Source organism: Rhizobium sp. CF122 (genome assembly GCF_000282035.1).
GTDB lineage: Bacteria > Pseudomonadota > Alphaproteobacteria > Rhizobiales > Rhizobiaceae > Rhizobium.
In genome coordinates this window covers 115,344-161,280 of sequence record NZ_AKKA01000095.1, presented here as the reverse complement: position 1 = coordinate 161,280, position 45,937 = coordinate 115,344, and the positions used below count along the sequence as shown (strand labels likewise).

The following is a 45,937-nucleotide window of genomic DNA, read 5'->3' as shown; positions in this document are numbered from 1 at the left end:
GATAAGCAATGATCCGCTCTAGAGGCAAAGGCATAGACGGCAGCGCTCAGCCGCCGATGCCGGCCCGGTCCGTCAACGGCATCACACGCCAGCGAGCTTGCGCAGGTCGTCGATCGCACCTGGCGCGGCGGCAAGCACCGGCGCGCCTTTTGTCAGCTGTTCCCCGACCGTTGGGAAAGGATGGTACCAGCCGCCCGCTTCCCTCACGAGGCAGTATCCGGCCATGCAATCCCATGCGTGCATGTATGGCTCGTAGTAGCCGACGAGACGGCCGGCTGCGACATAGGCGAGCATCAGGGCGCCCGATCCATTGCGGATGAAATTGCCGCCGGCCTCCAGGAGGCTTTCGACTATCCCAGCGACGAGCGCCGGCGTGACGTGGTTATTGGCACCGATGCCTGTAACGGCGTTTCTGATGGTCCGCGACGCGTCCAGGGAAAGCTTCTTGCCATTCAGCGTTGCTCCCTTGCCGAATGCCGCAGCATAAAGCTCGTCATGGCACGGCGCGGAGATGACACCGACGACAGGCACGCCGTCATGCAGCAGGCCGATGGAGACGCACCAGTTCGGCATGCCGTTGACGAACGGACTGGTGCCGTCGATCGGATCGACGACCCAGGTGAACCCCGATGTGCCTTCTTCAAGGCCATACTCCTCGCCAAGCACGCCATCGGCGGGAAATGCTTCGTTGAACCGAGCGCGGATCAGGTTTTCGACATCCCGGTCGGCGATCGAGACCACATCCTGCGGGTCCCGTTTGGTTTCGATAACCAGTGTCTCGCGGCGCTTGAAGTAATCGAGCGCCACCGCTCCTGCCTCGCGGGCCACCGCCTCGGCAAGTGCAAAGCGCGCCTCGAGCCCTGGTACGACATGCGACGTCATAAAAATCTTCCCTTGATGAAATGCGGCGCTCAGCCGCCGATGATGGCAATCCCGCGATCCTTGAAGCCGATTTCCACCTCTGTCAAAGGCTGGAAAGCCCTCTCCATCGCAGGATCGACGACAAACAGAGTGCCGTTATTGGTTCTGACTTCATATTCCACGTGATCGCCGAGGTAGGCGGCGTGGGTGATCTGTCCGCTGAAAGCGCCGCCATTCTTCGGCGCCAGCGTGATGGCGTTCGGACGAACTGCAAGCTGCGCCGGACCCGGACGCATGTTGCGGCTGGCGACCCGATGCAGCAGGCCCTCGACGTTGATCGTCGCATGGTCGCCGTCGATACCGACAATATCGCAAGGCACGACATTCGCCTCGCCCATGAAGTCGGCGATGAAGGCCGATGCTGGCTGGTCGTAAAGGTCGCGCGGCGCGCCCTTCTGGGCGATCTCGCCGTCCTTCATGACGATGATCTGGTCGGAGACGGCGAGTGCCTCGTCCTGATCGTGGGTGACGTAGACGGCGGTGAAGCCAAGTCGTTGCTGCAACTCTCGGATCTCGGTCCTGACGCGGCGGCGAAGGCGTGCGTCGAGGTTCGACAGAGGTTCGTCGAGCAACAGCACCTGCGGCTCGAGCACCAGTGCGCGGGCAACCGCGACACGCTGCTGCTGGCCGCCCGAGAGTTCGGCGGGCAGGCGCTGCCCCATTCCGGCAAGGCCGACGAGCTGCAAGCCTTCTTCAGCCCTTTCGCGGGCTTCCTTGCGCTTCAGGCCGGAGGATTCAAGGCCGTAGGCGACGTTGTCGAGTGCCGTCATATGCGGGAAGAGAGCATAGGACTGGAAGACCATCGAGACGTCGCGCTCGTTCGCGGGCAGCATGGTCACGTCCTTGCCGCCGATCAGGATTTTCCCCGCGGATGGATGCTCGAGACCTGCCAGCATGCGCAGTGTTGTCGTCTTGCCGCAACCCGAGGGGCCAAGCAGGGTAACCAATGTACCGGGCTCGATCGTCAAGGAAAGATCCGGGATCGCTGTGAAGGCACCAAAGCTCTTGCGCACATTCTTAAAGACGACGGAACCAGGTTTGTTGGTGCTCATGCGGTTTTCTCCTGACCGAGAGGTGCTGAAGCGGTCGCCGTCGGTGCTGCGAGCGCGACGCGATTTTCACGCCGCAGCCGCCGTTCCCCGACAAGACGCTGGAAGCTCGCAATAACGGCGACCATGACGATGATCAGTGTCGAGGAATAGGCGATGGCGACGCCGTATTCGCCGTTCTCGACGAGGCCGACGATGTAGGATGTTGCCATGTTGTACTCGGCGCTGACGAGGAAGACGACGGCGCTGATCGAGGTGATGGCACGCACGAAGGAATAGACGAGGGCCGCCGTGATTGCCGGACGCAAGAGCGGCAGGATGACTTTGCGGATCGTCCGGAAGCTGTCGGCGCGCAGCGTCAGCGAGGCCTCGTCGAGGCTCTTGTCGAGCTGGCTCATCGCCGCCACACCGCCACGCACGCCGACCGGCATGTTGCGGAAGACGAAGCAGGCGACGAGGATCAGCGCGGTGCCGGTCATTTCGAGCGGCGGCAGGTTGAAGGCCATGATGTAACTGATGCCGATGACCGTGCCGGGAATCGCGAAGCTCATCATCAGCGCGAACTCGAATAGATTACGCCCGGCGAACTTCTGCCGGACGATGAGGTAGGCGGTGAGTAAGCCGACAGCGGCCGTGAGTGGGGCGGAGATCAGGGCGATCTCCATCGTCGTCCAGAACGAGTTCCAGGCGACCCCCGTCCAGGCCAGGCCGCCGTCATCGCGGAACCCGACCGAGAAAGCACGGATGTAGTGTTCGAATGTCAGCGAGTTATCGAGACCCCAAGTGCGTACGAAACCGCCGCACAGGATCATCGCATAGACGACGATGGTGAAGATCATCCAGGGAATGACGATCGCATGGACAGCAATCGAAAGCCCGCGCGGCAGCGCGATATGCTGGCCAGAGTCGCCCTTACCAGTAACCGTCGCGAAATTTTTACCGGAAAGCCAGAAACGCTGTGCCAGGAACGCCGAGAGCGTGAAGCAGAGCAGGATCATGGCGAGCACTGCCGCGCGCGACGGATCATTCTGCGAGCCGACGACAGCAAAGAAGATTTCCGTCGACAACACACCGTGGCTACCACCGAGTACCAGCGGATTGCCAAAATCCGCCATACTCTCGATGAAACCGATCAGGAAGGCGTTGGCGAGCCCGGGTTTCATCAGCGGCAGGGAGACGCGCCAGAAGGTGCGCCAGCGATCGGCGCGCAGCGTCTGCGAGGCCTCTTCCATCGACGGGCTGACGCCCTCAACGACACCAATCAGCACGAGGAAGGAGATCGGCGTGAACGAGAGCACCTGGGCAATCCAGATGCCGGTCAGGCCGTAGAGCCAGCGGCCGGGCTCGACACCGAGCAGGAAAGAGACGAACTGCGTGGCGACGCCGGAGCGGCCAAAGAGCAGCGTAAGAGCAAGCCCGACGACGAAGGGCGGAGTAATGATCGGCAGGATGGTAAGCAGCCGCAGCCCCTTCTTGAAAGGGAAGCGGGTGCGTGTCGCAACAAGGGCAAAGCAGAGGCCGAGCGTCGTTGAGCTGGCGGCCGTCATGATCGCCAGCCAAAGCGTCCGCCAAGCGACGCCGCAACGCTCGCCGCCCACCACACATCGCAGGCTCCAGACCGAAGAATCCTGAATATTCCCCAGGAAGCCGTTGGGATTGAAGGACCCGTCGAAATCCTGGAAGGCGCCGACGAACATGCTGCCGATCGGGTAGAAGACGAAGACGGTGACGAGGAAAATCAGCATGGCGATGGCGCTGACGACAAAGGCATCGCCTTTCATCACGCCGCGCTCGGCAAGCCCGAAGGAAAAGAAGAGCACGAAGACGAGGCCGACGACAACAGCACCCGCGCCCATCGAAGGTTGGCCGTCCGGCAGAGCGCCGAATAGCGTTTCACTGATCGTCCAGCTCCAGCCGGTAAAGCCGATCGCCAATCCCTGAAGTGCCAGAAACAGAAGGCCGAGGCCGCCCGCCCAGGCAAGCAGCGATCCGCGCCGGTGATGATCGGGAAGGAAGCGCGCGATGCCGCCAAGCAGAACAAAGAGGACAGCGATCGCGAGCCACCATCGGCCATGTGAGACGATCTGCACGATGCCGGGCGCCGTGGAGGGGTCACCCGGGAAATCAGACAGCCAGCCAAGGCCGAAGAAGCCGCCTTCGATCCGATACCACGGGAGCAGCATCAGGGCGACAACGGCAAAGACGAGAGCGATCTCCAGTCTGCGGTTGTGGTTCTTCATCGGTCGCTCCCGCTTGGGTACAGTATCATGCATTTTGGCCGGCAACCGGGAGCCGCCGGCCATTGTCATTGTGGATCAGATCAGTTGGCCTTCGCGCCAATTTCCTTGTCCCAGCGTGAGAGTAGCGCCTTGCGCTTATCCGGATCGCCGTAGGCCTTGAAATCGTAGTCGATCAGCTTGATGTCCTCGAACTTCGGCGACTCCTTCGGAACTTCTGCAGACTTGTTGGATGGTAGCTGGAAGGACTTGGCATCTTTCATGTGCGATTGCACATCGGCAGACAGCGCCCAGTCGTACCACTTCTTGGCGTTTTCGAGGTTCTTGGCGCCCTTGATGATCGACATCGAGCCGATCTCGTAGCCGGTACCTTCGCAAGGCGCGACGGACTTGACCGGGAAGCCTTCGACCGTCTGGGCGACTGCGTCATGCATGAAGACGATGCCGATCGTCGCCTCGCCGCGCGCGGCTGCCTTGACCGGCGCGGAGCCAGATTTGGTGTATTGCGAGATGTTGGCGTTCAGCTTACCGAGGTAATCGAAAGCCTTGTCCTCACCCATGATCTGGACGAGCGTCGCCAGGGTGGTATAGGCCGTACCAGACGAATTCGGGTTGGCGATCTGGATCTCGCCCTTGTAGGACGCATCGAGCAGATCGGCCCAGCACTTCGGCTCCTTCAGCCCCTTCTTCGTCAGAAGGTCGGTGTTGTAGCCCCAGCCGAGCGCACCGGCATAGACGCCGACCGTACGGTAATTGGCGCTTTCGGCCTGCTTCTTCGCCCAGTCCTGGAGCTGGTCGAGCATCGGCGACTTGTATTCCTGCGTCAGGCCTTCGCTTGCCGCCTGCAGATGCGGATCGCCCGTGCCGGCCCACCAAATGTCAGTCTTCGGGTTGCGCGCCTCGGCGCGAACCTTGGCGTAAGTTTCGCCGGAAGACAGGCGAACCATGTTCACCTTGATGTCGGTCTCTTTCTCGAATCGGTCCTTCATCATTTCGCAGATGACGACATCGGCCGAGCAGATCAGATTGAGATCACCGGCAGCATGCGCCGAATAGGCAACAAAAGACACACTCGCGACAAGTACTGCCGCGGCAATTTTTACCGTACGCATTGTTTCCTCCTGAGAAATATCGGCGCCTCCACGCCGCTCGCTCTTGCAAGCGCGTGCAAATGCTGCATGAGGCAAACGTGGCTGTCAATAGCTTTGGCGCCGAGATACCCAAATCATTCATTCGCTGACACTTGCACGCGATTGCAAGTTTGTGCACAGTCGCTGATATGGGAGGGGCCGTTGGGTAGCAAAGCTTACGTCCGTGCGCAGGAAGTGGCCGAAAGGGCGGGCGTTTCGCGCTCGGCAGTCTCGCGCACTTTCACGCCCGGCGCCAGCGTGTCGGCTGAAACACGCAGACGTGTGATGGAGGCCGCCGAAGTGCTCGGATATCACGTCAACGAGCTTGCACGCGGGTTGATGCGCAGGGAAAGTGGGATCGTCTGCCTTATCGTTTCCGATGTCGCGACCCCACACCGGTCCGTTCTGCTGCGGGAACTGACGCTGCAGTTGCAGAACGCCGGCAAGGTAGCAATGCTCATCAACACCGACCTTACGAACGGTAGCGTCGATCGGGCGCTGCGCCAAGCTATTCGATACCGCGCCGATGCCTCGATTATCCTCTCCGGGCTTCCCGACAAATCGATCGCGCAGCTTTGCCTGCGCTGCGGTCAACGCCTGGTCCTCATCAACCGCGACGACGACCAGCCCGGTCCCCTCAAGATCAATCTGGATGATTACGAGGCCGCAGGGCGTGCCGTGACCGCTTTTGTCCGTGCGGGGTGTCGCAAGCTCGCCTTTGCGAACTCCGAGGCCGGAACACCGAGCCTCATGGCGCGAGAACACGGCTTTGTCGCTGCGGCCAGGGCACTCGGGCTTGATGTCATGGTCGAGCGTCACGGCTGGACCGGCTACGCTGCCGGACAGGTGCTCGCGCAAAGGATGTTGACGCGCGCTGAGCGTCCAGACGCCGTCTTCTGTGCTACCGACCTTCTGGCGTGTGGCTTTATGGATGCGGCCCGCCACCAGTTCTTCATTTCCATCCCGCAACAGCTATGTGTCGCCGGTTTCGACGATATCGAGCAGGCTTCATGGCTTTCGTACGACCTCACGACGTTTGCCCAACCCGTGAAGGAAGTTGCCAAGACTGCCGTGGAATGGCTTTCCGAGACGCCAACCGACAGCGCTGGCAGTGAAAATCTTTCGCTCAGGTTCAAAGCGGAGCTCGCGTGGCGTGGATCAATTAGAGGTGGGTAAAGGCGGTTTTCAACGGGCCTTGGCGTCGGCGGATCAGGAGGACGAGGTGCCGCGGTCCTGGTAGGTACGGCCTTGTGTTGCTCGAATGGCGCGTCGGGATTTGGAGTAAACACGCACCATGTGCAGCCCGAGCGAGATGACTGCGATCAAGGTGGTGTCGCTTTTGGGTTCGCCATCTGGTTCGTGAAAGCCCAGCGCTTCATCGACGATCTTATGCAGACGGACATTGCATCCGCCAGGAAGTTCTGTCCGCCACTTGTTTCAAGTGTGCAGCGTCCAAGCGAACTGGTGTTAACGTGCACTCTTGGAAACTGCGGCTTTGAACTCTAGACTTGCCTGACGGTCGCAGTGGCCGCGGCGAGGGAAGGGAGGAGCCCAGGTTCGTGACGCAGCGATTTCGTGTCCTTGTGGGACTCTGCCTGTTATTGGCCGTTTGCTATGCTGCCATCTTTCCCGGCAGAGAATTCGCGACGCGAAGCTATATGGATGAGGCCTCATCGCAGGCCAGCTCCGCCTTGCGCCTTGCCGTCTCGGCACTTGCAGGGCATCTGAGCCGATACGAACCGCTCCCGGAGCTGATCGCCGATCACCACGATATCAAGCAACTCGTGAGTGATCCCGATAATCAGGCTCTGCGCGACAAAGCGAACGCCTATCTGAAAGAGATCAACAGCCTGCTTGAATCATCCGACATCTATGTGATGAGGATGAACGGCGATACCATCGCTGCAAGCAATCATGATGGCCCGACGAGCTTCGTGGGGGAGAATTTCAGCTACCGGCCCTACTTCCAGGATGCTGCAAAAGGCAGTCAGGCGCGGTTCTACGCGCTCGGCACCACGTCGCTGAAGCGAGGCTATTACTTCGCCTCGCCAATCCGGGTGAATGACACCATACGCGGCGTTATCGTCTTCAAGGTCGACATCGATTCGATCGAGGCTTCGTGGAAGGGCGGCGAGTACAAGATATTCGTGTCCGATCCGGAGGGCATTATTTTCATGACCGGCAGCCCGGAGTGGCTGTATTCCGGCATGCTGCCACTGACAGAGGAGCGCCTTGAACGCACCCAGGCATCGCGTCGCTATGCCGAAGCCGTCTTAAAGCCGCTTCCGATTGGCGAGCAGCGCGTGGGTGGTCATCGCCTGATCACGATTGCCGACGACGGCGCCGCCAGGGAATATCTGACGCTGTCTCACTACATGAATGACGCAGACTGGACCGTCAGTGTCCTGATGGACACAAGTTCCGTGCATGCACAGGCACGGACAATGCTCATTGCGGTCCTGCTTTCCATCGGCCTGTTTGGGCTGGTCGTCGCGATCGTGCTGCAGCGTCGCGCACGCGGGCAAGAGAGAATGCGCATGCAGATTGATGCTCGCAGTGAGCTGGAGCAGCGTGTCGAGGAGCGAACCGCTGATCTGGCGCGTGTCAATCAACGCATCGAAGAGGAAATCGGCGAGCGACGTCTGACAGAACGCAAGCTCCGCCAGACGCAGGCCGATCTCATTCAGGCAGGAAAGCTTGCCGGCCTCGGGCAAATGTCAGCGGCATTGTCGCATGAACTCAACCAGCCGCTTGCTGCCGCCAAGACCTATGTGGACAGTGCCGCGATGCTGATTGCGCGCAATCGCGTCGATGAGGCCCGTGACAACCTGTCTCGCATCTCCGCTCTGATCGATCGGATGGCGTCGATCAGCCGGCACCTGCGCAATTTCGCGCGCAAGCCGAACGAAAAGATAGGTCCAGTTTCGCTTGCGGCCGTAATGGCCGATACACTTGAAATCGTTTCTGCACGCCTGAAAGTGGCGGACGCGACGCTCGACATCGATCTTAGCGAACCGTCTGCCGCCGTGCAGGCAGGCTCGGTGCGCCTGCAGCAGGTTCTTGTCAACATCATCACCAATGCTGCTGATGCGATCGAAGGTTTTGAGGACAGGCGGATCCATATCGTGGCCGTTCGCGACGGGGCCAAGGTGGTTCTGACTGTCCGCGACCACGGGCCAGGTGTTCCCCCATCGATTGCCGATCGGATCTTCGATCCGTTCTTCAGCACGAAGGGCGTTGGCCGCGGCCTCGGGCTGGGCTTGTCGATCTCCTACAACATCATCAAGGATTTCGGCGGTAGCCTTTCAGTTGTCAATGCACAGGACGGCGGCGCCGAATTCCGGATCGTGCTTGATGCTGCGCCGGCAATCAGCGAGGCGGCTGAGTAATGAGTGGCAGCCGGATACTTCTGATAGACGATGAGGAGGAGATGCGTCGCTCTTCTGCCCAGGCACTCAGCCTGTTTGGGCTGGACGTGGTCACCTTCGCCAATGCAGAACCGGTGTTGGAACGTGTCGGATATGGCTTCGACGGCGTGGTGATCAGCGATATCCGGATGCCCGGCATGGATGGCATGACGCTCTTGCAGCGCATACGCGAGATGGATTCCGAGATACCGGTCATCCTGGTGACGGGACATGCGGACGTGCAGCTCGCAGTCAGCGCAATGCATGCCGGGGTCTATGACTTTGTCGAAAAGCCATTCGCGGCCCAGCACCTTGTTGGCATCATCCGACGGGCGCTGGATCGGCGCAGCCTGGTTCTCGAGAACAGGCGGTTGCGTGCCGTGGCCGGCAAACGCGACGACATCGAGGCTCGTCTGCCGGGACGCACGCAGGCAATGGTGGACCTGCGCTATCGGCTGCGAGCCATTGCGGCAACGGATGCCGACACACTGATCATCGGTGAGACCGGTGTCGGCAAGGAAGTCGTCGCCCGTGCGCTGCATGACACCAGTGCCCGGGCCGACAGGCCGTTCATCGCGATCAATTGCGCCGCACTGCCCGAGACCCTGATCGAAAGTGAATTGTTCGGACATGAAGCCGGCGCTTTTCCCGGCGCCCTTCGACCGCGATATGGCAAGTTCGAGCATGGCCGTGGCGGCACGATCCTGCTCGACGAGATCGGTTCGATGCCGTTCGATCTTCAGGCGAAATTCCTGCGTGTCCTGCAGGAGCGCATTATTACCCGTTTGGGCTCCAACGAACCGGTATCGCTCGACGTGCGCTTCATTGCCACGAGCAAAGTCGATCTGGAGACAGAAGTGGCGCGCGGGCGTTTTCGCCCTGACCTCCTTTACCGTCTCAATGTCGCGACGATTCACGTGCCCTCGCTTGCGCAGCGACAGGCCGATATTCCGCTGTTGTTTCTCCAACTGGTTCGAGAGGCGGCGGCCCGCTACGGGCGCAGCGACATGGAGGTACGGCCGGAGACGATCGGCAAGATTGGCTCGCGAAGCTGGCCGGGCAACGTGCGCGAATTGCGCAACGCCGCCGACCGACTGGTTCTCGGTCTCGACCTACAGCCTGAGGACGCGGCTTTGCAAAACCAAAAGCTCGCCGACAGGGTTGCCGCCTATGAGCGCGGCCTCATTGCCAGCGCGCTTGCCGCCCACGGTGGAAGCTTGCGTCCGGTGTACGAGATGCTCGGCGTGTCGCGAAAGACGCTCTATGAGAAGATGCAGAAATACGGGCTTGAGAAAGGAGGGGCGGGGGATGACGAGCTCGAAGCGTGATGGGTGGAAATCCACCCATGATTCCGCGCGTTTGTCCCCTTTCCCACCCATCTTGTGCTATATGATGCAGGAAAATGCGACAAGCAGCACCTCGCGCGGTTGTCGGGCGCATTGAGCGCACCACAGTAACAGTTGATGACTGGGGCGGGGGGAGCCGCTCCGGCGGGTTACTGGGAGGATGAAATGAAAATATTGAATGCCTTGCTGGGCATGACGGCCGTTGCCGCCGTTTCGCTCATGTCCGCGTCCGCAATCGCTCAAACCTATCCGGAACGGACCATCACGATGGTCGTTCCGTTCGCCGCCGGCGGCCCGACGGATACGGTCGCCCGTCTCGTGGCCGAGTCGATGTCGAAGGATCTCGGCCAACAGATCATTGTCGAAAATGTCGGCGGGGCCGGTGGCACGCTTGGCGCAGGCCGCGTCGCGCAGGCAGACCCGGACGGCTACACGGTGCTGTTGCATCATATCGGCATGGCGACAAGCGCCACGCTTTACCGCAAGCTTGCCTATGACACCTTGAACTCCTTCGAATATGTCGGTCTCGTGACTGATGTGCCGATGACCATCGTTGCACGCAAGGATTTCGAGCCGACCGACCTCAAGGGCCTCGTCGAATACATCAAGGCCAACAAGGATAGCGTGACCGTTGCCAATGCCGGCATTGGCGCAGCTTCCCACCTGTGTGGCATGATGCTGATGAGCGCGATCCAAACGCCGTTGACCACGGTTCCTTACAAGGGCACTGGCCCCGCCATGACCGACCTGCTCGGCGGCCAGGTCGACATCATGTGCGATCAGACCACCAACACGACCAAGCAGATCAAGGGCGGCACGATCAAGGCATACGCCGTCACCTCGCCCGCGCGCCTGAAGGTGCTGCCGGATGTGCCGACTGCCGTCGAAGGCGGTCTTGCCGATTTCCAGGTCGGTATCTGGCACGGGATCTATGCGCCAAAAGGCACGCCGGCGGATGTGACCGCGCGGTTGTCGAAATCGCTGCAGGTTGCGCTCAAGGATCAAAACGTCGTTGCCCGCTTTGCCGAACTCGGGACCGAGCCGTCGTCGGAAGCTGACGCGACACCGGCGGCCCTTAAGGCCAAGCTCGAAACCGAGATTGCCCGCTGGAAGCCGGTGATCGAGGCGGCGGGCCAGTACGCCGACTAGGCACTGTCGGTTGCCGCCCGGAATGCGTTTCGGGCGGCGCTGTCGCGGCGGCACCTGGCTGCCCTTGCCGTTCGTGCGGCAACGTCTGGATTTTGCATGCGGTGACAGTGGGAACACAACGGCATCGCCACAGGGGGAGATATGAAATCATTGACATTCGACAGCACCAACGCCCTTTGTGGCGCGCTCTTCATCGGGCTCGGCTGTTTCTTCATTTATCAATGTCTGAACCTTGAACTCGGCACCGCGCTTCGCATGGGCCCGGGCTATTTTCCGCTGCTGCTTGCTGTCGTCCTGACATGTCTCGGCCTGATCGTGCTGATCCAGGCGACACGAGTCCAGGGCGAGCCCCTTGGCCCGATCGCGCTGCGCGGAATGGCCTTTATCCTGCCAGCACCCATTGTCTTTGGATTGACGGTGCGCGGTCTCGGTTTCGTGCCTTCGCTGTTTGTCGTGGCACTTATCGCGGCTTTCGCTTCCTCGCGGATGAAGGTGCCGCTGGCGATCATACTTGCAGCCGCAATAACCCTCTTCTCGGTCGCCGTCTTCAGCTACGCGCTTGGCTTGCCATTCGAGCGCTTCGGCCCTTGGGTCCGGTTCTAGGAGGCGTCGATGGATCTCGTCAGTAATCTCGCCCTCGGCTTCAGCACCGCTGCCTCGCCCGAGAACCTTCTGTTCTGCCTGATCGGCGTGCTGCTTGGCACCTTGATCGGCGTCCTGCCGGGGATCGGGGCGACCGCGACCATCGCGATGCTGTTGCCAATCACGTTCCAGCTCGAGCCGGTTTCCTCGCTGATCATGCTTGCCGGCATCTACTACGGCGCCCAGTACGGCGGCTCGACCACGGCCATCCTCATCAACATGCCGGGCGAATCCTCCTCGGCGGTGACTGCCATCGACGGCTATCAGATGGCCCGTCGCGGCAGAGCAGGGGCGGCACTGTCGATTGCAGCACTCGGCTCGTTCTTTGCCGGCACCGTCTCGACCTTTCTTGTGGCGATCTTCGCAATCCCCCTGACCGCGCTTGCGCTTAAATTCGGTGCTGCCGAATACTTCTCGCTAATGATCGTCGGGCTGGTGTCCTCGGTTGCCCTTGCGCATGGCTCGATCGTCAAGGCGCTCGCCATGGTGGCGCTTGGCCTGCTGCTCGGATTGGTCGGTACGGATATCTACACGGGAACGCCGCGCTTTACCCTCGGCATTCGTGAATATGCCGACGGGCTGAATTTCGTTGCGGTTGCCGTTGGCGTGTTCGGTGTCGCCGAGATCCTGCGCAATCTGGAGGGCGAGAAGACCCGCACGGTATTGATGGCCAAGGTCAGCGATCTGTGGCCGACGCGCGAGGACTTCAAGCGGATGATCGCACCGGTGCTGCGCGGCACGGCAATCGGGTCGGCACTTGGCATCCTGCCGGGTGGCGGTGCCATCCTTGCCGCCTTTGCTTCCTATACGGTGGAAAAGCGCATCTCCGACCGCCCGGAGGAGTTCGGTCACGGGGCGATTGCCGGTGTTGCGGGGCCAGAATCGGCTAACAATGCCGGCGCCCAGACCTCGTTCATTCCGCTGTTGACGCTGGGAATCCCGGCAAATCCGGTGATGGCGCTGATGGTGGGCGCCATGATCATTCAGGGGATTGTGCCAGGTCCGAACGTGGCGATCGAGCAGCCGGCGCTATTCTGGGGGATCATCGCCTCGATGTGGATCGGCAACCTGATGCTGGTTGTCCTCAATCTGCCGCTGATCGGCCTTTGGGTGAAATTGCTGACTATTCCCTACTACGTGCTTTTTCCGATCATCATGGCCTTCTGTTCTATCGGGGTCTACAGCGTCAATTCCAACGTTTACGACCTCTACGCCGTCGCCTTTTTCGGGCTGGCGGGCTACCTGCTGGTCAAGCTGCGCTGCGAGCCGGCACCGTTGCTTCTTGGCTTCGTGCTGGGGCCGCTTCTCGAAGAAAACCTGAGGCGCGCCATGATCCTTTCCCGCGGCGATCCGATGACATTCGTGACGCGTCCAATCAGTGCCATCCTGCTGCTGATTGCGCTCGCTGTCCTGCTGGTCGTGTTCTTGCCGTCAGTAAAAGCCAAGCGCGAGGAGGTCTTCCAGGAAGAAGACTGAGCAAACCGGACCATTGCATCGAAGACTGCAAACGAGGAGGAAATAGGATGACGAAACTGGCCCTGACGCGTCGAGGCACGCTTGCTGCAGGCCTTTCTTTGGCAGCGACGCTGGTGGCGGGATCACCATCGCTTGCGGCGGATTTTCCTGATCGGCAGGTTACGATGGTCGTGCCATTTGCGGCCGGCGGATCGACCGACGTCGTTGCCCGCATTCTCGCGCAGAAGATGTCCGAAGATCTCGGCCAGCAGGTGATCGTGCAGAATGTGGCTGGTGCCGGCGGCAATCTTGGCGCCGGCAATGTCGCACGGGCCGATCCGGACGGTTATACGATCCTGATGGGGACGGTTGCGACGCATGCGCTCAATCCGTTGATCCTGAAGTCGACCCCCTACGACCCCGAAAAGGATTTCGCGCCAATCTCGCTATTGGTTCTGGTTCCCAACGTTCTCGTCGTCAATCCCGCACTGCCGGTCAAAACACTTCCCGAACTGGTGGCACTCCTCAAGGCCAATCCGGGCACTTACAGCTATGCCTCGTCCGGCAACGGCACGCCGCTGCATCTTTCCGGAGAGCTCTTCAAGGCAATGGCCGGGGTGGACATGGAACATATCCCCTATAAGGGCTCGGGCCCGGCCTTGAACGATGTTCTTGGCAATCAGGTCCCGATCATGTTCGACAACCTGCCGTCGTCGTCCGGTCACATCAAGAGCGGCACGCTGCGGGCACTTGCAGTCACCACCAAGCAGCGCGCACCGTCCTTCCCCGATGTGCCGACGGTTGCCGAGACCGTTCCGGGCTACGAAACCTATACCTGGAACGCGCTGTTTGCTCCCGCCGGCACCCCGGCAGACGTCGTTGCTCGTCTGAACCTGGCGGCCAACAAGGCGCTCGCCGATCCAGGCGTTAGCAAGAAAATGGCCGAATTCAGTGCCGTTGTCGTGGGTTCGACGCCGGAGCAGCTCGGCGCACATGTAAAGGCGGAGATCGCCAAGTGGACCCCTGTCGTGCGCGACGCCAAGATTGAACTCGAATAGGCACTGCCAAATCTGTGACGAGGTATCGTGCGGATGGGGCGAGCGAGGCCGATCATCGCTCTATTGGCAAGCGCGAGAGCGGAGGCTTTGACCGGCTAAACCTGGACGCAGCTTTCCAATCGCAGCGGTGATCTACATTTGCCGAGACGCCAACACCGCATCACCACCGATAAGCGGTACTTATCGATGGTTATAAGCTCAACCCACAATCGTCATGAGCAGCGGAAGCAATTCCCACATCACTTCTGGTTAATGGCGTATTTGCCATAATTTCAATGCGTTACGATCTGATCAACTTGCCTATGCAGAGCCTGTTGCGGCCGGTGATCGACGCCACCGCGGCGCTCACCCGCCTCGACGAGCGCATCGCCCGACTGCCGGGTGGCGGTGGATGGATCGACTGAACCCGTTACACCGATGTCGAGCAATCTCGGTGTAGGACAGATCCGCATCGCGTAAGGCGCGGAGCTTCTCAAAGATCTCCTGGCGAGATTGCCTATGCGCGAGCCCGGTGTAACGGCGGTGTGTCGCAGCGTCGACGATTGCGCTGCCGGTGGCACGTCCAGAAAGGCTCATCTGTTCTTCGATGGCCGAGCGAAGGTTCAGGTCAGGCCAACTGGAAATCAGAGAGCATGCTGTAGGACGGCAATGCTCTGTTGGCGAAGACGCCGCGGCGGAGGATGACTCGGTCCGAGTGCGGGCGAGCGATGACCTGGTCGAGGCTCCAGGCTTCCAGGATCATCAGGTCAGCCGAACGACCGATGCCGATGGTGCCGGCGTCGATGCCCATGATGCCGGCCGGTGTCGGGCCGGCAAGCGCGGTCGCATCCGCGTAGGGGTGGTCGAGATGCAGGATGCGCACCGATTGCCGCCAGGTGTCGAGCATGTCGTGATCGCCATAGGCGTAGAACGGGTCGCGGCAATTGTCACCTGCGGCCGCGACCGGAATGCCGGCCGCGCGCAGTTCCTGCATGGGCGTGACCCCGCGCCAGCGCGGGGTGCGGCCAGCTTCGCGATCCTGGAGATACATGTTGACGGTTGGCAGCGTGATGATCGAAAGGCCGGCATCGGCGATCAGCGAGATCCTCTCGCGCAATTCGTCCTCGCTCAGAAGCGAAAGCGAACAGCAGTGGCCGCAGGTCACGCGCCCCTCGTAACCGTGGCGGATGGCGGCGCGCGCCACATGCGGTAGTGCATCCGCCTGTGCCGCCTCGTCGACATGCAGATCGACATCCAGTTTCCGTTCCTTCGCCAGCGCAAACAGCCGGTCGAGCAGCAGGTCGATATCGTCGAGGCCCGACCCATGGGTGCCCCCGGAGGCGCGGGTGACGCCGCCGAGCAAGCCGCCGTGGACGGCAACGATATCGGCAAGGCGGGCGCCATAGTCGTCGCGATAGGCATCGAGCGGCACGAGGCCGGCAGCCTGCAAGGTGATGCAGCCCTTCCAACGTTCGCGCATTTCGGCAAACGCGCTCCAGGTGATTTCCGCCTGCCCCTCGTGGCTGTCGAGATGTGTGCGGATAGCGGCCACGCCATGGGCGTCGGCCGTTGCAAGACCGAATTCCATCCGTCGCAGGAGGTCGTCGGCATTCCAGTGGGCAAGCCGGTCCGCCGTCGTCGCGGCGCGCGCGCCGGGATGCGTGCCGCCGGAATCGGGCGCTCGTCCCATGGTGTGGCCCTTGTCGAGATGGGCGTGCGCGTCGATCAGAAGCGGCCAGACATGACGGCCGTCGAGCGCGACTGCATCTTCGCCACCATCGGCAAGGGCCGGCGTTATCGCGGCGATCCTGCCGTTCTCGACCAGAATATCGACGAGGGCGGAACCGTCCCGGTCCACCTCCGCACCACCAGGCACGTCATCTGCAAGCAGCGAGACCGGAACGCGCGCCTTTGTAAGACGAATACGCTCCGGTCTCGCCAGACGGGCGGCAAAGCTGGGAAACAGCGAAAGATCGTTCATGGTGGGTCTCGATTGGATGGGTTGCCGAGCGGTCAGTTCTCGTCAAACGAGGCGTGCAGACGCTCCTGCGCGAATTGCATGAAATGGCTGCCGGCGGGCGAAAGCGAGCCGCGGGCGCGATGGAGGATATTGAGCCTTTGTAGCGACCCTGTTCCCGTCAGCGGGATGAAGACCAGTTCGCCTGTGGCCATTTCGCGGTCAACATCGAGCCGGTTGAGGAAGGTGATGTGAGGCGTTGTCCGGGCAAGGCGCTTCATCAGTTCCATCGAATTGGTCTCGACGACGGGAACAAGGGTGGCACGCGCCGGGGCAGTCGCCTCGACGACCTCGCGCAGCGACAGCGATCGATCCGCCAGAACCAGCGGATAGAGCAGGCAATCGGACATGCGCACGGTCCTGCGGTTTGCGAGGGGATGGGCGGGCGCCACGACGGCTCCCAGCGCATGGCGGAATTCGGCGGCGCGTTGCAGCCGGGTATCGTCCGGCAGGTTGTAGGCAATGGCGATATCGGCCTGGCCGAGTGCAACCATCTCCGCAACAGTCGTCCGGTCGCCGACCATGATGCGCAGGCTGACCTGCGGATGTTCTTCTCGGTAAGCGGCAACGATTTCGGCAATCCGACCCGCAGCGAGCGTTGCCATGGTCGCCAGCACCACCTCGCCGCGATTGAGCCCCTTGAGGGACTGGATCTGCGCCCGCATCCGCTGATGCGCCTGAAGTGTCTCGCGAATGTGCTGGATGAGGATCTCGCCGGAACTCGTGAGTTTCAGGCCGCGCGGTAGGCGCTCGAAAATGGGTGCCTGCAGCTCTTCCTCAAGCTCCAGGATATAGCGGTTCACCGCAGAGGCGGCGACATGCAATGTCTTTGCCGCCTTGCGGATGGAGCCCTGTCGGGCCACCTCGTCTATATAACGCAGCGCGCGTCCATGAAGCATGATGGGTCCGTTGCCTGACGGGAGTCGGATTGACTGTTCCACGATGTCACCGCAACGGACCATCTTCAACGTCACTTCTTGGCGAAATTGGCGTTGATGCGCCGGGTCAGGTATTCGCCGGCGGTGATCGCCTCGTATTTGCCGAGCGGACCCTCAATGACGGCATCGCGGTTTGCCTGGCAGAAGAAGGGCAGGGACAGTCGGCGGCCCATGTACTCATTCTCGCGCGGCATACGCACCCGGTGCAGCGTCGACTGCAACTGGTCGTCCGACCAGCGCATCAGCATGTCGCCGATGTTGCAGGTGATGTAGCCCTTGCGCGGCGGAACATCCGTCCATTCCTTCAGGGCTGCATCCTTGCCCGGGCACACCTGGAGCCCGCCTTCGCCCTCCTTCTGGTGAAGGATGGTCAAGCAATCGAAGTCCGAATGCGCGCCCGCACGCCACGACGTGAAGTCTTCCGGCTTGGCGCCTTCCATCGACATGTAGTGGATGAGGCGCAGCGTCGATTGATATTGGTCCGAAGACGGGTCATGCGCCCTGGTGAAGAAATCCTCGGCAAAGCCCATCTTCAGCGCGAAGCAGGAGAGGATGCGCATGCCGAGTTCCCAGTTCTGTCGCTCGAAGCGGAGCATCTTTTCCCGGAAGCCCGGAAGATCGTCTTCGCTCGGCCACAAGTTGAGGCGGATCATGTCCGGCCGGGTGAGCTGGAAGCTCTCCTTGTTATCCGGCGTACCGGTGGAGGGGCGGACCTGCGCCCTGAATTCCCAGCCGGCATTGATGCCCTTCGGCATCGGGGTTTTCGCCTTAACCTCCACCGGCAGTTCGAAGAATGTCCAGGCCGTGTCGAAAGCCGCGTCAATATCGTCCTGGGCGATGCCGTGATTGTAGACCTGGAAGAAACCGATATCGACCGAGGCCTGCCAGAGTGCAGCGGCGATCTCGTGCTTGCGGTTGTCGAAGTCAGAAAGGTCGATGACGGGGATTTCCCGGTCAACGGTCGTGCCCATGCCGCCGATGGTCGCTTCCTTGGCGAGTTCCGCGAGGGTGTCTGTCTGGATATTCATACTATTCTCCTTACGTGAATGCCGGCGAACCGGCGGTTGAGGAGCAATGTCCGGGCAGGGCCCGACTGCTTCTACTCCGGATGGGTTCAGCCGTTTTTCGGCAGGCTCCAGGGAAAGAGGAGCTTCTGCGTCAGGGCCACGGCCTGAAATAGCAAGAGGGACATGGCGGCGAGCAGCAGCAAGCCGGCCCAGGCCTGTGGCAGCTTGAACAGGGAGGTCGACAGCTGGATGAAATAGCCGACGCCGGCTTCGGATGCGCAGAACTCCGCAACCACGGCGCCGATGACGGCTAGCGTGATCGAGATTTTCAGCGCCGAGAAGATGTAGGGCACCGCAAACGGCAAGCGTATCTGGGTGATCTCGCGGAAGCCCGAGGCGCGCAGGCTTCGCGACAGCTCGATCAGCTCCGGCGGGGTTGCCGCAAGGCCCGTTGCGGTCGAGACGACGAGCGGAAAGAAGGTGATGAGACAGGTGATAACGATACGTGGCGCATCGCCAGCCCCGAGCACGACGATCATGATCGGCGCAATCGCCACCACCGGCGTCGACTGCACTACGACGAGCAGCGGATAGAGCGTTCGCGACAGGAATGGCGAGCGCATCATGACCACCGCGAGCGGAATGGCGATAACGATGGACATCGCATAACCGATCAGCGCCACCCGCAACGTCGCGGCGATGTGACCCATCCAGCGCTCGAAGCCGATGGAGGAGAACGAGCCGAGGATCGCGCTTGGCGGCGGCAGCAGATAGGTCGGGATCGACAGGAGCCGCGCCGCCGCTTCCCATAGCAGCACCATGCCGATCAGGGCCGCGGCGGTCGCAATGCCCGGCAACGCCAGCACCTGCTTGAGGAGCGCGACCGGCGTACGGCTCTGCATGGCCTCACGCCGCATGACGGGTGAGGAGCAGATCGCGGAGGTAATCGGAGAGGTCATGGATCGCCTTGTCCTTTGCAGTTTCAGGGCCGCGTGGCCGGCCGACGGGAACGGTGACTTCGGTCAGGATCGAGCCCGGACGTCCGGTCATCACCAAAACGCGGTCGGACAGAAGGGCCGCCTCGCTGACGGAGTGGGTGATGAAGACCACGGTCTTCGGGCGTTCGGAAAAGATGCGGAGCAGATCGAAGCCCATCACCTCGCGCGTCAGGGCATCCAGCGCCGAAAAGGGTTCGTCCATCAGCAGGATATCCGGATCCATGAGCAGCGCGCGGGCGATGCCGACACGCTGTTGCATGCCGCCGGACAGTTCGTCCGGCAGGCGTTTCTCGAAGCCGGCAAGCCCGACCATGCTCAGCAATTCACCCGCTCGCCCGCGCTCCTCTGCCGTTACCCGGCCGGTCTTGTGGCGGGCGGGAAATACGACATTGTCTTCGACAGTCGCCCAGGGAAGCAGCGTCGGCTTCTGGAAGACGATCCCGATCTCGTCACGCGGGGCCGTCACCGGCAGACCGAAGACGTCTACCGAGCCGGATGTCGGCTTCAACAGGCCGGCGATCGTGCGCAGCAGGGTCGATTTCCCGCAGCCCGAAGGGCCGAGGATCGAGACAAACTCATGCCGGGCCACATCGAAGCTGACGTCGCGCAGGGCTTCCGTGCGCCCGGACCGGGTTTCGAAAACTTGTCCCAGCCTGTCGAAGCGGATAGCGGGCATCGCCATGGCGGTTACTCCGTTACCGCGAAGGTGCGGTTGACCATGGTTTCCGGATCGAGCTTGGCCGGATCGATGTCCTGCGCTTCAGAGACACGGCGCCAGGTTTCGGCGAGACGGGCGGCTTCGAAGGCGCCGAGGCCGTCCTTCTCCGTCACGTCGTTGAAGATCAACGGCAGCGTGTCCTTGAGCGAACCCTGGACGTCTTCCGAGCCGAGTTCCGGTACGATGGTGGTGACAGCGGCGGCAGCCTTCTCCGGATTCTCCTTGGCGAATTCGACGGATTTCTTATAGGCGGCGATAAAGCGGGCGGCGACCTGCGGACGCTTGGCGAGGAAATCGTCGCTGGCGATGAGGGATGCGGAATAGAGGTCGAGCCCGGCTGCCGACCATGGCAGGGCAACGATCTCCTTGCCAGCTTCCTTGCCTTGGTTGCTGTAGCGCGTCAGGTCGGTCATCCAGGCGATGATGCCATCGGCATTGCCGGTCATCAGCATCGGGCCGAGTGCGCCGGGATCGGCCTTGATGAGCTTGATATCCGCCATATCGATGCCGGCATCCTTGAGCACCAGCGGCAGGTAGACATTCGACGATGTGAAGGGCGACGTCGCGATCGTCTTGCCCTTGACGTCAGCGACGCTTGCGATCGAACCGCCCTTGGCGACGTAGAAGGCATGCGGCCCCTTGTTGAACAGCGACATGACGGCGGTCACCTTCACGCCCTCATTGGCGCGGGCGGCCATCAGGGCGCCGATATCGGAAATACCGATGTCGGAGGACGCGGAGGCAAGGCGCGATATGGCGTCGGTCGAGCCGCGACCGGAGGCGATCTCCACCTCAAGGCCGGCGTCCGAACAGAAACCTTCCTGGATACAGACGTAGATCGGCGCCTTGTCGCCACCCGGCAGCCAATCGAGCTGAAAGATCACCTTGTCGGCGGCGGAGGCGGCGCCGGCAGAAAGGATTGCGGCAAGTGCATAGAAGGGAAGCTTGGTGCGGGACATGAGTCGACCTTTCGCAATTAGTGTTCGATTTTTAAGGACTGATAGTGATTGGCGACGCGCTCCGGATCGAAGCCATCCGCGACGAGCCCGGCAATTGCGCAATCGCGTTTTTCGGGGCGCTTGCTTCTCAGGCATGCAAAGCAGCGATGCGTGCGAAGCTGGTCGGATCCGGTGTCGATCTCGGCGAACTTCGGGGCGAGATCACTGATTTTCCCTTGCATTTGGACATCCCCTCGACAGATTTACCCGTCGAGCAATGTCCAGAACCAAGGTTCAGACCGCTTCTACTCGCGAGATCTTTGTCTCACGCAGAAGCCGCGTTTTGCAAGAGTTTTGCTGAAATTTTGTACGTGATTGAAAATTGGGCAGAATGAGCTTCGCATTGAGGTGCCAACGAGCGCCGCAGCCATAGTGCTTTGAATTCAAATGCAAATTTTTGTCGAGAGAAAGTTATAAATCGCTCAGGAATTTATCGTTCTAATAATTAGGACGCCGAGAGCGGAAATCTCTTTGTGTCGATCGCGGAAATTGACTGTTTCGAGCGACGGAAGTGGCCCGGAACTGTGATGTGCCGGACAAGGCCTGCTCGCGCTCAAATCCATAGGCGGCATTTATGATGATGTCGAAACGCTCGCGACCAACTGGGTTCCGAGCGTCGACATCACCAACAAGATCAACACAGCCCTCGCAAATCTCCGGGGATCCGAGAACCGGCACATCGTCAATCGCACCGTAGCCGGTATGCAGCGCGCCCAGGATGCCATCAATGCCGACCTAACCAAGCTTCAGCAGCGGATGAAGCGCTACGAAGGCCTGATCTCTGTGCCGGAAGAGCGGGAAGCCTACGGAAAATTCAAGGAAAAACTCTCGAGCTATATGTTGCTTCATGACAAACTGGTCGCCTTGTCGCTGGCTGGCAATAAGGACGAAGCTGCCGATCTGCTGACAAGCGATATGCGCATGGTCTACGACGAGATGGATACCCAGGCAGACAAATTCCGCGACGTGAATGTGTCCGGGCGATGTCACGTTGTTCGCTTAATCCCCGACAAGGCGTTTGCCGATGAACTTACGCAGTTGCGCCGATAGCGCTTCGGCCGAAGGGCATTCATCATAAACGTCGAACCTGTTCCTTCGGCTCTCAAAGCCAGCCGAGAGCGGTTGCCGCCCGGATTGCTTCTGCGCGGCGATGACAGCCAAGCTTGCGAAACAGATTTCCGAGGTGAAATTTTACGGTCACCTCGGAGACATTGAGAGTATGAGCAATGTGCTTGTTCGACATGCCGCTTGCGATCAGCTGAATCATCTGAACCTCGCGCTGCGAGAGACCACCTTGGAGAGCTTTCGCTTGAGGCGAGTTCACGGAGCTTGCAAAGAGCGAAAGCGCGGTGCGGACATCGGACGAGGTTTCGATGAAGCTGCGAATGCGCTGGTTCTTGAGAAGCGGCGAAAGGAAAATCCGCTCCTCGGAGAGCACGCCGTTGCAGCCGAGGCGCGTTGCGCCTTCAAGCGCCGATAGAAGATGTGCGCGCGTCGCCGCATTGTCTCGGCGCTGATAGGCGCCATAGCTTTGCCACAGCTGCAGGGCGACTTTCTCGCGGTTGGTGACTTTCGGGTTAGCGATCAGCGCATCGATCTGGCGCGACAGATAGGGCCGCGGCGTCGAGAGGCGCACGGAATCGCGCAGCCATGCCATGGCATAGGAAATTTCGTCCCGGCGGCTCAGGCGTGTCAGTTCCTCGTTGGCGCTTTCGACCCAGTTGCGGCCGATCCGCATGCGGATGGCGGAAAGCGTTGTCGCGGCATCGCTCCAGCGATTGGCATTCTGGTAGGCGACGGCGGTGCGGATCTCCATCATGGCGTGAAACTGCAGGCCCTCTGACAGATGGATCCAGAGCCCGTCGAGAAAGCCGGGCCTGATCACCATCGGAAAGTGATCGGCCAGCACCTGTGATGCATAGTGAAGAGCGAACTGCATCAGGCTCGGCCAGATTTCCGCGGCGGCAAAATCATCGAATTCGTTCTGAACGAATTGGAGGAGATCGCGGGGCCGGCCGGCCTCGTAGGAGATACAGGCTTCGGCGAGCCGCAGCATCCGGAATTCCGCCTCTGCTGCATGCGGCACCTGTTCCAGTTTCTGCCGTGCTTCCTGAGCGGCACGACGCGCGAAAAGAACATCGCCGCTCATCAGTCGAAGCACCGTTTGATGAAGGTGGATGAAGAATTCCAGCAGCGGCTGGCCGCCCATATGGCCGAGATAGATCAAGGCGCGGGCCGCGGCGGCTTCCGCTTCACGGAAGTTCCTGCGGCGAATCTCGAATTCCAGCAGCGCATTATAGTATGCTGCCCACTTTCCGTAATCGCCCATCGGATAATCCGCCATGAATTCGCCGAGGCGGGTGATCATGGCGTCGGTCGGCATCAGGTCCTCGGAAATCATGAGGTTGAGCCGGAATGTTCGTGCTGCGAAGGAAAAGCGCGATCCGCGCAGCAGGACTTTCAGCGGATCGAGATAGTCCGAACCCAGATGTTTGCCGACGAGGTGGCGCACGCGCTGCAATTCTCCGAGCTTCAGGAGTGTGCGTGCCATGGCAAAAAGCACGACTTCATTGGTCGCAATCATCTCGTGGGAAAAGCGCATGATGATATCGCGAAAGGTCCCGAGGCTGTTTCGATAGATCAGCTCCAGACCTCGGGCGCGCTCCAGAATCTGCGCCGCATGGGCCTCGTGCCCATGATCGAGGAGCAGCGACATGGCGGCAAGCGCTCGTCCCGCCTGCTCGAAAGCGGAGGCTACCTCGATCACGGCAACGGTGGTTTCGAAGGTTGCCAGGCGTTCGCTGACGGCGTCTGTCAGGAGTGTCAGCAGTTCCTGGTGTTCGTCCGGCGCCTCGACCAGGCGTGGTAAAAGACCCGTCCACTCCTCGACCGTGACAGGAGATCGCGTTTCGAGCCAGATGGAAAGCAGCGCGGTCTGTCCCGGCGAAAGGTGGCCAAGGAAATTCTCGCGCAGATAGTCGATGGATAGGCGAGGGTCCTTTTGGCGTGTCAGCGGCAGGAAAACCGGCCAGCCGGCATAATCCCTGATCAAGCGGTTGGCTTCTTCAACTGGCAGTTCCCCCAATTCCTCTACGGAAAATGTCAGGTCGCCGGCGTCGAGCGTCACCGAACCTCGATGCAGGATGAGCCGCGCCAGCCCGCTGATGCGCTGATCGGGGCGGCAGGCGATGACCAGAACTTCGACGGTCTCCATGAGCTGAGCGGAAAGACGAACCGATCGAGCGGAAACCGGTACGTCCCATAAGAGCCATCCATCCCTCACGTCGCTCATGCGCGGTTGTTGCAGGTTGCAAACCTCCTTGCCCATCGCCTTTGCAGCCATGGACAGGACTGTGCTCTTTCCGGCTCCCGCGGGGGCACGCAGGAAGATGACGCCGGCGTGTTTCGTCGCGATGCGATGGCAAAGATGGGGTCGGGCAATCAATCTGTGCATGCGGGGTTTGTAAGCGCGTATTGAAGAATAACCTATACCATAAGGCTTAAAAACTATACCTCCAGGCAGTTGTCCATCGTCCACAGATGAGGATTGTTGTTTGTCAGTTAGCTGACGAACAAGGAAATTCTCGTCGATGCAGCAACATCCGTTGGTCGCGATCCTGACGCGGCTTGGCACCTTCGTTCTGGTCATGATCGCGCTTTCCATCATGATTTTCGCGCTGGCGCGCGTCGTACCGGGAGACCCCGCACGCATGGCTCTCGGCCCTGCGGCAACGCAGGAGCAGGTCGATGCGCTACGCGTGCAGATGGGGTTGGATAAGCCGCTTCTGGTTCAATACGTCGACTATGTCGGCAAGGCGCTGCAAGGCGATCTGGGCATGTCGCTGGTCTCGCAACGTCCCGTCACGACCGATCTGGAGCAGACGGTGCCCGCCACCGTGGAATTGGTGCTCGTCTCAGTCATCTTCATGTTTGTGGTGGCCATTCCGCTCGGTGTCATCACCGCACATTTTAGGGATCGTGCGCTGGATCATATCGGCCGCATCCTGTCCTTGACCGGTGTGACCATTCCGAGTTTCCTATTTGCGATAAGCCTGCAATTGCTTGCCGCACGCTGTCTGCCGAATTGGCCAATCATCGGCCGGCTCGATCATTCTCTGAGCTTTCAGCCCGGACCGACCGGATTTCTATTGATCGACGGCCTGGTGGCTGGACGTCTGGATGTGTTCGTCGACGCGCTTCAGCATCTCGTGCTCCCGGCCTTCGCGCTGGCCATGGCCGGCATCGGCCAGATTACCCGCATCACTCGTTCCTCCATGCTGGAGAACCAGCGCAAGGATCACGTTCTGACGCTGCAGAGTTTCGGGGTGCCGGAGCGGGTCATCATTTTCCGCTACCTTCTCAAACTGTCGTCGATCGCGCCGTTGACGATCATGGGCCTCGAATTCGCATCGCTTATCGGCAATGCCTTCGTCATCGAGATGGTGTTCGCTTGGGGCGGCTTCGCCTCCTACGGGCTGAACGCCATCCTGCAAAAGGACCTCAATGCCGTGACCGCGGTGGTGCTGGTTGCCGGCCTGTTTTTCATCGTTGCGAACCTGGTGGTGGATGTCCTGATCTCGATGATCGACCCGCGCCAACGCCGCAAGGAGGCACGCTGATGGCTGATATGAAGATGCTCGATGCGTCCGATCGCGCGCTGAGCACCGGTTACATGATGTGGTATCGCTTCAGCCGCAATCCGGCCGCGGTGATCGGCACGCTGATTCTGATTTCGGTCTTCGTGCTGGCTGTGTTCGCACCGTGGCTTACTCCCTATCCGAAACATGTCGGCGCCGTGGTCGATTTCCGTGCTCGGCATGTGTCGCCGGATGCCACCCATTGGTTCGGAACCGACAAAGTCGGTCGGGATATCTTTTCCCGCACTGTCTTCGGCATGCGCGTTTCGCTGCTGCTGGTCATCGGCGTCCTCGGCATTTCGGTACCGATCGGCACCGTGCTCGGCCTGGTCGCAGGTTATTTTGGCGGCTGGGTCGAGAAGCTTATCACGGGTCTGACGAATGTCATGCTGGCAATGCCGCCGCTGGTCATGGCGCTTGCCGTGTCGAACCTGCTCGAGCCGAACCTGATGAACGCGATGATCGCCATCACGCTGCTTTGGTGGACATGGCATGCACGGCTGATCTACTCCGTTTCCAAGTCCATCGCGTCGGAAGATTATATCGAGGCGGCCCGCCTTGCCGGCGCCGGGCCGATGCACATCCTCTTTCGCGAAATCCTGCCGAATTGCGTGGCGGTCATCTCCGTCAAGACAACGCTGGATGCGGCCTTCGTCATCCTGTTCGGCGCCACGCTCAGCTTCCTCGGCTTCGGTGTGAAGCCACCCATTCCGGATCTCGGCTCCATGGTTGCCGACGGTCGCCAGTTCATGCCCGATTACTGGTGGGAGGTCGTGTGCCCCGGTGCTGCGGTCTTCTACGTGACGCTCGGTTTCAATCTCTTGGGCGACGGCTTGCGGGACATGTTTGATGTGGAGAGCTAAGCGATGAGCGAGCCGCTTCTCAGGATCGAGGCTCTGAACGTCTCGTTCACGACCTACGGCCGCACCCGGCAGGTGCTCCGTGACATTTCCCTCACCGTCGCTGCCGGGGAGCGCGTCGCTCTGATTGGCGAGACGGGGTCGGGCAAGTCCGTGACAGCAAAGGCAATCATCGGCACCTTGCCAAGAAACGCCACCATCAGTTCAGGCACCATCTCTGTCGCGGGTCGTGATGTCCTGAAAATGCAGCGAAGGGAACGCGAGGCACTGAAAGGCACGGCCTTTTCCCTGATCATGCAGGACCCGCTTTCCTCCTTCAATCCGGTCTTCAAGATCGGCACGCATCTCGACGATGTCATGCGTTTTGCCGACAAGCGCGATGGCATCCGTTCGTCGAAGGCCGAGCGTCGCACGCGGATCGCCGCCGTCTTGCGTCGCGTGCAGCTCGCCGATGCCGAGCGGGTTATGAACGCCTATCCATCCGAACTGTCGGGCGGCATGCGTCAGCGCGTCCTGATCGGGCTTGCGTTGCTGCACCAGCCCAAGCTCTTGATCGCCGACGAGCCAGGTACGGCGCTCGACGTGACGACCCAGGATGAGATTCTCAATCTGATCAACCAGCTGGTGATCGAGGAGAACATGGCTCTTCTTATGATCACCCACAATCTCGGTGTCGTGCGCAAAGTTGCTGACCGGGTGGTGGTCATGCATCACGGCGATATCGTCGAGGCGGGACCTTGCCGCGAGATACTCACCGCCCCGCATCAGCCCTACACGAAAGCGCTCCTCGATGCCGTGCCGCCGCTTTACGGCGAGCGCGTGACCGATCTGCCGCAGAGCGACCGCGCGCCTATCGTCAAGGCCGAGGGCCTGAACAAGATCTATGGCCGGAAACCAGGCTTCCATGCTGTTCGCGACGTGAACCTGACGTTGCGTCAGGGCGAAATCTTCGGATTGGCCGGCGAGTCCGGCTCGGGCAAGACCTCCGTTGCACGCATCATCATGGACCTGTCACGTCCGACCTCGGGCGGCGTCACCATCGACGCGCCGGCACCAGGGCGTGGTAGGCGGCTGACGCAGATCGTCTATCAGAACCCCGGCACGTCGCTCAATCCGAAGCGCAATGTCCAGCAAACCCTGGCGTTGCCCCTGAAATCCATAGGCATGGGTGGCCCGGCCCGCGAGGCGCGGATGAAGCAGCTCATGGACCTCGTGCGCCTGCCGCAATCCTATTTGGCGAAATATCCGCATGAGCTTTCGGGCGGCCAGAAGCAGCGCGTGGCGATCGCCCGAGCGCTGGCGGCAGAGCCGAAGATCCTGATCCTCGACGAGCCGACCGCAGCGCTTGACGTGTCGGTGCAGAAGACCGTCATCGAACTGCTGCTGCAACTGCGCGAGGAGCTCGGGCTCACCTACCTGATGATCTCGCACGACCTGTCGCTGATGCGCAATTTCTGCTCGCGCATCGCCATCATGCTGCGAGGCGAGATCGTCGAGGAAGGGCCGACGCCGGCGGTCTTTGCCGCACCCAATCACCCCTACACACGCGCGCTGATAGCCGCCATTCCCGTCGTCACCGACGAGGAAGAGCGCCTGAAGCCCACCGTGACCGAGGAAGAGCGCATGCGCTTCCTCGTCAAAACCACAGACTGATCGAAGAGGAGCCTGACGTGTATCGCGTTGGAATTGACGTCGGCGGCACCAATACGGATGCCGTCGTTCTGGAGGGAAAGACCGTTCTTGCTGGGGTCAAGGCCCCGACGACCGAAGATGTGACTTCGGGCGTGATCGAGGCGCTGGAGAAGGTCATCGATGCCTCGGGCATCGATCGGGCCCGTATTGCTGCCGTCATGATCGGCACGACGCATTTCACCAATGCGGTCATCGAGCGCCGCCACATGGACGAGGTTGCGGCCATCCGCCTGAGCCTGCCGTCGGGCGCCGGTCTGCCGCCGATGGTCGATTGGCCCGACGATCTGCGCGAGATCGTCGGCAATCACGGTTATCAGGTCAAGGGCGGCTACGAGTTCGACGGGCGGGAGCTTTCACCGCTCGATGAAGACGCCATCGTGCGCATCGCAGGTGAAATCCGTGCAAAGGGTTTAAAGGCTGCCGCCGTGACCTGCGTCTTCAGCGGCATCAACGATGACATGGAGGTGCGGGCCAAGGAAATCCTGCAGCAGCATTGCCCCGGCCTGCCTGTGGTGATGTCGAAGGACATCGGCCGTCACGGCCTGCTGGCGCGGGAAAGTGCGGCGATCATGAATGCGAGCCTGCTGTCGCTGGCGGAGCGCACCGTTGCAGCCTTCGGCAAGGCGCTGGCGGCGGCCGGTATCCCATGCCCGTTCTACATCACGCAGAACGACGGTACGCTGATGGCCGCCGATGTCGTGCGCGCCTTTCCGGTGCTGACCTTTGCCTCCGGCCCGACCAATTCCATGCGCGGCGCCGCGTTTCTGACCGGGCTCAAGGACGCCGTCGTCGTCGATGTCGGCGGCACGACCTCGGATGTCGGGGCTCTCTCGCACGGCTTCCCGCGCCAGGCTTCCACGACCGTCGATATCGGCGGGGTTCGCACCAATTTCCGCATGCCCGATGTCTTTTCGATCGGCCTCGGTGGCGGTTCGCTCGTTGTCAGGAGTGAAGCGGGCATTGCCATCGGACCGAAGTCGGTCGGCTATCGCGTGCGCAAGGAGGCGCTCTGCTTCGGCGGATCGACACTGACCGCCACTGACATCGCGGTTGCCGCCGGCAAGGCCGAAGTCGGTGACAGCGCCTTGGTTGCCAATCTCGATAAGGGTCTGGTCGATACAGCCGTGGCAAAGATCAACGCCATGCTGGAAGCCTGTGTCGAGCGCAGTCGAATTTCCTCGGCGCCCGTGCCGGTCATCGCTGTTGGCGGCGGTTCAATTCTCATGCCCGACCGTATCGGTGATCTGGAGGTGATCCTTCCCGAGAATTTTGCCGTCGCAAACGCGGTCGGCGCCGCCATCGCCCAGATCAGCGGTGAAACAGATCGCGTCTTCTCACTGGTCGATGGCCGCACCCGCGAGAGCGCACTTGCGGAGGCCGAAGCGGAGGCTCGCGAAAAAGCGATCGCTGCCGGCGCTCTCGCGGAAACCCTAGAAGTTATCGAGCGCGAGGACACGCCTCTTGCCTATCTGCCAGGCAACGCCACGCGCATCCACGTCAAAGTCGTCGCTGAAATGGGAGGCCATCATGCCTGAGACGCGCAAGCAGAAATATGATGATGCCGCTCTGCGCTGGCTGACGCCCGAGGATCTCGATGCTTTGGAAATCGGAGCGGGTATTCTAGGCACCGGCGGCGGCGGCAATCCCTATCAGGGCAAGCTCCTGGCTCTGGAGGCGATGAAGGCCGGTTACGAGATGAAGGTTCTGGCGACGGACGCCATCGAAGCGGACGCGCTGTGCATGTCCATTGGCGGTATCGGCGCACCGGTGGTCGGCGTCGAGCGCATCCGCGAGGGGCGCGAGGGACTGCGCTGCCTGCGCGCCATGGAAGAACTCATCCGCACGCCGATCGACGCGATCGTCTGCGAGGAGATCGGCGGCGCGAATGCGATGAACCCGCTTGTGACGGCGGCGCTCGGCGGTCTTGCCATCCTCGATTGCGACGGCATGGGCCGGGCATTCCCCGAAATGCAGATGACGACCTTCTCGATCTATGGTCACAGCTCGACGCCTTCGGTGATGTGCGACCTGCATGGCAATGCGGTGATCTTCAGCCATGCCGTATCGGAAGTCTGGCATGAGCGCATGGCCCGCGCCTGCGTGGTCGCGCAGGGTGGCGCCGCCATGCTGGCGACGGCGCCGATGCAGGCCCGTTACGTCCATCAGTACGGTATTCCAAAGAGCTTTACCAAGGCGATCGCGCTGGGCGAAGCGGTGATCCGTGCCCGCAAGGCGCAGGAAGATCCGATTGCCGCCGTCTGCGCGCTGGAAGGTGGACGGCGGGTATTCAACGGCAAGATCACCGACCTGAAGCGCCATCTGCGCGGCGGCTTCGTCGTCGGCGATATGGAGCTCGCGGGCTTCGACGATTGCGCCGGCCAGACGGCGAACGTGGCGATCCAGAACGAATTCCTGGTTTTCCGCCGCGATGGCGCGATCGAGGTCTGTGTGCCGGATCTGATCGTGCTGCTCGATGTCGATACCGGCTATCCGATCACAACCGAAATGCTGCGCTACGGCCAGCGCGTCGCCGTCGTCGCCATTCCCTGCCACGAGCTGCTGCGCAGCGCCCGCGCGCTTGAGGTCGTCGGTCCCGCGGCCTTCGGCTATCCGGACATCACCTATTCGCCGCTGCCGGCTCCGGGCCGAAAGGCAGCCTAACCATAAGCGGGGCAGTTCCCGCATCAAAGAGGAGAACTAGAATGAAGATGGGTTCCAGAAATCTGCGTCTTTCGGCGCTTCTGCTCGCGAGCGCCATGGCGTTGCCGCTGACTTCGCTTGCTGCATCGGCGGCCGACAAGGTGTCGATTGCCGTCAACACGATGCAGATTTTCAGCTCGCTCGATCCGGCCAAGGTCACAGACTACACAGGCTATATGGCGATCGTGAACATGTATGATGCGCTGACGACCGTCAGCCCTTCGGGCGAGATCGTGCCCCATCTGGCAAAATCCTGGGATATCTCCCAGGATGGGCTGACCTACACGTTCCATATTCGCGATGACGCCAAGTTCCAGGACGGTACGCCCGTCAAGGCCTCTGACTTCGTCTGGTCGATCCGGCGCCTGATCGGCATCAACAAGGGGCCATCGAACCTCGTCGTCGGCCTTGTGCAGCCCGACAATGTTACCGCGCCTGATGACACGACCGTCGTCGTCAAGCTCGATCGCCAGTTCTCACCGTTCATGGCCGTGACGCCGCTGATGATGGCGCTGAATGAGAAGGTGATCGAAGCCAATTCCAAGCCGGACGACAAATGGGGCGAAGCCTATGTGGGTGAACACTCTGCCGGCTCGGGTCCCTATAAGCTTGTCAGCTACAATCGCTCCGCCGATATGGTGATCGCGCGCAATCCCGATTACTTTCTCGGCTGGACCAAGGGGACGCCGATCGACGAAGTGCGTTTCGTCCAGACGAGTGACGACGCTACCGTCAAGGCGCTCGCCGAAAAGGGCGAGCTCGGTCTCTCCTCGCATGGCCTCGGCAACGACACCTATGAAACGATCGGCAAGATGCCGGGCTACAAGCTGCTCCAGTCGACGACGGCCGGCGGCTTCGTCATCAAGCTGAACAGCAAGGTCTATCCGACCGACGACGTGCATGTGCGCCGGGCAATCGCCTATGCCACCGACTACAAGACCATTCAGGAAGCGATCTATCCGGGCTTCGACATGACCGGCCCGCTCTCGACCGTGTTCAAGGATGCGCACAACGACGACGTCCAGCCCGGCGTCTTCGACCTCGAAAAGGCGAAGGAAGAGCTCGCCAAGTCGAAATATGCCGGTCAGAAGATCACGCTGGTCAACAGCTATGTCGCCTCGCTCGCTTTCGAATCCGAAGTGGCGCTGCTGATGCAGGCCAATCTCGAACAGATCGGCATCACGCTCGACATCAAGCCCGAACCCTGGAACCGCATCGTCGAGCTCTCCTCCAAACCCGAGACCACGCCGGCCTCGACACAGGTCAACATCTCGCCCAACTATCCGTCGCCGGATGCAATTTTCTATAATCAGTATCACTCCAGGGCTTCCGGCACGTGGATGTCGATGGAATGGCTGCAGAATCCCGAGGTCGACGCGCTGATCGACAAGGCGAGGTCGACCACCGACATCAAGGAGCAGAACGCGACCTACAAGGAGCTGCAGGTCAAGCTCGCCGAGCTGCAACCCGACGTATGGGCGGTATCGCCAAACCGGCGCTATGCGGCAAACAAGTGCCTTCAGGGCTATGAGTTCATTCCCATGCAGAGCTGGGATCTGAACTTCTCGAACTTCCATTGGGACTGCAAGGCGAACTGACCTTCGCCTGCACATCGAATGGACCCGGGCCCTATTTGGGGGCGGGACAGCGAGAGCAATTCCAGGAAAACTGGGGAACGGTTTTCCCGGAATTGCGAGAAAACAACGAGATAAAGCGGCTCAGAGGTTCCGTGAAAGCTGAACCGCTCTATTGCCGAAGGTGAAACATGCTTCAGGAATTTTCCGAAGACAATATCGAGCCGCTCGCAACGGGAGCCTGGATCCTGGGAACCGGCGGCGGTGGCAATCCCTATATCTCGACCCTTAACCTTCGCAGGCTCTATGCCGAGGGCCGTCGCGTGCAGGTGATGGATCCAATGGCGCTCGATGACGACGACATGATCGCGGTCGTCTCGAAGATGGGCGCGCCGCTTGTGGGGCAGGAGCGTTTGAGCGATCCCGTGCATCTGGCGCGCGCGGTCGAGGTCATGGAGGATTATCTCGGCAAGCCCTTTCGCGCGATCATGAGCGTCGAGATCGGTGGTTCGAATGCGCTCTCCTCTTTTCTCGCCGCCGCGATGCTGGGCCGGCCGGTCGTCAATGCCGATGCGATGGGACGCGCCTATCCCGAGGCCCAGATGACCTCTTTCGCCATTGGCAATCTGCCGATGTTTCCGCTTTCCCTCGTCGACGTCCGCGACAACGAGGTCATCGTCACCAAGGCCGCATCCTGGAAATGGATGGAGCGGATATCACGCAAGGTCTGCACGGAGGTCGGCTCGACTGCAGCGACCTGCAAGGCGCCGCGCACCGGCCGCGAGGTGAAGGACTGGGGCATTCATTACACCATAACGAAGGCTACGGAGCTTGGCCGCGCCGTCATCGAGGCGCGCGCGCGTCATGACGATCCGGTGAAGGCGGTTCTCGATCACGAGGGCGGCAAGCAATTGTTTCGCGGCAAGGTGATCGATGTGGCGCGCGAAACCACAGGTGGCTTCCTGCGCGGGCGAACCGTAATCGAGGGCATCGATGCCGACAAGGGTGCGCGAATGGAGCTCGCCTTCCAGAACGAATGGGCTGTCGCCTTCCGCGATGGCGAGCCGGTAGCGATGACGCCGGATCTCCTTTGCCTGCTCGACACGATTTCCGGCAGCGCCATCGGCACGGAATCCGTGCGCTACGGCCAGCGTGTGACCGTAGTGGCTCTGCCGGCACCCGAACTCCTGACCTCGCCTGCTGGGATCGTTGCCGTCGGTCCTCGTGCCTTCGGTTACGACATTGATTTCAGATCGGTATTCGCATGAAACGCATCGGTATTGACGTTGGCGGCACCAATACGGATGCCGTTCTGATAGACGGTGAGAAGATCATCGCTTCCATCAAGGTTCCCACCACGCAGGACGTCATGTCCGGCGTGAAGTCGGCCCTGAGCCATGTCGCCGCACATGCCGGCGTATCCGGCCGGCCGATCGACGCCGTCATGATCGGCACCACGCACTTTACCAACGCCGTTGTCGAACGGGCGCGACTGGAAAGGGTGGCGGCGATCCGCATTGCACTGCCGACCGGCGCTTCCCTGCCGCCGATGTGCGATTGGCCAGACGACCTGCGCGCGGCAGTCGATCCGCTCATCTTCATGGTTCATGGCGGTCATGAATATGACGGTAGCCCGCTCGTGCCGATGATCCCTGACGAGATCCGCGAAGCCGCGATGAAGATCCGCGATGCCGGCATCACGTCGATCGCGATATCCGCGACCTTCTCGCCGCTGACCACCGAATGCGAGGTCAAGGCGGCTGAGATTGTTCGGTCGGTGATCCCGGATGCGAGGATCACGCTGTCTCACACCCTCGGGCGGATCGGTCTGCTCGAGCGTGAAAATGTCGCGCTTCTCAATGGGGCGCTGCAGTCGCTCGGCAGGACCACGGTGCAGGCGTTCTCGGATGCGCTGCGCGAAGCGGGCGTTGCCGCACCCTTTTACCTGACGCAGAACGACGGTACGGTAGCGCTGGCGGATGTCGCGGCCGCCAATCCGGTTCACAGCTTTGCCTCCGGTCCGACGAATTCGATGCGGGGTGCCGCCTTCCTGACCGGCTTGAGCGACGCGATGGTGGTCGATGTCGGCGGCACCACTTCGGATATCGGCTGCCTCGTCGGCGGCTTTCCGCGCGAGGCCAATAATATCGTCCACATCGGCGGCGTGCGCACCCTGTTCCGCATGCCCGATCTCCTGCCGATCGCCCTTGGCGGCGGAACGATCATCGATCCGGAAACGGGCAAGATCGGCCCGCGTTCGGTCGGCTATCGCATCCTGACGGAGGCGCGCGTCTTTGGCGGCAATACGCTGACCACCTCGGACATCGCCGTCGCCGCCGGTCTGATCGAGATGGGAGACAGGGATCGCGTTCGCGATCTCGATCCGGCCTTCGTTAAGGCGAGCCTCGAACGAATCCGCGATATTGTAACGGATAGCTTCGACCAGATGAAGACGTCGGCAGAGGACGTGCCGCTGGTCGCCGTCGGCGGCGGCGCCTTCCTGATCCCGGAAAAGATCGCGGGAGCCTCGGAGGTCCTTCGCGTCGAGAATGCCGGTGTCGCCAATGCGCTCGGTGCTGCGATGGCGCAGGTGTCTGGCGAGGTCGACCAGGTATTTTCGGGGTTGAGCCGCGACGAAGCCATCGCCAAGGCGGAAGCGGAGGCGCAGGATGCCGCCGTTGCTTCCGGCGCGAGCCGCGAAAGCCTGAAGACGCTCGAAGTCGAGGATATTCCGATTGCCTACCTGCCCGGTGGCGCGCGTCGTGTAAGAGCAAGGGTCATCGGCGATATCGCCTTTAACTAGGGCAATTCCAAGAAAAGTGCGCGGCGGTTTTCCGTCCGGAATTGCGTGAAAACAAAAGAATGTATCGCGCCCGATCATGCCGACCGGGCGGCGTTCATGGGAGCGGTGATGTCGTTTGGCACTTAACCGTAAGAATGCGGCCGTTACTTTCTTGGTTGGCATTTAATTTGAGATTCCATGCGCCGAGAATCTCAAATTAAATGCAACTGCGAAGACGTCCGCGACTGACGTGCGCAGTCCACGATCTCGTCTATAGCGCTGCCGAAGCGAGCTTTGTTCTCGCCCATCATATGGCCACGCAGCATGTGAAGCATTTCCGGCCCGGCACGCTGGACGATGGCCACACCAGCTAACAGGGCTGGCCTTAAGTGCAGCGGCAATAGCGTACTTGCTCGCGACGGAAGTTTGCTGGTTTTCATCCTGAGAACGTCATCGAGATCAGGAATGATCACACCGAGCACTCTATAGTCTGACCATTCGTAAAGCGCCGGGACAGGCTTCGGAACGCGTCGCATCAGCAGGAGGCCGGCAATCTCGCTTGGCGCCATCCAGTTTTGCATGCCACGCTCGGCCTCGTCGTCGAGAAGCTGTTCTCCTTTAAGAGCACTATTGTGATAGCGACTGAAGGGCGAGGGGCGGGCACTCCCGTCAGTGTTCTGAAGGGGGTTACCACAAAGCGGACACGTGATGCGCCATCCAAGAAACCGGCTACGAAGAACGGGCTGCAACCCGTTCGTAGTTGGACTGCAGCTGCAACATAATTGCCGGGGCTCGCGGGCAATCAGCAGCCGTGATGATTGCGGAATATTCGTGAAGGTCATGCCGCGGACCGTAACCGGATCGACCGAAAACATCGAGGCTGTGCGGTCGCCCTGATCTTCGGTGAGATCTAAATCGGCCGCGCGCAATGACAGCACTTCGGGAAGGCAATGCTGAAGCATAGCCAATGGAGGGACCGCGGCTGTACCTTCATTTTCTCGGCAACGATGCGCAGGAGTGCTCCGAAATCCTTATGGTTATGCAGGAAATCAGCTGGCATGCGCGTCCGCCACGAGGCCATTGAAGAATTTGCGGGTGCGTACCAGGCCGTATTCCTTGGCGGCACGGGCGAGGGCGCTGCGATTGCCTTGGAGGGCACGTTCTTTCACACGGGCCAGCACCTGGTCGCGGTCTTCGGCCAAATGGTCGAGATTATTGACCAGATCGACCAGCAGGAATTCTTTGGTCAGGGTTTTGGGGAAGGCCGGCTTCTTGCGAAACTCGAATTCTCGACCGCCCAACGTGAAGTTTCCGTGGCGCTTATGATTGTAGACGACAGTCTTGTTATAGAGCTGCGTCGCGCCGACACCGAGGTTGTTGTAAGCATTGGACGAGGAGACCAGATACCGGTCGTCCTTCAGGAAGGCCTCGACGAGGACGTCATCTTCGGCAGGGGCTTTGCCGAATGCGGTCTGCTTCGGCCGGTGGTAGACTCCGGTCGATAGCTTGGTCAGGTATCCTTCCGCCAGCAGCTGCTGTAGGTGTCGATCAATAGACGACGACCATTGGGCGAGATCCTCCCGACGGTAGACCTTGCCGGACCGCAAATGCTTTTTCAGTTCCTGTAGCTTCGTCATGGGATAGCTCCTGCACGCACAATAGCGAGGCTACACGGCCTTCAGCGCCCGTAGGTTTGGCGCCACGTTTCATACTTCGCCAAGTGCTCGTCCTTGGTAGGAGGGTAAAGACCGATGATGGCTTCGCCAGCCTTGACCTGCTCGAGGACAAAATCCTCGTAGCTTTCCATCGCCGTGCATTCCTCGGCAAGTTCTTCCGCAAGATGAGCTGGGATTACCATCACGCCGTCTCGATCGCCGACCAGCACGTCACCGGGAAATACCGCCACATCGCCGCAGGCGATCGGCACATTGATATCGAGCGCTTCATGGTGAGTCAGATTGGTCGGGGCCGACGGCTTTGCGTAATAGGCGGGCATGTCGAGTTCGCCGATGCCGACCGCGTCGCGAAAGCCGCCATCCGAGACGACGCCGGCGGCGCCGCGTAGCGCCAGGCGGGTGATCAGGATCGACCCGGCAGTCGCTGCGCGGGCGTCCTTACGCGCATCCATCACCAAGACATGGCCGGGTGGGCAGGTTTCCATGGCGACGCGCTGCGGATGATCGGCATTGCGGAATACGGTGATCGGATTGCGATCCTCGCGGGCCGGAATGTAGCGCAGTGTAAAGGCCTGCCCGACCATGGTATCGGCCTTCGGCGCCACGGGCACGACGCCCTGGATGAACTGGTTGCGAAGGCCGCGCTTGAACAGCGCTGTGGCGATCGATGCGGTCGAGATCTTCTTGAATTTGGCGCGGGTCGCTTCGCTCAATACGTAGTCGGTCATCGGTATTCCCTTCCTCAATAGATATCCGGCTCGCCGGCATTCTTGCCGAAACCGGTTTCCAGAAAATCGAAGTCGCAACCCTGGTCGGCCTGCGTCACATGGCGGGAGAACATCCAGCCGTAACCGCGCTGGTAACGCGGCTCTGGCGCCTTCCATTCGGCCTTGCGGCGGGCAAGCTCATTCCCGCCAACCAGCATGTCGAGTTGACGATTGGGCAGGTCGAGACGGACGATATCGCCGTTTTGCAGAAGCGACAGCGGCCCGCCGACATAACTTTCCGGCGAAACGTGCAACACGCAGGCGCCGTAGGATGTGCCGGACATACGAGCGTCGGAGATGCGCAGCATGTCGCGGTGGCCTTGCTTGATCAGCGCTTTTGGAATGGGCAGCATGCCCCATTCGGGAAAGCCGGGTCCACCCAGAGGGCCGGCATTGCGCAGAACAAGCACATGGTCGGGCGTAACGTCGAGGTTCTCGTCGTCGATCGCCTTCTTCATCTCAGGATAGCTGTCGAACACCATCGCCGGGCCCTGATGCACGTGATATCTCGGGTCACAGGCGGCCGGCTTGATGACCGCACCGTCCGGGCAGAGATTGCCGCGTACCACGGCGAGCGAACCCTCGTGATAGACCGGGTTGGAAAGCGGCCGGATGACATCGTCGTTATAGACCTGCGCGCCCTCGAGGTTCTCACCCATGGTCTTGCCGGTAACGGTCATTGCCGAAAGTTCGAGCCGGTCCTCGATCTGCTTCATCAAGGCTCGCAAGCCACCGGCATAGAAAAAGTCCTCCATCAGGTAGTCCTTGCCGGATGGGCGGACATTGGCGATCAGCGGCGTGACGCGGCCGAGTGCGTCAAGGTCGTCCAGCGTCAAGTTGACACCGGCGCGCCGCGCCATGGCGATCAGATGCACGACAGCATTGGTGGAACAGCCGGTGGCCATGGCAACGATCGCGGCATTGCGGCAGGCAGCATCGGTGACGATCTGGTCGGGGGTGAGATTTTCCCAGACCATGTCGACGATGCGGCGGCCGCACGACGCCGACATGCGCTGGTGGTTGGCATCGACGGCCGGGATTGAAGAGGCGCCAGGAAGGGTCAGGCCCATAGCATCGGCAATCGCCGTCATGGTCGAGGCAGTGCCCATGGTCATGCAGGTGCCGGCCGAGCGGGCGATGCCACCCTGCACGCCCAGCCATTCCTCGTCGGAAATGTTGCCGGCGCGGCGCTCGTCCCAGTATTTCCAGGCATCCGAACCGGAACCCAGAATCTTCCCCGCATAATTTCCGCGGAGCATCGGACCGGCAGGGAGATAGATCATCGGCACGCCAGCCGAGATCGCGCCCATGACCAGGCCGGGTGTCGTCTTGTCGCAACCGCCCATCAACACGACGCCGTCGAGCGGATGCGAACGGATCATCTCCTCCGTCTCCATGGCCAGCATGTTGCGGTAGAGCATGGAGGTCGGCTTGGTAAAACTTTCGTCGACCGAAAGAGAGGGCATCTGCACGGGAAAGCCGCCGGCCTGGGAAACTCCACGCTTTACGTCCTGCACGCGTTCCTTGAAGTGGGAGTGGCAGGTATTAAGTTCCGACCAGGTGTCGAGGATGCCGATGATCGGCTTGTCTCGGAAATCCTCTTCCGCATAACCGAGTTGCATCATGCGTGAGCGGTGGCCAAACGAGCGGAGGTCGTCAGGCGCAAACCAGCGGGCGCTTCGCAGCGTTTCTGGCGTTTTTCTGTTTGTCATGGGAAATGACCTTATAGGGATTGGAAGGAGCGGCGAAGCTATTCCTTCATGCCCCATTTCTGGATGGTGTGGCGTTCGATCGTCTGGAAAACAAGGTTTTCAACGATCAGACCGATAATGATGACGGTGAGAAGGCCGGCGAATACGGCCGGGATATCGAGCAGGTTGCGGTTCTCGAAGATGAACCAGCCGAGACCGCCCTGGCCGGACGAGACGCCGAAGACAAGTTCGGCGGCGATCAGCGTCCGCCAGGCAAAGGCCCAGCCGATCTTCAGACCGGTGAGGATGGACGGGAAGGCGGCCGGCACGAGGATGCGCAGCACGTATGAAATGCCGGTGAGGCCGTAGTTTGCCCCGACCATGCGCAGGGTGCGAGACACGCCGAGGAATCCGGAATGGGTGTTGAGGGCAACGGCCCAGAGCACCGAATGCACGAGCACGAACACCAGGCTGGAGGCACCCAGACCGAACCAGATCAGCGCCAGCGGCAAAAGCGAGATGGCCGGGAGCGGATTGAACATCGCCGTCATGGTTTCGAGAAAGTCGGTACCGATACGGGTGTTGATGGCCAGCACGGTCAGGAGCGCGGCGAGCACCGTGCCCACAGCATAGCCCACGAACAGGATCTGCAGCGTCGTCCAGATCCGGGCCGGCAGTGTCCCGTCCGCAAAGCGGTCGATCAGCGTGGTGATCGTGTCGGTGAGGGTCGGGAACAGCAGCGGGTTGTCGAGAAACGAAGCATAGACCTGCCAGACGATGGCAAGCGTCAGGATCAGCAGCGTCTTGCGCAAGGCGCCGATGCCCCACAGGGTTTCGAGTGGGCTGAGCTTCTGTTCCACCGGCTTGATGTTGTCATAAGGTTTGTTGGCCTCGACATCGGCCGCGAGAATGATGTTTGCGGACAGCATGGCTTATTCCTTGTGACCGGGCTCGTTGGAGAACAGCAGGTTATGGATATCGCGCTCAAGGGCCACGGCGCTGCCATCCTCGTGGCTGATCTTGTCGACATCGACGACCTCTGCCTTCACCCGGCCGGGATGCGGCGAGAGCAGCAGGATGCGGTTGGAAATCTTGATCGCCTCGGCGATCGAGTGGGTAACGAAGATGACCGTGAACTTGGTGTCTTCCCAGAGCTGCAGCAGCTCGTCCTGCATCTGCCGGCGGGTCAGCGCGTCAAGGGCGGCGAACGGTTCGTCCATCAGCAGGATGTCCGGCTGCATGGCCATGCCGCGGGCAATGGCCACGCGCTGTTTCATGCCACCCGACAGTGTGTGCGGGTAGCTTTCGATGGCGCGAGTCAGCTTGACCTTGTCGATGTATTGGCGAGCCAGCGCCTCGGCTTCGGCCTTCGGCAGTTTGCGGGCGACAACGAGCGGGAACATGACATTTTCTAACACCGTCTTCCATGGCATCAGCTGGTCGAATTCCTGAAACACCATCATCCGGTCTGGCCCGGGGCGCTTTACCTCACGGCCGTTGATGTGGATCGCGCCAGCAGACGGAGCCATGTAGCCGCCGACAGCCTTCAGCAGCGTGGACTTGCCGCAGCCCGAGGGGCCGAGAAGAACGAAACGGTCGGATTCGCGGACATTGAAACTGACGTCTTCGGTGGCGGTGATGAGAAGGTTGGGTGTCTTGTAGCGCAGTGTCACGTGGTCAACGGACAGAAGCGGTGCCTTGTCGGCAGCCGGCGCAATGCGCTCGGCGGCGGCAATATTTGCCTGCATGATGGGTTCACTCCCTAAGAGGAGCAGCGGCAAGCGTGTCCGCCGCTGCTGGTGTCGCGACGGGCTCAGTTGCCGTTGAGATAGGCGCTGTCGGGCAGGTAATAGTCGGTCCAGGCCTTTGGCATGGTCTTCAGCGTGCCGATCTTGTTGAGATGTGCGGCAAACTTCATCGTTCCCTGCGGGTCGGTGCGCCATTCGTCCATGCCGGGTTCCTTCAGCATGGCGAGAAGATCGTCGAGGCTGGTCTTGTCGCCGGAGATGGACTTATAGGCTTCAAGGGCTGCCTTCGGATCCTTCTTGATGAAGGCGACGGCCTCTTCGGTTGCCGTACGCAGTGCCTTGACCAGTTTCGGATTGGCTTCTGCGAAGGCCGTGGTGGTGAAGAAGGTGGCTTGGGTCAAGGCACCGCCAAGGATTTCGCGCGAATCCGTGACCTTGTGGACACCTTGCTGTTTCAGCTCGACATACTGGAACGGCGGTGCGGAGAAGTGGTTCTTCACTTCATGCTTGGAGTTGGCGATGGCTGCCACTGCATCCGGATGGCCGAGCTGCACGGTGTTGGAATCGAATTTCTTGACCTGATCGTCGCCATAAAGCTTGGCTGCCGCCATCTGCAGCAGGATAGCCTGGGTCGAGACGCCGACAGTCGGCACGGCGATCTTGTCGCCTTCGCCAATATCCTTCAGCGATTTGATGCGCGGGTCGTTGGACACCATGATGACAGGTTGGGCCGAGCTGGTGATGATGCCCTTCACCTTGCCGCGGGTGCGATCCCACAGAAGCAGGAGGTTGCCAGTACCTGTATTGACGACATCGACATTACCGGCGAGCAAGGCATCAGTCTGGGCGCCACCGCCGCTAAAAGTCCGCCATTCGACGGTCACGCCCTCGACACCCTCTTTGGCGGCCTGTTTTTCGATGAGCTTCTGCGTCTCCATCACGTGGCTCGCAAGATAAAGAATGCCAGGCTGCCGGGTGATGGAGATATTGGTCTTGTCCTGTGCCTGGCTCGGACAAGCCAAGCCTAGAGCCATAGCAATTGCGGTCACGCCGCTGATCAAGAGTCGCATGGTTTTCCTCCCAAGGTGGGGGCCCTCCCGGCCCGGGTTTCGCCTAGTGTGAAAAGCGAATAATGCATTGAAGCACTAAAACATCAGTGCATCAACCCCGCTTTTATGTTTTAGTACTGTGATGGCGAGCAAGTGGATGGAAATGGGATGGGTAGTGTGATGAGGGGCAGCCAACTGGACCGTTCGCGGCAGGTGGCGCTACAGGTGCATGAAATTCTGCGGGAGCGCATCCTCAAGGTAGAACTAGCGCCAGGCACGATTTTGTCGCGGGCATCGTTGCAGTTGGAGTTCGGGGTCAGCCAGACGCCGGTACGTGACGCCCTGATGCGGCTGCAGGAAGAAGGGATCGTCGATGTCTATCCGCAATATGCGACGGTTGTGGCGAAGATCGATATTGACCATGCCAGGCAAGCGCAGTTCCTGCGGTTGTCGATCGAACTCGAAGCGGTGCGAAGGTTAACGGAGGCGGCACCCGCCAAGACTGCAGCCGAACTTGGAGAAATCCTCGCCAGGCAGAAAGCGGTGGCAACGCCCGAAACCTACGACACATTTGACGGCATCGACCGCGAGTTTCACAGAAAACTCTATGAAAGGAGCGGCATCCTGCAGCTCTGGGCAAATGTTCGTCGCCAGAGTGTTCACCTCGATCGATTGCGTCGCCTGAACCTGCCAATGCCTGGAAAGATGCAGATGGTGATCGCGGACCACGCGGCAATCGTCGAGGCTATAGGGTCCGGCAAACCCGAGGCAGCGGCTGCGGCGCTAAGGCGCCATCTGTCAGGCACTCTTTCCATCATTGACGTTATCAGCGCAGAATTCCCTGATTATATTCGAGCTTGATTGGACAGCCCGAGGGACTATCACATTCCGAGAATAACGCTTCATAGGGGCTGATTTTTGTTACTCAGCCGAACCTCATGCTCTTAACAGGCGATAGAGACTGAGCCGAAATCGCGAACGCCAGTTCCATAAAAAGCGATATATGCCGCAATCGCCTGATCGATGGTTCGATTCCGTTCAAGACCGCAGGTACCCCAATCAACACCTACTGTTCTCCAGTCTCATCGTCGGCGATCTTGCGCAGCAGATACAACAACGCTATGCGTTCCGCGGGGTTGAGACGCGCGACGGTCTTTTCGCTGATGATATAGGCTTGTGGATACATGTCCTGCAGCAGGGCTTCGCCCCTGGGCAGCAGGGAGATCACCACCTTGCGGCCGTCGGCCTGGTCCTTGGAGAGATCGATCAGTCCGCGGGCCTTCAGCCGCTCGACGATGCCACGGATGGTCGCCTGGTCGACGGAGGTGGCCTTGACGAGCTCGACCTGTGAACTGGGCCCGAGGTCATGCAGCGCGCACAGCGTCACAAACTGCACCGATGTCAGGTCTGGATCACTGGCATTGGTCTGGAAAATCGACAGATGACGCTGATAGGCCTTGCGCAGCAGATGCCCGACTTGCTCCGTGACGTGGTAGCCATTCTGAGGCGCCGGCGCTTCGGGGAGGCCTTCGGTGTCTTTTGCGGTCATAGTCGGTGTGGTCCATCGGTTTGCGGCTCTTCGGCGCGAATGCATCGCGCACTGCAGGAAACATCACAGCAGGTTGCGCTGGTCAAGGCGTCTCGAGCCGCACCCGCTCCGCGCGATTTCACGCGGAGCGGCTTGGCTATCTCGGCTATTTGAAGTTGTACTTCATTTCCTTGACGGCGATGTCGCCATCCAGAACCATCGGTTCATCGTCGAGGAACAGCGAGCAACCGCGCATCGGGATGTCCAGATGGCAGGCGGTGTCGTTCGGGCCGCCGAGCTCGTTGTTGGGGCCAGTGGAGAACATCACGTTGCCGTAGAAGGAGCGTGCCTCCATGCCCATGCCTCCGGGGAATTCGCCGGGCACCATTCGATGCCACTTAGCGTTCTGATTAAGGCCCCAGCCGACATGGCTCATGCCCATGCCACGCGGGTCGTTGAAACCTGCCATATAGGATTTGACCAGCTCGGCATCGAGACCGCCGCGAATGTCGGTGATCCAACCGTTTTCGATCGTATAAATGATCGGGTCGCGCACGTAGATGTTCTGCGGCAGCAGGATATCGCCCGGAGCAACGACGATTGTACCGTCGACGCCATCGTCGTCACCACCGGTAAAGACAAAGCCGGACGGCCAATGATCCCAGCGGCCCGGCTCGTCCGTGCACGCATATTCCGTAATGGCGGGATAGGTGTTGAGCTTGTAGGTGACATCCGTGCCATGCGGAGAAGTGATCCGCATCACCTTCGCCTTGGACAGCAGGTCTCCGGCAAATTCAACGCGCTCGCGCAGTTCCTTTGTCGGCAGCATGCGCGCCAGAATCTCCGGCGGTTCCACGGCGGTCAGGATACGCGTGCCGGCCGCCTGGATCGCCATCTGTTCCGGGCTGAAGAGTAGAAAGATGCAATCGATCAGCATGTCGGCGGCCTTCAGGGCCTCTACCGCTTCCGGCATGGCAGCAAGGCCTGTCTGGCCGACCGCCCATGCACCTGCCGGCGGCACCGGCGGCAAACGCATGTGATACATCTTGGCGCCAAGACGCATGCCCGCCGCCATGAAGGCGTCGGCGTAATCGAGGCGCTCGTTGCCCTGGGTAAGGACAATGAGTTTTTCTCCCTCGTGGACGCCCGACATCTTCAACTGATGTAGGCAGATTTCCGTGAAGCTGAATTGATCCATGCTCATTCCCCTATCTTGTTTGAAGGCTTGGCTGTTTTGTAAAGTTACGGACAGTCGGACTTGACCTTGGCAATTTCGGCGATCGCCTCCTCCCTCGAAACGACATCGCCATACTTGCTGTCGATGTCGAAGAGGTTGGCATTGTGCGGATCGGGATGCCGGTCGCCGACGCAATCGCGCACGACAATGGTCCGGAAGCCGTGCTGCACGGCATCGACGGCGCTCGCACGGATGCAGCCGCTGGTCGAGCAGCCGGCTAACACGACCGTGTCGATGCCCTGCGCACGCAGATGCGAGGCGAGGCTGGTGCCGAAGAAGGCGCTGGCATATTGCTTGACTATGACAAGTTCGCCTTTTTCCGGAGCGACGCCGTCGCAGAATTCGGCCAGCACGTTGCCCTCGACCATGGCCTTCATGACCGGGGCCTTCTTCACCCACATGCCGCCATCGGCACAGTTTTCCGCGAGATAAAGGATGCGGGTGTGGATGACGGGAATGCCTGCGGCCCGCGCAGCAGCCAGAAGCGCCGGTGTTTGCGCCACTGCATCGACGACACCCGGCGCAAAGAGCGGCGCGCCTTCCACCGTATAGGCCTTCAGAAAGTCTATGACGAGCAAGGCGGGGCGCTGGCCGAAGCCGATGCGGTTGCCCCAGACGCCCTGATAGTTGGTTTCGGCACTGACCATCGGGCTCTCCTCAATACGCGCCGGACAGCAGCGCGCCGGCACCCGGTACGACGGCTTCCATTCCCAGTGATTTCAGCATGCAATACGTGGTGGCGACGGCGGCGGTGAGGACCGGCTTGCCCGTCATGGCCTCGACCTTGGCGATCACAGGCAGCGACGGCATCTGCACGCAGGCCGAAAGCACGATCACGTCGACATCCGAGAGAGCGAGTGTCTGGACGATCGCCGGCAGGTTTTCCGGGTCGTGGCGGGCGACATCGAGATTATCGGCAATTTCCAGCGCCCGCCAATCCATCACCT

General features: G+C 60.8%; 41 protein-coding genes and 1 pseudogene (1 of these 42 running past the window's edge). 18 read left to right on the top strand and 24 right to left on the bottom strand.

What is annotated here, in order from left to right; all coding sequences use genetic code 11:
* Window positions 1-81: 81 nt before the first annotated feature.
* From PMI09_RS24690 to PMI09_RS24675, 4 genes are all read right to left on the bottom strand, one after another.
* A complete protein-coding gene (locus PMI09_RS24690; protein ID WP_007800852.1) occupies window positions 82-882 on the bottom strand; it encodes an inositol monophosphatase family protein in 801 nt (266 codons plus the stop codon).
* Between the two features lie 29 nt (window positions 883-911).
* Window positions 912-1,973, bottom strand: coding sequence for an ABC transporter ATP-binding protein (locus PMI09_RS24685; protein ID WP_007800850.1), 1,062 nt, complete (start codon window positions 1,971-1,973; stop codon window positions 912-914).
* Window positions 1,970-4,210 (bottom strand): ABC transporter permease, encoded by a 2,241-nt coding sequence (locus tag PMI09_RS24680; protein ID WP_007800848.1) that lies wholly within the window; start codon window positions 4,208-4,210, stop codon window positions 1,970-1,972. Before PMI09_RS24680 ends, PMI09_RS24685 begins: the two co-directional genes overlap by 4 nt.
* Window positions 4,211-4,290: 80 nt before the next feature.
* Window positions 4,291-5,319 carry an ABC transporter substrate-binding protein gene (locus PMI09_RS24675; protein WP_007800846.1) on the bottom strand — a complete coding sequence of 343 codons (1,029 nt, stop codon included), beginning with the start codon at window positions 5,317-5,319 and terminating at the stop codon, window positions 4,291-4,293.
* A 180-nt stretch (window positions 5,320-5,499) separates the two neighbouring features.
* On the opposite strand from PMI09_RS24675, the gene PMI09_RS24670 reads away from it, so the two are divergent.
* From PMI09_RS24670 to PMI09_RS32570, 8 genes are all read left to right on the top strand, one after another.
* Window positions 5,500-6,513, top strand: coding sequence for a LacI family DNA-binding transcriptional regulator (locus PMI09_RS24670; RefSeq protein WP_007800844.1), 1,014 nt, complete (start codon window positions 5,500-5,502; stop codon window positions 6,511-6,513).
* A 383-nt stretch (window positions 6,514-6,896) separates the two neighbouring features.
* Entirely contained in the window at window positions 6,897-8,726 is a 1,830-nt protein-coding gene (locus PMI09_RS24665; RefSeq protein WP_007800842.1) for a sensor histidine kinase, read from the top strand.
* Window positions 8,726-10,072, top strand: a complete 1,347-nt coding sequence (locus PMI09_RS24660) for a sigma-54-dependent transcriptional regulator (protein WP_007800840.1) — start codon at window positions 8,726-8,728, stop codon at window positions 10,070-10,072. The genes PMI09_RS24665 and PMI09_RS24660 overlap by 1 nt, the downstream gene beginning before the upstream one ends.
* Window positions 10,073-10,255: 183 nt before the next feature.
* Window positions 10,256-11,239: a tripartite tricarboxylate transporter substrate-binding protein gene (locus PMI09_RS24655; protein ID WP_007800838.1), complete on the top strand. Its 984-nt coding sequence runs from the start codon at window positions 10,256-10,258 to the stop codon at window positions 11,237-11,239.
* 141 nt (window positions 11,240-11,380) lie between these two features.
* Window positions 11,381-11,842: a tripartite tricarboxylate transporter TctB family protein gene (locus PMI09_RS24650; RefSeq protein WP_007800836.1), complete on the top strand. Its 462-nt coding sequence runs from the start codon at window positions 11,381-11,383 to the stop codon at window positions 11,840-11,842.
* Between the two features lie 9 nt (window positions 11,843-11,851).
* Window positions 11,852-13,357 carry a tripartite tricarboxylate transporter permease gene (locus tag PMI09_RS24645; RefSeq protein ID WP_007800835.1) on the top strand — a complete coding sequence of 502 codons (1,506 nt, stop codon included), beginning with the start codon at window positions 11,852-11,854 and terminating at the stop codon, window positions 13,355-13,357.
* Window positions 13,358-13,404: 47 nt separating this feature from the next.
* The gene (locus tag PMI09_RS24640; RefSeq protein ID WP_007800832.1) at window positions 13,405-14,394 is read left to right on the top strand and encodes a Bug family tripartite tricarboxylate transporter substrate binding protein; all 990 of its coding nucleotides are present in this window, start codon (window positions 13,405-13,407) and stop codon (window positions 14,392-14,394) included.
* A 275-nt stretch (window positions 14,395-14,669) separates the two neighbouring features.
* Window positions 14,670-14,798, top strand: coding sequence for a hypothetical protein (locus PMI09_RS32570; RefSeq protein WP_274533086.1), 129 nt, complete (start codon window positions 14,670-14,672; stop codon window positions 14,796-14,798).
* Here PMI09_RS32570 and PMI09_RS30675 read toward each other — a convergent pair.
* From PMI09_RS30675 to PMI09_RS24605, 8 genes and pseudogenes are all read right to left on the bottom strand, one after another.
* Window positions 14,791-14,997: pseudogene (locus PMI09_RS30675) on the bottom strand (ISL3 family transposase); the annotation flags it as partial. The gene PMI09_RS32570 and the pseudogene PMI09_RS30675 sit on opposite strands and share 8 nt — an antisense overlap.
* Window positions 14,998-15,001: 4 nt before the next feature.
* Window positions 15,002-16,354 (bottom strand): cytosine deaminase, encoded by a 1,353-nt coding sequence (locus PMI09_RS24635; protein WP_007800830.1) that lies wholly within the window; start codon window positions 16,352-16,354, stop codon window positions 15,002-15,004.
* Between the two features lie 32 nt (window positions 16,355-16,386).
* A complete protein-coding gene (locus tag PMI09_RS24630) occupies window positions 16,387-17,358 on the bottom strand; it encodes a LysR substrate-binding domain-containing protein (protein ID WP_081499110.1) in 972 nt (323 codons plus the stop codon).
* 2 nt (window positions 17,359-17,360) lie between these two features.
* Window positions 17,361-18,356: an isopenicillin N synthase family dioxygenase gene (locus PMI09_RS24625; protein WP_007800826.1), complete on the bottom strand. Its 996-nt coding sequence runs from the start codon at window positions 18,354-18,356 to the stop codon at window positions 17,361-17,363.
* A gap of 86 nt (window positions 18,357-18,442) precedes the next feature.
* Window positions 18,443-19,237 carry an ABC transporter permease subunit gene (locus PMI09_RS24620; RefSeq protein WP_037083992.1) on the bottom strand — a complete coding sequence of 265 codons (795 nt, stop codon included), beginning with the start codon at window positions 19,235-19,237 and terminating at the stop codon, window positions 18,443-18,445.
* 4 nt (window positions 19,238-19,241) lie between these two features.
* Window positions 19,242-20,015 carry an ABC transporter ATP-binding protein gene (locus PMI09_RS24615; RefSeq protein WP_007800822.1) on the bottom strand — a complete coding sequence of 258 codons (774 nt, stop codon included), beginning with the start codon at window positions 20,013-20,015 and terminating at the stop codon, window positions 19,242-19,244.
* Between the two features lie 5 nt (window positions 20,016-20,020).
* The gene (locus tag PMI09_RS24610; protein WP_007800820.1) at window positions 20,021-21,010 is read right to left on the bottom strand and encodes an ABC transporter substrate-binding protein; all 990 of its coding nucleotides are present in this window, start codon (window positions 21,008-21,010) and stop codon (window positions 20,021-20,023) included.
* 17 nt (window positions 21,011-21,027) lie between these two features.
* The gene (locus PMI09_RS24605; RefSeq protein ID WP_007800818.1) at window positions 21,028-21,231 is read right to left on the bottom strand and encodes a hypothetical protein; all 204 of its coding nucleotides are present in this window, start codon (window positions 21,229-21,231) and stop codon (window positions 21,028-21,030) included.
* Between the two features lie 361 nt (window positions 21,232-21,592).
* On the opposite strand from PMI09_RS24605, the gene PMI09_RS24600 reads away from it, so the two are divergent.
* On the top strand, window positions 21,593-22,099 hold the full coding sequence (locus tag PMI09_RS24600; RefSeq protein WP_081499109.1) for an MCP four helix bundle domain-containing protein: 507 nt from the start codon (window positions 21,593-21,595) through the stop codon (window positions 22,097-22,099).
* Between the two features lie 52 nt (window positions 22,100-22,151).
* Here PMI09_RS24600 and PMI09_RS24595 read toward each other — a convergent pair whose 3' ends face one another.
* Window positions 22,152-24,503 carry a helix-turn-helix transcriptional regulator gene (locus tag PMI09_RS24595; protein ID WP_007800813.1) on the bottom strand — a complete coding sequence of 784 codons (2,352 nt, stop codon included), beginning with the start codon at window positions 24,501-24,503 and terminating at the stop codon, window positions 22,152-22,154.
* A 136-nt stretch (window positions 24,504-24,639) separates the two neighbouring features.
* On the opposite strand from PMI09_RS24595, the gene PMI09_RS24590 reads away from it, so the two are divergent.
* From PMI09_RS24590 to PMI09_RS24555, 8 genes are all read left to right on the top strand, one after another.
* Entirely contained in the window at window positions 24,640-25,668 is a 1,029-nt protein-coding gene (locus PMI09_RS24590; RefSeq protein ID WP_007800811.1) for an ABC transporter permease, read from the top strand.
* A complete protein-coding gene (locus PMI09_RS24585) occupies window positions 25,668-26,549 on the top strand; it encodes an ABC transporter permease (protein ID WP_007800809.1) in 882 nt (293 codons plus the stop codon). Before PMI09_RS24590 ends, PMI09_RS24585 begins: the two co-directional genes overlap by 1 nt.
* A gap of 3 nt (window positions 26,550-26,552) precedes the next feature.
* Window positions 26,553-28,199, top strand: a complete 1,647-nt coding sequence (locus PMI09_RS24580) for an ATP-binding cassette domain-containing protein (RefSeq protein WP_007800806.1) — start codon at window positions 26,553-26,555, stop codon at window positions 28,197-28,199.
* Between the two features lie 17 nt (window positions 28,200-28,216).
* Entirely contained in the window at window positions 28,217-29,773 is a 1,557-nt protein-coding gene (locus PMI09_RS24575; protein WP_007800804.1) for a hydantoinase/oxoprolinase N-terminal domain-containing protein, read from the top strand.
* A complete protein-coding gene (locus PMI09_RS24570) occupies window positions 29,766-30,899 on the top strand; it encodes a DUF917 domain-containing protein (protein ID WP_007800801.1) in 1,134 nt (377 codons plus the stop codon). The genes PMI09_RS24575 and PMI09_RS24570 overlap by 8 nt, the downstream gene beginning before the upstream one ends.
* A 41-nt stretch (window positions 30,900-30,940) precedes the next feature.
* Window positions 30,941-32,536: an ABC transporter substrate-binding protein gene (locus tag PMI09_RS24565; protein ID WP_007800799.1), complete on the top strand. Its 1,596-nt coding sequence runs from the start codon at window positions 30,941-30,943 to the stop codon at window positions 32,534-32,536.
* Between the two features lie 167 nt (window positions 32,537-32,703).
* Complete coding sequence (locus PMI09_RS24560; RefSeq protein ID WP_007800798.1) at window positions 32,704-33,780, top strand: DUF917 domain-containing protein; 1,077 nt, start codon at window positions 32,704-32,706, stop codon at window positions 33,778-33,780.
* Window positions 33,777-35,315 carry a hydantoinase/oxoprolinase N-terminal domain-containing protein gene (locus tag PMI09_RS24555; protein ID WP_007800797.1) on the top strand — a complete coding sequence of 513 codons (1,539 nt, stop codon included), beginning with the start codon at window positions 33,777-33,779 and terminating at the stop codon, window positions 35,313-35,315. Before PMI09_RS24560 ends, PMI09_RS24555 begins: the two co-directional genes overlap by 4 nt.
* Window positions 35,316-35,506: 191 nt before the next feature.
* On the opposite strand, the gene PMI09_RS32375 is transcribed toward PMI09_RS24555, so the two are convergent.
* From PMI09_RS32375 to PMI09_RS24520, 7 genes are all read right to left on the bottom strand, one after another.
* Window positions 35,507-36,256: a hypothetical protein gene (locus PMI09_RS32375; RefSeq protein WP_244423820.1), complete on the bottom strand. Its 750-nt coding sequence runs from the start codon at window positions 36,254-36,256 to the stop codon at window positions 35,507-35,509.
* Between the two features lie 87 nt (window positions 36,257-36,343).
* Window positions 36,344-36,931, bottom strand: coding sequence for a DUF6088 family protein (locus PMI09_RS24545; protein WP_007800792.1), 588 nt, complete (start codon window positions 36,929-36,931; stop codon window positions 36,344-36,346).
* A 41-nt stretch (window positions 36,932-36,972) separates the two neighbouring features.
* The gene (locus tag PMI09_RS24540) at window positions 36,973-37,698 is read right to left on the bottom strand and encodes a ribonuclease activity regulator RraA (protein WP_007800790.1); all 726 of its coding nucleotides are present in this window, start codon (window positions 37,696-37,698) and stop codon (window positions 36,973-36,975) included.
* 14 nt (window positions 37,699-37,712) lie between these two features.
* Window positions 37,713-39,449 carry an L-arabinonate dehydratase gene (gene araD, locus PMI09_RS24535; RefSeq protein WP_007800788.1) on the bottom strand — a complete coding sequence of 579 codons (1,737 nt, stop codon included), beginning with the start codon at window positions 39,447-39,449 and terminating at the stop codon, window positions 37,713-37,715.
* 38 nt (window positions 39,450-39,487) lie between these two features.
* Window positions 39,488-40,357, bottom strand: coding sequence for an ABC transporter permease (locus tag PMI09_RS24530; protein ID WP_007800786.1), 870 nt, complete (start codon window positions 40,355-40,357; stop codon window positions 39,488-39,490).
* A gap of 3 nt (window positions 40,358-40,360) precedes the next feature.
* A complete protein-coding gene (locus tag PMI09_RS24525) occupies window positions 40,361-41,176 on the bottom strand; it encodes an ABC transporter ATP-binding protein (protein ID WP_007800783.1) in 816 nt (271 codons plus the stop codon).
* Window positions 41,177-41,241: 65 nt separating this feature from the next.
* Window positions 41,242-42,246 (bottom strand): ABC transporter substrate-binding protein, encoded by a 1,005-nt coding sequence (locus PMI09_RS24520; RefSeq protein WP_007800781.1) that lies wholly within the window; start codon window positions 42,244-42,246, stop codon window positions 41,242-41,244.
* A gap of 147 nt (window positions 42,247-42,393) precedes the next feature.
* Between PMI09_RS24520 and PMI09_RS24515 the strand changes: the two genes are divergently transcribed.
* Window positions 42,394-43,086, top strand: coding sequence for a GntR family transcriptional regulator (locus PMI09_RS24515; RefSeq protein ID WP_007800779.1), 693 nt, complete (start codon window positions 42,394-42,396; stop codon window positions 43,084-43,086).
* A 205-nt stretch (window positions 43,087-43,291) separates the two neighbouring features.
* On the opposite strand, the gene PMI09_RS24510 is transcribed toward PMI09_RS24515, so the two are convergent.
* From PMI09_RS24510 to PMI09_RS24495, 4 genes are all read right to left on the bottom strand, one after another.
* A complete protein-coding gene (locus PMI09_RS24510; protein ID WP_007800777.1) occupies window positions 43,292-43,774 on the bottom strand; it encodes a MarR family winged helix-turn-helix transcriptional regulator in 483 nt (160 codons plus the stop codon).
* 145 nt (window positions 43,775-43,919) lie between these two features.
* Complete coding sequence (locus tag PMI09_RS24505) at window positions 43,920-44,951, bottom strand: hypothetical protein (RefSeq protein WP_007800776.1); 1,032 nt, start codon at window positions 44,949-44,951, stop codon at window positions 43,920-43,922.
* 44 nt (window positions 44,952-44,995) lie between these two features.
* Window positions 44,996-45,637 carry an N-carbamoylsarcosine amidohydrolase gene (locus PMI09_RS24500; RefSeq protein ID WP_007800774.1) on the bottom strand — a complete coding sequence of 214 codons (642 nt, stop codon included), beginning with the start codon at window positions 45,635-45,637 and terminating at the stop codon, window positions 44,996-44,998.
* A 10-nt stretch (window positions 45,638-45,647) separates the two neighbouring features.
* A protein-coding gene (locus PMI09_RS24495; protein ID WP_007800772.1) for a maleate cis-trans isomerase family protein crosses the window boundary here: on the bottom strand, window positions 45,648-45,937 show its final stretch. It continues 463 nt past the right edge of the window; only the last 290 of its 753 coding nucleotides appear in the window; its start codon lies off the right edge, out of view — the gene reads right to left on this strand; the stop codon is at window positions 45,648-45,650.

Coding starts and splice junctions, on each gene's coding strand:
- PMI09_RS24605 (WP_007800818.1), bottom strand. CDS start 21,231: ATGCAAGGGAAAATCAGTGATCTCGCCCCGAAGTTCGCCGAGATCGAC.
- PMI09_RS24580 (WP_007800806.1), top strand. CDS start 26,553: ATGAGCGAGCCGCTTCTCAGGATCGAGGCTCTGAACGTCTCGTTCACG.
- PMI09_RS24685 (WP_007800850.1), bottom strand. CDS start 1,973: ATGAGCACCAACAAACCTGGTTCCGTCGTCTTTAAGAATGTGCGCAAG.
- PMI09_RS24505 (WP_007800776.1), bottom strand. CDS start 44,951: ATGGATCAATTCAGCTTCACGGAAATCTGCCTACATCAGTTGAAGATG.
- PMI09_RS24645 (WP_007800835.1), top strand. CDS start 11,852: ATGGATCTCGTCAGTAATCTCGCCCTCGGCTTCAGCACCGCTGCCTCG.
- PMI09_RS24625 (WP_007800826.1), bottom strand. CDS start 18,356: ATGAATATCCAGACAGACACCCTCGCGGAACTCGCCAAGGAAGCGACC.
- PMI09_RS24545 (WP_007800792.1), bottom strand. CDS start 36,931: ATGACGAAGCTACAGGAACTGAAAAAGCATTTGCGGTCCGGCAAGGTC.
- PMI09_RS24530 (WP_007800786.1), bottom strand. CDS start 40,357: ATGCTGTCCGCAAACATCATTCTCGCGGCCGATGTCGAGGCCAACAAA.
- PMI09_RS24615 (WP_007800822.1), bottom strand. CDS start 20,015: ATGGCGATGCCCGCTATCCGCTTCGACAGGCTGGGACAAGTTTTCGAA.
- PMI09_RS24560 (WP_007800798.1), top strand. CDS start 32,704: ATGCTTCAGGAATTTTCCGAAGACAATATCGAGCCGCTCGCAACGGGA.
- PMI09_RS24610 (WP_007800820.1), bottom strand. CDS start 21,010: ATGTCCCGCACCAAGCTTCCCTTCTATGCACTTGCCGCAATCCTTTCT.
- PMI09_RS24555 (WP_007800797.1), top strand. CDS start 33,777: ATGAAACGCATCGGTATTGACGTTGGCGGCACCAATACGGATGCCGTT.
- PMI09_RS24635 (WP_007800830.1), bottom strand. CDS start 16,354: ATGAACGATCTTTCGCTGTTTCCCAGCTTTGCCGCCCGTCTGGCGAGA.
- PMI09_RS24585 (WP_007800809.1), top strand. CDS start 25,668: ATGGCTGATATGAAGATGCTCGATGCGTCCGATCGCGCGCTGAGCACC.
- PMI09_RS24640 (WP_007800832.1), top strand. CDS start 13,405: ATGACGAAACTGGCCCTGACGCGTCGAGGCACGCTTGCTGCAGGCCTT.
- PMI09_RS24510 (WP_007800777.1), bottom strand. CDS start 43,774: ATGACCGCAAAAGACACCGAAGGCCTCCCCGAAGCGCCGGCGCCTCAG.
- PMI09_RS24680 (WP_007800848.1), bottom strand. CDS start 4,210: ATGAAGAACCACAACCGCAGACTGGAGATCGCTCTCGTCTTTGCCGTT.
- PMI09_RS24655 (WP_007800838.1), top strand. CDS start 10,256: ATGAAAATATTGAATGCCTTGCTGGGCATGACGGCCGTTGCCGCCGTT.
- PMI09_RS32375 (WP_244423820.1), bottom strand. CDS start 36,256: ATGCTTCAGCATTGCCTTCCCGAAGTGCTGTCATTGCGCGCGGCCGAT.
- PMI09_RS24650 (WP_007800836.1), top strand. CDS start 11,381: ATGAAATCATTGACATTCGACAGCACCAACGCCCTTTGTGGCGCGCTC.
- PMI09_RS24595 (WP_007800813.1), bottom strand. CDS start 24,503: ATGCACAGATTGATTGCCCGACCCCATCTTTGCCATCGCATCGCGACG.
- PMI09_RS24675 (WP_007800846.1), bottom strand. CDS start 5,319: ATGCGTACGGTAAAAATTGCCGCGGCAGTACTTGTCGCGAGTGTGTCT.
- PMI09_RS32570 (WP_274533086.1), top strand. CDS start 14,670: ATGCGTTACGATCTGATCAACTTGCCTATGCAGAGCCTGTTGCGGCCG.
- PMI09_RS24565 (WP_007800799.1), top strand. CDS start 30,941: ATGAAGATGGGTTCCAGAAATCTGCGTCTTTCGGCGCTTCTGCTCGCG.
- PMI09_RS24520 (WP_007800781.1), bottom strand. CDS start 42,246: ATGCGACTCTTGATCAGCGGCGTGACCGCAATTGCTATGGCTCTAGGC.
- PMI09_RS24570 (WP_007800801.1), top strand. CDS start 29,766: ATGCCTGAGACGCGCAAGCAGAAATATGATGATGCCGCTCTGCGCTGG.
- PMI09_RS24525 (WP_007800783.1), bottom strand. CDS start 41,176: ATGCAGGCAAATATTGCCGCCGCCGAGCGCATTGCGCCGGCTGCCGAC.
- PMI09_RS24660 (WP_007800840.1), top strand. CDS start 8,726: ATGAGTGGCAGCCGGATACTTCTGATAGACGATGAGGAGGAGATGCGT.
- PMI09_RS24620 (WP_037083992.1), bottom strand. CDS start 19,237: ATGCAGAGCCGTACGCCGGTCGCGCTCCTCAAGCAGGTGCTGGCGTTG.
- PMI09_RS24590 (WP_007800811.1), top strand. CDS start 24,640: ATGCAGCAACATCCGTTGGTCGCGATCCTGACGCGGCTTGGCACCTTC.
- PMI09_RS24500 (WP_007800774.1), bottom strand. CDS start 45,637: ATGGTCAGTGCCGAAACCAACTATCAGGGCGTCTGGGGCAACCGCATC.
- araD (WP_007800788.1), bottom strand. CDS start 39,449: ATGACAAACAGAAAAACGCCAGAAACGCTGCGAAGCGCCCGCTGGTTT.
- PMI09_RS24540 (WP_007800790.1), bottom strand. CDS start 37,698: ATGACCGACTACGTATTGAGCGAAGCGACCCGCGCCAAATTCAAGAAG.
- PMI09_RS24690 (WP_007800852.1), bottom strand. CDS start 882: ATGACGTCGCATGTCGTACCAGGGCTCGAGGCGCGCTTTGCACTTGCC.
- PMI09_RS24515 (WP_007800779.1), top strand. CDS start 42,394: ATGGGTAGTGTGATGAGGGGCAGCCAACTGGACCGTTCGCGGCAGGTG.